Source organism: Microbacterium sp. UBA1612, assembly GCF_002321605.1.
GTDB lineage: Bacteria > Actinomycetota > Actinomycetes > Actinomycetales > Microbacteriaceae > Microbacterium > Microbacterium luteum.
Map to the genome: position 1 here is coordinate 1 of NZ_DCMW01000002.1, position 56728 is coordinate 56728.

General features: G+C 69.6%; 54 protein-coding genes (1 of these 54 cut by a window edge). 32 read left to right on the forward strand and 22 right to left on the reverse strand.

All coding sequences use genetic code 11. The annotated features are described in order from the left end of the window. Positions 1-273: 273 nt before the first annotated feature. The 3 genes from B3S45_RS00150 to B3S45_RS00160 form a co-directional block, all read right to left on the reverse strand. Positions 274-1737 carry a HEPN domain-containing protein gene (locus B3S45_RS00150; RefSeq protein ID WP_286716698.1) on the reverse strand — a complete coding sequence of 488 codons (1464 nt, stop codon included), beginning with the start codon at positions 1735-1737 and terminating at the stop codon, positions 274-276. Between the two features lie 147 nt (positions 1738-1884). After that, positions 1885-2847: a hypothetical protein gene (locus B3S45_RS00155; protein ID WP_286716699.1), complete on the reverse strand. Its 963-nt coding sequence runs from the start codon at positions 2845-2847 to the stop codon at positions 1885-1887. Next, positions 2840-3355 (reverse strand): hypothetical protein, encoded by a 516-nt coding sequence (locus tag B3S45_RS00160; RefSeq protein ID WP_286716700.1) that lies wholly within the window; start codon positions 3353-3355, stop codon positions 2840-2842. Before B3S45_RS00160 ends, B3S45_RS00155 begins: the two co-directional genes overlap by 8 nt. 350 nt (positions 3356-3705) lie before the next feature. Between B3S45_RS00160 and B3S45_RS00165 the strand changes: the two genes are divergently transcribed. Then, positions 3706-4179 (forward strand): hypothetical protein, encoded by a 474-nt coding sequence (locus B3S45_RS00165; RefSeq protein WP_286716701.1) that lies wholly within the window; start codon positions 3706-3708, stop codon positions 4177-4179. Between the two features lie 75 nt (positions 4180-4254). On the opposite strand, the gene B3S45_RS00170 is transcribed toward B3S45_RS00165, so the two are convergent. The 5 genes from B3S45_RS00170 to B3S45_RS00190 form a co-directional block, all read right to left on the reverse strand. Beyond that, positions 4255-4812: an AAA family ATPase gene (locus tag B3S45_RS00170; protein WP_194384076.1), complete on the reverse strand. Its 558-nt coding sequence runs from the start codon at positions 4810-4812 to the stop codon at positions 4255-4257. A gap of 127 nt (positions 4813-4939) precedes the next feature. Further along, the gene (locus tag B3S45_RS00175) at positions 4940-5698 is read right to left on the reverse strand and encodes a YidC/Oxa1 family membrane protein insertase (RefSeq protein ID WP_286716704.1); all 759 of its coding nucleotides are present in this window, start codon (positions 5696-5698) and stop codon (positions 4940-4942) included. A 103-nt stretch (positions 5699-5801) separates the two neighbouring features. Next, positions 5802-6080 (reverse strand): DUF6412 domain-containing protein, encoded by a 279-nt coding sequence (locus B3S45_RS00180; RefSeq protein ID WP_194384074.1) that lies wholly within the window; start codon positions 6078-6080, stop codon positions 5802-5804. Positions 6081-6160: 80 nt separating this feature from the next. Beyond that, a complete protein-coding gene (locus B3S45_RS00185) occupies positions 6161-6523 on the reverse strand; it encodes a DUF2255 family protein (protein WP_286716708.1) in 363 nt (120 codons plus the stop codon). After that, entirely contained in the window at positions 6520-7401 is an 882-nt protein-coding gene (locus tag B3S45_RS00190) for a helix-turn-helix transcriptional regulator (protein ID WP_194384072.1), read from the reverse strand. Before B3S45_RS00190 ends, B3S45_RS00185 begins: the two co-directional genes overlap by 4 nt. 170 nt (positions 7402-7571) lie before the next feature. Between B3S45_RS00190 and B3S45_RS00195 the strand changes: the two genes are divergently transcribed. Together B3S45_RS00195 and B3S45_RS00200 are read left to right on the forward strand one after the other, a co-directional pair. Beyond that, positions 7572-8426 carry an aldo/keto reductase gene (locus B3S45_RS00195; RefSeq protein WP_286716812.1) on the forward strand — a complete coding sequence of 285 codons (855 nt, stop codon included), beginning with the start codon at positions 7572-7574 and terminating at the stop codon, positions 8424-8426. 44 nt (positions 8427-8470) lie between these two features. Continuing rightward, positions 8471-9490, forward strand: coding sequence for an aldo/keto reductase (locus B3S45_RS00200; protein WP_286716712.1), 1020 nt, complete (start codon positions 8471-8473; stop codon positions 9488-9490). Positions 9491-9545: 55 nt separating this feature from the next. Here B3S45_RS00200 and B3S45_RS00205 read toward each other — a convergent pair whose 3' ends face one another. From B3S45_RS00205 to B3S45_RS00215, 3 genes are all read right to left on the reverse strand, one after another. After that, complete coding sequence (locus B3S45_RS00205; protein ID WP_194384070.1) at positions 9546-10595, reverse strand: zinc-binding dehydrogenase; 1050 nt, start codon at positions 10593-10595, stop codon at positions 9546-9548. A gap of 276 nt (positions 10596-10871) precedes the next feature. Further along, positions 10872-11258: a hypothetical protein gene (locus B3S45_RS00210; protein ID WP_194384069.1), complete on the reverse strand. Its 387-nt coding sequence runs from the start codon at positions 11256-11258 to the stop codon at positions 10872-10874. Continuing rightward, positions 11255-11713 carry a MarR family winged helix-turn-helix transcriptional regulator gene (locus B3S45_RS00215; RefSeq protein ID WP_286716716.1) on the reverse strand — a complete coding sequence of 153 codons (459 nt, stop codon included), beginning with the start codon at positions 11711-11713 and terminating at the stop codon, positions 11255-11257. The genes B3S45_RS00210 and B3S45_RS00215 overlap by 4 nt, the downstream gene beginning before the upstream one ends. 134 nt (positions 11714-11847) lie before the next feature. Between B3S45_RS00215 and B3S45_RS00220 the strand changes: the two genes are divergently transcribed. Both B3S45_RS00220 and B3S45_RS00225 read left to right on the forward strand, forming a co-directional pair. Further along, positions 11848-12219 (forward strand): DUF2834 domain-containing protein, encoded by a 372-nt coding sequence (locus tag B3S45_RS00220; RefSeq protein ID WP_286716719.1) that lies wholly within the window; start codon positions 11848-11850, stop codon positions 12217-12219. Positions 12220-12283: 64 nt separating this feature from the next. Then, positions 12284-12892, forward strand: a complete 609-nt coding sequence (locus B3S45_RS00225; RefSeq protein WP_194384066.1) for a LysE family translocator — start codon at positions 12284-12286, stop codon at positions 12890-12892. Positions 12893-12917: 25 nt separating this feature from the next. Here the strand turns inward: B3S45_RS00225 and B3S45_RS00230 are convergent, their stop codons facing one another. Further along, positions 12918-13898: an endonuclease/exonuclease/phosphatase family protein gene (locus tag B3S45_RS00230; protein WP_286716723.1), complete on the reverse strand. Its 981-nt coding sequence runs from the start codon at positions 13896-13898 to the stop codon at positions 12918-12920. Between the two features lie 137 nt (positions 13899-14035). Between B3S45_RS00230 and B3S45_RS00235 the strand changes: the two genes are divergently transcribed. Then, complete coding sequence (locus tag B3S45_RS00235) at positions 14036-14965, forward strand: NAD(P)/FAD-dependent oxidoreductase (RefSeq protein ID WP_286716725.1); 930 nt, start codon at positions 14036-14038, stop codon at positions 14963-14965. A gap of 42 nt (positions 14966-15007) precedes the next feature. Here B3S45_RS00235 and B3S45_RS00240 read toward each other — a convergent pair whose 3' ends face one another. Continuing rightward, complete coding sequence (locus B3S45_RS00240; RefSeq protein ID WP_286716727.1) at positions 15008-15511, reverse strand: Lrp/AsnC family transcriptional regulator; 504 nt, start codon at positions 15509-15511, stop codon at positions 15008-15010. 190 nt (positions 15512-15701) lie between these two features. Between B3S45_RS00240 and ald the strand changes: the two genes are divergently transcribed. From ald to B3S45_RS00265, 5 genes are all read left to right on the forward strand, one after another. Next, the gene (gene ald, locus B3S45_RS00245; RefSeq protein ID WP_286716729.1) at positions 15702-16799 is read left to right on the forward strand and encodes an alanine dehydrogenase; all 1098 of its coding nucleotides are present in this window, start codon (positions 15702-15704) and stop codon (positions 16797-16799) included. Between the two features lie 598 nt (positions 16800-17397). After that, positions 17398-18408 carry an LPXTG cell wall anchor domain-containing protein gene (locus B3S45_RS00250; RefSeq protein ID WP_286716731.1) on the forward strand — a complete coding sequence of 337 codons (1011 nt, stop codon included), beginning with the start codon at positions 17398-17400 and terminating at the stop codon, positions 18406-18408. Positions 18409-18545: 137 nt separating this feature from the next. Then, positions 18546-19199 (forward strand): hypothetical protein, encoded by a 654-nt coding sequence (locus B3S45_RS00255; RefSeq protein ID WP_286716733.1) that lies wholly within the window; start codon positions 18546-18548, stop codon positions 19197-19199. Between the two features lie 159 nt (positions 19200-19358). Next, on the forward strand, positions 19359-22556 hold the full coding sequence (locus B3S45_RS00260) for an immunoglobulin-like domain-containing protein (RefSeq protein ID WP_286716735.1): 3198 nt from the start codon (positions 19359-19361) through the stop codon (positions 22554-22556). A 165-nt stretch (positions 22557-22721) separates the two neighbouring features. Then, positions 22722-28211: a glycoside hydrolase domain-containing protein gene (locus B3S45_RS00265; RefSeq protein WP_286716737.1), complete on the forward strand. Its 5490-nt coding sequence runs from the start codon at positions 22722-22724 to the stop codon at positions 28209-28211. Between the two features lie 569 nt (positions 28212-28780). On the opposite strand, the gene B3S45_RS00270 is transcribed toward B3S45_RS00265, so the two are convergent. Further along, positions 28781-29917 (reverse strand): serine hydrolase domain-containing protein, encoded by a 1137-nt coding sequence (locus B3S45_RS00270; RefSeq protein ID WP_286716738.1) that lies wholly within the window; start codon positions 29915-29917, stop codon positions 28781-28783. A gap of 623 nt (positions 29918-30540) precedes the next feature. On the opposite strand from B3S45_RS00270, the gene B3S45_RS00275 reads away from it, so the two are divergent. Continuing rightward, the gene (locus B3S45_RS00275) at positions 30541-31200 is read left to right on the forward strand and encodes an NAD(P)-dependent oxidoreductase (protein WP_286716739.1); all 660 of its coding nucleotides are present in this window, start codon (positions 30541-30543) and stop codon (positions 31198-31200) included. Between the two features lie 21 nt (positions 31201-31221). On the opposite strand, the gene B3S45_RS00280 is transcribed toward B3S45_RS00275, so the two are convergent. Continuing rightward, positions 31222-32697, reverse strand: a complete 1476-nt coding sequence (locus B3S45_RS00280) for a DUF4407 domain-containing protein (protein WP_286716741.1) — start codon at positions 32695-32697, stop codon at positions 31222-31224. Between the two features lie 91 nt (positions 32698-32788). Further along, entirely contained in the window at positions 32789-33784 is a 996-nt protein-coding gene (locus B3S45_RS00285; protein ID WP_286716743.1) for a nucleoside hydrolase, read from the reverse strand. Positions 33785-33980: 196 nt separating this feature from the next. Between B3S45_RS00285 and B3S45_RS00290 the strand changes: the two genes are divergently transcribed. Further along, entirely contained in the window at positions 33981-35024 is a 1044-nt protein-coding gene (locus B3S45_RS00290; RefSeq protein WP_286716744.1) for an isopenicillin N synthase family dioxygenase, read from the forward strand. Positions 35025-35066: 42 nt separating this feature from the next. Here the strand turns inward: B3S45_RS00290 and B3S45_RS00295 are convergent, their stop codons facing one another. After that, a complete protein-coding gene (locus B3S45_RS00295; RefSeq protein ID WP_143003751.1) occupies positions 35067-35450 on the reverse strand; it encodes a hypothetical protein in 384 nt (127 codons plus the stop codon). A 71-nt stretch (positions 35451-35521) separates the two neighbouring features. Continuing rightward, positions 35522-37252: a ubiquinone-dependent pyruvate dehydrogenase gene (gene poxB / locus B3S45_RS00300; protein ID WP_286716745.1), complete on the reverse strand. Its 1731-nt coding sequence runs from the start codon at positions 37250-37252 to the stop codon at positions 35522-35524. Between the two features lie 90 nt (positions 37253-37342). Here poxB and B3S45_RS00305 point away from each other — a divergent pair, with 90 nt between their 5' ends. From B3S45_RS00305 to B3S45_RS00345, 9 genes are all read left to right on the forward strand, one after another. After that, entirely contained in the window at positions 37343-38377 is a 1035-nt protein-coding gene (locus B3S45_RS00305) for a zinc-binding dehydrogenase (RefSeq protein WP_286716746.1), read from the forward strand. Further along, a complete protein-coding gene (locus tag B3S45_RS00310; RefSeq protein ID WP_286716747.1) occupies positions 38374-39138 on the forward strand; it encodes a YqjF family protein in 765 nt (254 codons plus the stop codon). The genes B3S45_RS00305 and B3S45_RS00310 overlap by 4 nt, the downstream gene beginning before the upstream one ends. A gap of 289 nt (positions 39139-39427) precedes the next feature. Then, positions 39428-40108: an HAD family hydrolase gene (locus B3S45_RS00315; RefSeq protein WP_286716748.1), complete on the forward strand. Its 681-nt coding sequence runs from the start codon at positions 39428-39430 to the stop codon at positions 40106-40108. Positions 40109-40150: 42 nt separating this feature from the next. Continuing rightward, complete coding sequence (locus B3S45_RS00320) at positions 40151-40309, forward strand: hypothetical protein (RefSeq protein WP_349675970.1); 159 nt, start codon at positions 40151-40153, stop codon at positions 40307-40309. After that, a complete protein-coding gene (locus B3S45_RS00325; protein ID WP_286716750.1) occupies positions 40287-41150 on the forward strand; it encodes a MurR/RpiR family transcriptional regulator in 864 nt (287 codons plus the stop codon). The genes B3S45_RS00320 and B3S45_RS00325 overlap by 23 nt, the downstream gene beginning before the upstream one ends. A 39-nt stretch (positions 41151-41189) precedes the next feature. Beyond that, a complete protein-coding gene (locus tag B3S45_RS00330; protein WP_286716751.1) occupies positions 41190-41795 on the forward strand; it encodes a hypothetical protein in 606 nt (201 codons plus the stop codon). A 96-nt stretch (positions 41796-41891) separates the two neighbouring features. After that, a complete protein-coding gene (locus B3S45_RS00335) occupies positions 41892-42488 on the forward strand; it encodes a copper resistance CopC family protein (protein WP_286716753.1) in 597 nt (198 codons plus the stop codon). A gap of 32 nt (positions 42489-42520) precedes the next feature. After that, positions 42521-43096: a copper chaperone PCu(A)C gene (locus B3S45_RS00340; protein ID WP_286716755.1), complete on the forward strand. Its 576-nt coding sequence runs from the start codon at positions 42521-42523 to the stop codon at positions 43094-43096. Further along, entirely contained in the window at positions 43096-44319 is a 1224-nt protein-coding gene (locus B3S45_RS00345; protein WP_286716756.1) for a Dyp-type peroxidase, read from the forward strand. The genes B3S45_RS00340 and B3S45_RS00345 overlap by 1 nt, the downstream gene beginning before the upstream one ends. 3 nt (positions 44320-44322) lie before the next feature. On the opposite strand, the gene B3S45_RS00350 is transcribed toward B3S45_RS00345, so the two are convergent. Beyond that, entirely contained in the window at positions 44323-45237 is a 915-nt protein-coding gene (locus B3S45_RS00350) for a DMT family transporter (protein ID WP_286716758.1), read from the reverse strand. Positions 45238-45276: 39 nt separating this feature from the next. On the opposite strand from B3S45_RS00350, the gene B3S45_RS00355 reads away from it, so the two are divergent. From B3S45_RS00355 to B3S45_RS00365, 3 genes are all read left to right on the forward strand, one after another. Beyond that, positions 45277-45777 (forward strand): MarR family winged helix-turn-helix transcriptional regulator, encoded by a 501-nt coding sequence (locus B3S45_RS00355; protein ID WP_071045246.1) that lies wholly within the window; start codon positions 45277-45279, stop codon positions 45775-45777. 96 nt (positions 45778-45873) lie between these two features. Continuing rightward, positions 45874-46569, forward strand: a complete 696-nt coding sequence (locus B3S45_RS00360; RefSeq protein WP_071045245.1) for an acyl-CoA synthetase — start codon at positions 45874-45876, stop codon at positions 46567-46569. Beyond that, on the forward strand, positions 46566-46883 hold the full coding sequence (locus tag B3S45_RS00365) for an amino acid transporter (RefSeq protein WP_286716761.1): 318 nt from the start codon (positions 46566-46568) through the stop codon (positions 46881-46883). The genes B3S45_RS00360 and B3S45_RS00365 overlap by 4 nt, the downstream gene beginning before the upstream one ends. 5 nt (positions 46884-46888) lie before the next feature. Here B3S45_RS00365 and purB read toward each other — a convergent pair whose 3' ends face one another. Together purB and B3S45_RS00375 are read right to left on the reverse strand one after the other, a co-directional pair. Then, the gene (purB, locus tag B3S45_RS00370; protein WP_286716762.1) at positions 46889-48271 is read right to left on the reverse strand and encodes an adenylosuccinate lyase; all 1383 of its coding nucleotides are present in this window, start codon (positions 48269-48271) and stop codon (positions 46889-46891) included. Positions 48272-48307: 36 nt separating this feature from the next. Beyond that, on the reverse strand, positions 48308-48814 hold the full coding sequence (locus tag B3S45_RS00375) for a low molecular weight protein-tyrosine-phosphatase (RefSeq protein ID WP_071045242.1): 507 nt from the start codon (positions 48812-48814) through the stop codon (positions 48308-48310). A 154-nt stretch (positions 48815-48968) separates the two neighbouring features. Here B3S45_RS00375 and B3S45_RS00380 point away from each other — a divergent pair, with 154 nt between their 5' ends. Together B3S45_RS00380 and B3S45_RS00385 are read left to right on the forward strand one after the other, a co-directional pair. Beyond that, the gene (locus B3S45_RS00380) at positions 48969-49262 is read left to right on the forward strand and encodes a hypothetical protein (protein ID WP_071045241.1); all 294 of its coding nucleotides are present in this window, start codon (positions 48969-48971) and stop codon (positions 49260-49262) included. A 7-nt stretch (positions 49263-49269) separates the two neighbouring features. After that, entirely contained in the window at positions 49270-50592 is a 1323-nt protein-coding gene (locus tag B3S45_RS00385; RefSeq protein ID WP_286716763.1) for a hypothetical protein, read from the forward strand. A gap of 12 nt (positions 50593-50604) precedes the next feature. Here B3S45_RS00385 and B3S45_RS00390 read toward each other — a convergent pair whose 3' ends face one another. Then, entirely contained in the window at positions 50605-50997 is a 393-nt protein-coding gene (locus B3S45_RS00390) for a phage holin family protein (RefSeq protein ID WP_071045239.1), read from the reverse strand. A gap of 63 nt (positions 50998-51060) precedes the next feature. On the opposite strand from B3S45_RS00390, the gene B3S45_RS00395 reads away from it, so the two are divergent. The 5 genes from B3S45_RS00395 to B3S45_RS00415 all read left to right on the forward strand — a co-directional run. After that, positions 51061-52179, forward strand: coding sequence for a histidinol-phosphate transaminase (locus tag B3S45_RS00395; protein WP_286716765.1), 1119 nt, complete (start codon positions 51061-51063; stop codon positions 52177-52179). After that, positions 52176-53330 (forward strand): thiamine pyrophosphate-dependent dehydrogenase E1 component subunit alpha, encoded by a 1155-nt coding sequence (locus B3S45_RS00400; protein WP_286716767.1) that lies wholly within the window; start codon positions 52176-52178, stop codon positions 53328-53330. The genes B3S45_RS00395 and B3S45_RS00400 overlap by 4 nt, the downstream gene beginning before the upstream one ends. A gap of 62 nt (positions 53331-53392) precedes the next feature. Then, positions 53393-54358: an alpha-ketoacid dehydrogenase subunit beta gene (locus tag B3S45_RS00405; RefSeq protein ID WP_071045290.1), complete on the forward strand. Its 966-nt coding sequence runs from the start codon at positions 53393-53395 to the stop codon at positions 54356-54358. 22 nt (positions 54359-54380) lie between these two features. After that, positions 54381-55736, forward strand: a complete 1356-nt coding sequence (locus B3S45_RS00410) for a dihydrolipoamide acetyltransferase family protein (protein ID WP_286716768.1) — start codon at positions 54381-54383, stop codon at positions 55734-55736. Between the two features lie 178 nt (positions 55737-55914). After that, on the forward strand, positions 55915-56728 hold the 5' portion of the coding sequence (locus B3S45_RS00415; RefSeq protein WP_286716770.1) for a metal ABC transporter solute-binding protein, Zn/Mn family. 176 nt of this gene lie beyond the right edge of the window; the window shows 814 of its 990 coding nt (coding positions 1-814); it begins with the start codon at positions 55915-55917; its stop codon lies off the right edge, out of view.

Below are 56728 nucleotides of genomic sequence, written 5' to 3' on the forward strand. Positions count from 1 at the left end.
GCCATCTTGGGCGGGAACCTACAGCAGCGCCACGACTCCTGCGCGCAAAGGCCCCGGCAAGCGAGAATCCATCCGGGCGGGTTTTGTGAGAATCCGACCCCTTGATGCGGTGACGTCGGAATTGAAGCGTGTCCGATCAAGAGAACGCTCGTTGAGGCACCGGCTTGCGTTCAATCGGCGACGCCGGACGGTCAGGCCACTGCGACTTGCCAGATAGCGAAGCGCATGCACGTTGTCGCCTGTCAGTACTTGCCCTCGCACCTATCGCGCCCGTCAACCTTCTCGGGGTGCCTTCTTGTTTACCTGTACGGAGCGCAGGCTGCCGATTATCTGGCGGTCGAGCGACTCCGGCGTCCACGGCTCTTCCGCAATGAGGTGAGCGCGAAGGAGCGCGCGCAGGAGGAAAGAAGCGACCTCCCGGGCAGGGAACTCCTTTTCGCCGAGAGAGACCATGTCGCTCTTCCGCGCCCGGCCATGCACTATCGCCGAGCGATGGGTGTAGACGTTCTTGAGCAGCCGCGCGACGATCTCGGGCTCGCTTCCATCGGCAGCTAGAGCGGTAGCGGCACGAAGCGCCATACGGTGCGTGACCTCCTCGCGGTCGCTGTTGGCGAGAAGCAAAGCTTCGATGCCGATCGCGGCGTCGAGCGTCTTGTCCTCGTCGTCGTCACGTGTCACAGCGCGCATACTTCGCCGCGCAGCGAGCTGGACGTTGGCTGGTGCCGACTCAAGAGCTCGGAAGATCTTGGGAAGGTCCTCGATTGTGTCGGCGGAGATCATTCGCTTGTCCTCCGTCCACCCGCCACTGTCGAACGACTCGGGGTAGGCGTGATATTCACTGAGCTTCCAGATCGGAGGAAGGTCGTGATCCCATGTGTCCGCCCAGCCCAACGGGCGCACCACCGCTTGTGCGAATCCGGTATCCCTGCCAGTGAGAATGTGCAGGCACTGAAGGACCTGGTTGACCCGCGCCAATGCGGGAACGCTGCTTGTCCGCCAGCGCCGCCAGAAGAGGTTGCTGTTGTCGAACGCTAGGTTGCGAACAACGACGGCGTGCGAGGCTGCGGCCACTACGTGGGCGGAGACCCGTCCTCCGTACATCGCGGAGGTCGCCCGTGCTCGCTGAATCTCGGTGGTGAGAGGTTCAATCCACACGTCATTCGCGACTTGAAAGGGCGCGGCGAGGTCCAATGGCGTGAGGGCGATTGGGACAAGCAGGTCGCCCTTGAGCTCGTCCGCAAACCGAGCACGCTCAAGCTCCGCGTAGAGATGGAGCAGCTCGTCGTCGCTCTCCGCGCCTATCGCCTCAGCACACCCCACCAGTTCCATGACGAAGAACCGGATGTACTCGCTGTGCACCTGGCTAAGTCGTTTGTCGGCATCCTGCTCGATCCCGGACAGCATGCTCACGCGCTCAAGAAAGCGCTGGTCAGCGAGACCACGCTCGCCAACCCATCGCGCGGCCTCGAGTAGTTCGGGCACTTCGTCGTAGGCGATCGGCGAGAACTGCCCCACGTCCGGTCCAACAATGTTTGCCCACTCGACGGGGGCGGTGTTGGAAGGGAAAAGGTCTCTCTTGGTCGTAGTCGACCAGCCCTGAGCGTTTTCGGAGTACTCGGTAATCTTCAAACGCGACACGTACTTGCCAGTCGCGATGTACTCGCGGCCCCGCTGTCGAGCAGCGCGGAGGGCTGGGAGGGTTACATTCCATAGGTCAGGTTCAAGCAGGTCGGCCACCCGCCCATTCTGGACCGGAGTGCGAGGGCGAGAACGCCCACCGCCTCTACGGAAATACACGACATCGTCGTTCACGGGCCGAGTGATCGCGGTGAGTATCGACCGGCTGGCTTATCCGTGCAGCGCGCCACCAGCAGCCCCGGGGCCCTACGGCTCATAAAGTAGATCGATTTGCTGTTCTGCGTCCCCGTCAGTTGAAGAGACACTCTTCACGTCCCACTCGGTCATCTCGTTGAATCCCTTGCACGGGCCGAGGTCTCCGTCGCAGTTAAGAACGCCGTGCTTGGCTGCGCTTCGCACGCGCGGGTCCTCGCCAGCCGGTCCGAGGTCATAGGACTTCTCGACCATGCGCGCGAGCGGATAGCGCGGGCGTGCGACCATCGATACTTCGGTCGCCTTGACGTTGCGGGCGTTTGCCCAAGCCGCGACCGTGATCGTCTCGCCTACCGGGTGGTCACACCCCGGTTCGCCGCAGATGCTGCACTTGCCATCAGCGTCGCGGCTCGCGACCTTCGGGTAGTACTCGCCCATCGCGTGGTCGCAGTCTTCGACGAGCTTCCCGCAGATGGAGCACTCGAAGTCGCTCACGAGCCCTGCCGAGACTCCCATTCGCAGGTGCGAAATGTTGATGGGGCAGTCCGTCCAGTACTCCTCGTCCGCGCTGTAGGTAATCGGGCAGCCGAACAAGCCGCGCTTCACGAACGCGGCGCGGTGAATCGCGGCGTGGGCGCTCTCGCGCAGCTCGTGGTCCTCCAGGTAGTTGAGTCCGTCCATCGCAGCCGATACAGACTTCTTGATGTGCGGCTCGATCGCATCGAGCGTTGCCTGGTCGATCGTGGCCACGAACTTCAGCCACTCAGCGCGCTTCTCCCGCTGGATAGCGCGGCGCGCGTCTTCGTCTTGTTCAACGAGGTCGAAATCGAGCGCGGGCATCATGGCAGCATCGGCGCCGAGAAGCTTCAGAACTTCCTCATACTCATCCGCGGCGACCTGCAAGGACGAACGACCGTGATGATCGAGGTACCGTTCGCGGTTGGGCCCGCCTGAGGGCGGGATGGGGCCCCACTGCATGATCACCATCTTGTAGCGAGGGCCCCCGCGCTCAGCCACGACCCTTCCTCTTCTTGCGATCCTTGGCGTCGACTTGCAGCACCTCCAGAGCCTCTATCACGTCCGCGCCGCTCCCCTCGACCTCGATGTTGCGTCCGGTCTCGGACTCCGCGACGTAGACCCGCAACGGCAGTTGACGCGCCTGATCTTCGGTCCAGCCCTGATGGTCTACGCGCTGCGAGATGAAGAGGCTCACCGTGAGAATGAGCCAGTCGCTGGCCATCGTTAGCAGAGTTAGGCCAAGCGACCAGGTCTCGGGGTCGATGCTGAACTCTTGGAGGTAGTGTCGTTCGCCCTCCGGTTGCGAGAACTCCACGGGGACTCCGCAGGCTCGGGCAGCCTTCGGAAGATAGCGAACGTTGTCCGTATAGCAGAGTCCCGGCTCCGCACCCTCAGCCGTCTGGACGGCAGTGCGGGTGGGGATGAGATAGACCTTGTCTACTTCGAAAGTTTCGGGGAGCGCTCCGTCGAGCGGCGTCCACTTGCCTTCCGATATTCGGGCTGTCATGGCGTGAGCCTAGTGGCCGTGTCGGACGTATCTCGGGACTGGCCCGCCACTATGCCGAAGACCAGCCGACCGAGCGCGATGGTCTCCTCGTGCTCCATCAGTCCTGTCGGACAAGCTCAAGCAACTGTACGCACTCGTTGAGGCCGCGTGGACGCGCCCGGCGACGACGTTTCCGCCCGCACACTCCGGCGCCGAACCACGCAGGCGGCACCCCGCTAACGCGCACTGCCCGCATGCGGATCCGTGGGGTTGAGGTGCTCGACGGCGGACACCGCGCACGATCACCGGTGCGGGTCTCACTTCGATAACGCGCCCAAACCCCCAGGCGCTGGACCTGTCAGGATCACCTCATGATGTCCCGAGGATGGTGGGGTCCGCTGGCGATCGGCACGACTTCGGCGACCCTGCTGCTGGCCGGGTGCTCGAGTCCCGCGACGACCACGACGTCGGTGTGCATCGACTGGGTGTACTTCGAGAGCCCCGCAGACGCGGCAGCCGAAGCTGACGCCGTCGTCGTCGGAACCGTAGAGAGCCAATCTGGGTTGACCACGTACTACGACCTTCCAGCGACAACGTGGAACGTGAATGTCGACACCTGGATCAAGGGCGTCGCGGCGTCGAACGACATCGTCGTCACCTCGCTCCCCAGAAGCTGCGGCGACACCGGCGCCAACATGGCGGACGCGGTCGGCACTGGTCAGGTGGTGCTCTTCCTCCGCGACGGCGACGATGGGTGGGAGACTCTGACGCCGTTCCAAGGCGTCATTGCTGTAGGACCCGACGGAGAACCGCCGACCGAATGGCCGGCCGACCTGTACGACTAACACCCAGTCGCAGGCGATCCGCTGCCCGCCAGGGTCCCGCTCGCGAGCGTCGCCCGTATGCGGATCGCCCGATCTTCAGGGGTGAGGGGGCGCCGGGGTTATGAGTTCCTCAAGGGCTGCGCGTCTCTGGTTCCGACCGCCGGTAACCTCGACGACGTTCATGGCGGCGCCGGCGATCTCTTCATCGGCGGCGAGATCCAGCAGCACGTCGTTCATCACCTCGCGCAACGGAAGGTCCTCGTCGGCAGGAGCGAAGATTCCGGCGCCGGTATCGAGAGGCAGGACGACGAGGAGATCAACATGTCGCATCGCCTCCCGGGTGATGTCGATCGACTGTTCGATGAGCTCCCGCGAAGCAGCTGCTCTGTTGAGTTCATCCAGCGCCAGCAGGTAGGCGAGGAAGTCGATCGGGCCGCGCTCGGCGATGAGGCTTTCCGTGGTCCCGTTCGGATGGAGCCGCGCGGCCGACAGGCGCAGTTGGGCGGCGAACAACACGGCACTCGGGCTGTCCCAGGCCTCGTCGACCAGCTCGAATGGATCTGGGAGCACGACGAACTCCGGGTGGCGAAGCGCGAAGTCGGACACGAGCGTGCTCTTCCCGCTCGCATGGGTCCCGGAAACGACGATCCGCATGTCGCGACTCTAGAACGACGCCATGGACGTTGCCCGCGCTGACCCCAATGCCCACGCGGACCTCTACCGAGCCATGCCCGTACGAGGATCCTGTCTGGACTTCGCGAACCGTCCACGCCTGGGGTTCCTAACTCCGATGGCTGGAAGGCTCGAGGGGAAACCTGCGGCGCAGGATGAGTCTTTGGCCGAGGCTCCACGCGACCGTGACGAGAAGGTAGAGGCCGGCGGCGAGCGGAACGAGCATCGCCGCGACGGCGGTGCCGAACTGCAGGAGGCCTGCCATGCGCAGCATCCCCTCGCCGCCCGGTGTCGACGTCGACGCCGACGGATCCGGGCGCAGCAGCCGGCGGGTGAGCTCGGCAACCGCCGCGATCACCAGGATCACGATGCCGAAGACGGCGACGGCCGGTAGCGTCAGTGATCCGCTTCCAATCGATCCGATGAGGCTCGCGCCGAGCGGGACGCCGAAGAGCTCCTCGGTGAGCAGCTCGTTGGGGTGGCCGGCGATGGCGTCGTGCAGGAACAGCGTGTAGATGATTCCGACGATCGGCGCCTGAATGAGCACCGGGGCGCACCCGGCGAACGGGGAAGCGTTCTCGTCGGCGTAGAGCTTCATCGTCTCGCGTTGCAGCCGCTCGCGGTCGTTCCTGTGTCGGCGTTGCAGCGCCTGGAGCTTCGGTGCCAGACGCGCGCGTGTCTGATCGGCTTTGGCCTGCGCGACACCCGTGGGGATCAGGATCGTCCGCACCACGAGCGTGAGGATGACGACGGCGACGGCGGCGGATAGCCCGCCCGTGACCGGTTGCAGCAGTGACGCCAACCCCATCATCACGGCGTATGCCGCGTCGAGGGTGGCCGAGAGGGGTGGGAAGGAGAAGAGGTCCATGATGTCCGTCCGGTGAGGTGAGAGGTGGTCGCAGAGCGGCCACGCCAGACATCGACGAACACAGACATCACCCCTGCAGAAGGGGTGGAGGAGCGTCGGGTGCTTACGCGGCCGAAGCCGCGATCCCCGGAGCGCGCGAACGCGGATGGCCCGCCGCATCCGGGTCACTCTGCGCCACCGTCGCCGAGACGCCGATGGCCCGAGCCGGACGGGCCAGGGAGGCTCGGATCGATCGGGGCGAACCCGCGGCTCGCAGCAGAACGATGACGACGACCGCCGCCAAGACCAGTGCCCACATCGGTGCCGAGCCGGCAGCGGACGCGCCGACCAGAGTCGAAGAAAAGAGCAGGACCTGCAGGAAGGACGTCAGAGCGTCGATCATCGCGCCGTCACCTCCCCGCTGGAATGCGCCCACCGTAGCACTCGCCGTGGCATCACTCGGCGATATCCCCGGCATCCTGGTCAGCGCGGAACGACCCGGAGTGTGGTCTGCTTCGCGGCGGGGCTGGTGATGGCCTGACTGGGGGAACCGGTGCCGTACTTGGCGAAGTAAGCGGCGTCGATCGCGGCATCCTGTGAGGAATCGAGCGTGTAGGTCACCTCGCGTGTGGTCGATCCCCATCGGAGGAATCCTTCGAAGTGCCGGGCGACGCCCTTGTACCACTCGCCAGCGGGGCCCTTCACGGACCGCAGGTAGAGGGTGTCGTCGACGACGACGTGCCACACGACCGTGAGGGTGCGCGACGACCCGTCGACGCGGCGCCCCGCGACGCGCACTTCATGGGCGCGGTCGAGTTCGCGCAGTTCGTCAGCGGTCCAGGTCACCGTGTCTTCTCCTGTGTGGTCGTGGGAGTGCCCTCGCGGGTGGCGGCCCAGGACGCCAGCATCCGAAGCGCGTCGGCCGACGGTGAGTCGGCGGGAGCGGTGTAGACGTTGAGGAAGAGTCCGGGTTCGCCGGGGAGTTCCATCGATTCGTAGTTGAGGTCGAGGTCGCCGACCACGGGGTGATGCAGCCGCTTGACGCCGGTGCGGTGGAACTTCACGTCGCGCGACGCCCATCGCTCGCGGAATGTCTCGCTGCGGGTCGACAGTTCTCCCACGAGTTGGATGAGGTCGGGGTCGTGGGGGTTGCGGCCGGCTTCCATTCGGAGCATGGATGCCGCGTCGTGCAGGATCTGGTCGTAGTCGCGCCAGAACTCCTTCGCGGTCGGGTTGAGGTAGGCGAATCGGGTGGTGTTGACGGGACGGTGCGGGTCGTCGAACACCGGTGAGTAGAGCGCGCGGCCGAGGGTGTTCGTCGCGATGATGTCGTGTCGAGCGTTGCGCACCCACGCGGGCGCGTCGGCCATCGCGTCGAGCACCTGCTGCACGGCGGGCCGCACGACGGTCGCCGACTTCCGTTTGCGGCGCGCGGCCGGTCCGGCGGCGCGGGCGAGGTCGAACAGGTACTGCCGCTCGGCGTCGTCGAGCTGCAGCGCGGTCGCGAGCGAGTCGAGCACACTCTCGGAGGCACCGGCGAGGTTGCCTCGCTCGAGGCGTACGTAATAGTCGACCGACACCCCGGCGAGCATCGCGACCTCTTCACGGCGCAGCCCCGTGACGCGACGGTTGCCGCCGTAGACCGGCAGCCCCGCCTGCTCCGGCGTGAGCCGGCCACGGCGGGTGGCGAGGAACTCCTTGACCTCCGCTCGCATGTCTCCCATGTGGACCACGCTATGCCGCGGCGAGACGCGATGGGAGGCCCTGCCATTACCTCGCTCACCACATCGGGATGCGCCTGCAGAGGGGTAACGCCGGGGCCTCCCTCCCGCCCGAGGGTCGGCGTACCGTCGCGGTCGTGACAGAAGAATTGACCCTCAACAACGGCGTCCGCATGCCCGCACTCGGGCTCGGCGTGTTCCAGAGCGCACCCGAACAGACCGCTGCGGCCGTCGAGACGGCACTGCAGGTCGGCTACCGGCACATCGACACCGCCGCGGCCTACGGCAACGAGCGGCAGGTGGGCGAAGGCATCCGACGCTCCGGGATCGACCGCGCAGACGTCTTCATCGAGACCAAGGTGTGGCCATCCGACTACGGGTACGACGAGACCCTGCACGCGTGGGAGAAGTCCACCCGCAAGCTGGGCGTCGAGCAGCTGGACCTGCTCATCCTGCACCAGCAGGCCGCCAACCTCTTCGACCGCACGATCGCCGCTTACAGGGCGCTCGAGACGCTGCTCGCCGACGGGCGAGTACGTGCGATCGGCGTGAGCAACTTCACCCCCGCCGCGATCGACAGACTGATGGATGCCGCAACCGTCGTACCGGCGGTGAACCAGATCGAACTGCACCCGTATCACTCGCAGCCTGCCACGCAGAAAGCGGATGCGGCGCTGGGCATCGTGACCCAGGCCTGGTCGCCGATCGGCGGCATCACCTTCTACCCCGGCCCGTGGGGTGATGAGCGCCGCAACGTGATGCAGGACGACACCATCGCCGCGATCGCGGCTGCGCACGGCAAGACGCCCGCACAGGTGATGATCCGCTGGCACCTGCAACAGGGTCGTTCGGCGATCCCGAAATCCACGAACCCGGGTCGGATCGCCGAGAACTTCGACGTCTTCGACTTCGACCTCGCGTCCGACGAGCTCGCCCGCATCGACGCGCTCGACACGGGCCGCGAGAGCGGTCCGGACCCCGACCGTGTGTTCGGCGAGCAGATGCTGTTCCCGATCCCCGAAGACTGAAAGTACCGCGACGAACACCCCGGCAGGACCGAAGGAGATCAGAAGTGAAGTACCGCCCACTTGGCCGCACCGGTGTGCAGGTCAGCCCACTGTGCCTCGGCACCATGATGTTCGGCCCCTGGGGCAACGACGATGAGGCGGATGCGATCCGCGTCATCCATCGCGCGCTCGATGAGGGCATCAACTTCGTCGACACCGCCGACGTCTACTCCGCCGGTCGGTCGGAGGAGATCACCGGCAAGGCGCTGAAGGGCCGTCGCGACGACGTCGTGCTCGCGACGAAGTTCTTCATGCCGATGGACGCCGACGACCCGAACCATCGCGGGGGATCACGGCGGTGGATCATCCGCGAGGTCGAGAACTCGCTGCGTCGCCTCGACACCGACTACATCGATCTCTACCAGGTGCACCGCCCCGACCCGCATGTCGACATCGAAGAGACTCTCGGCGCGCTCAGCGATCTCGTGCACCAGGGCAAGGTGCGCTACATCGGCTCGTCGTCGTTCTCCGGTTCGCAGATCGTCGAAGCGCAGTGGGCTTCCCGCGACCGCAACCTCGAGCGGTTCATCACCGAGCAGCCGCCTTACTCGATCCTCGTCCGCGGGATCGAAGAGGACGTGCTCGCGACCGTGCAGCGTTACGGCATGGGCACGCTCGTCTACAGTCCGCTCGCCGGCGGATGGCTGTCCGGACGGTGGCGCAAGGATGCCGTCGGCAAGCCGACCTCGGCCGCCCGGCCGGGCGTGCGGTTCGACATGAGCCTGCCCGAGAACCAGCGCAAACTCGACATCGTCGAGGAGCTCGCCAGCCTTGCCGAAGCGAACGGGATGACGTTGATCGAGATGGCGATCGCCTGGGCGATCAACCACCCCGGCGTCACCGCGGCGATTGTCGGACCACGCACGATGGAGCAGCTCGAGTCCTACCTCCCCGCGGTCGGGCGCACCCTGTCGAGCGAGATTCTCGACCGGATCGACGAACTCGTCGCCCCGGGCGTCACGATCAACCCCGGTGACAACAGCTACGGTGCGCACGAACTGCTGCCGCACGCGCGCCGTCGCTGAGACAGGCTCGGCCGCCGGCGCTCGGGTCGCCGGCGGCCGAGAGTGGATGCTGAGGTCACACGGTGACCATGACTTTCAACGCCTCGCGGGCATCCATCGCGGCATAGCCCGCCGGCACCTCGTCGAGCGAGACGGTGCGGTCGAAGACGAGACCGGGGTTGATGACTCCGTCGAGCACCTGCTGTATCGCGGGCTCGAGATAGGCGCGCACCGGGGCCGGGCCGCCGGCCAGGCGCGCGTTCTTGCCGAACAGCGAGCCGAAGCCGACCCCGGCCTTCTCGTACTGGGGCACACCGACGCGCGAGATCACACCACCGGGGCGGACGATGCCGTACGCCTGCTCGTATGCGGGCATGTGGCCGACCGCCTCGAGCACAGCATGGCTGCCCTCACCGTCCGTGAGGTCCATAACCTTCGCAACGCCTTCGCCGCCGCGCTCGGCGACGACGTCGGTGGCGCCGAACTCGATGCCGAGATCGGTGCGCACCGTGTGACGGCCCATGAGGATGATCCGCTCGGCACCCATCTGCTTCGCGGCGAGCACTGCTCCCAGGCCCACGGCGCCATCGCCGATCACCGTGACCGACTGGCCAGGCTTCACGTCCGCCATGAAAGCCGCGTGGTACCCGGTGAGGTACACGTCCGACAGGGTCAGCAGCGAAGCCAGCAGACCCTCGTCGACGGTGTCGGGATCGACGCCGGGCACGACGACCAGAGATCCGTCGGCCTGGGGAACCCGGCCGTACTCGGCCTGCAGGCCGGCCGCGGCGGGGGTGCCGTACCAGCCGCCGTTTCTGCACGCCGTGTGCAAGCCCTCGCGACAGAACACGCAGGTGTTGTCGCTGAATGCGAACGGGACGATGACGAAGTCGCCCTTCTTCACGGTCCGGACCTCGGCGCCGATCTCCTCGACGACGCCGATGAGCTCGTGTCCCATCGAGGTGCCGTGCTCTGACGCGGCCATCGAGTGGTAGGGGTGCAGGTCGGAGCCGCAGATGCAGGTGCGGGTGGTGCGGACGATCGCGTCCGTCGGGAACTGGATGATCGGGTCGGCGACGTTCTCGATGCGAACATCACCGGCGCCGTACATGAGCGTGGCCTTCATAAAGTCTCTTCCTGTGACTCGGCGGTCGGATGCTGTGGGCCCCACCATCCGGTCTCCGGACGCGCGGCATCTCCGACCAATACCCACCCAATCGTCACACCCGCGGTCGCGGGAGTGACGCTTCGTACAGGTACCAGCAGTACCCCCTCTCGGGAGCGTGGGATCGGTGCCGGTATCGACGCCGACCACAGCCCGATCACGAGAATCGGCGTCGACCAGCCCCGCATGTCGCGGACCGTGCGCGGCTGACGGGACCGCGCTCCGGCAGGGTTATCGTCACGGGAGCGCGATCACGAGCGTGCAGGCGGCAAGCACAGCAGACGCCAGCGTGCCCATGATGCGCTCCGGACGGCTCCTCGATATGGCGTTGAGCACGACGCCGACGCCGAAGTACGCGAACAGCACCCAGGTCGCCATCTGTGCGACGGCGCCCGCATCGCCGAACACCCCGGCCTGCCACAGGAGGATCGCGGCGAATGCGGCGTAGAGGAGAATCGACACCGCGCTGCCGATCCGCAGGCGCCGAGGGAGGATGCGGTGCTGACCGCCCCAGACCAGGTGTCCGTACGGGCGGCCCAGCGCGACGAGGACCTGCAGCACCGCCAGCGCTGCGAGCACGACGATCGCCACGGTGGCCGCGACGACAGTCGCCGCTTCGCTCATCGCGTCGCCTCCACGCCAGCGAGGTAGCGGGTGGCATTCGCGATCAGGGTGTCCAGCGCCGACTGCAGCGCGTGGAGGTCGACTCCGTCCTCCACGCCGTTGTCTTGACTGGCCAGGCCCTCCCAGGCGGCAGCGAGCAGTCGTCCACCGGCAGGAGTCAGGCGCACGAGCTTGGCACGGCTGTCCGCGGCATCCGGTTCGATTGCGATGAGTCCTCGCGCGGTGAGGCCGCCGAGCTGCTGGGTGACGGCCGCGCGTGAGATGTCGAGCCCCCGCGCGATCTCGCTCTGTCGCGCCGGCTGAACGGCGTCGATCGTGACAAGCGCAGCGAATGCCGAGATGCCGATGCCATGAGCGGGGCGGAGGTATGCGTCGGCGACGCGGTCCACGAGCGCTGTGGCGCGGTGAAGAGTCAGCGCAAGGTGTTGCGCCCGTCGGGTTTCGTCCTCGCTCATAGTTAAGTACCTAACAATATTGGATGGATCCTGTCAACGGACCTCCGTGGCGCCGCCTCTCGCCGCTACCTGTCGTCAGGACGCGCGGCCGCGGCATCCGTTGTCATGACCGACCCGACCGCCACACTGGGCGCATGACCCGTCACTGGACTCCGCTCGCTGTCGTCTACCTCGTTCTCGCGGTTGCCGGCCTCGTCGTCACCTGGACCTTCAACGCGATCGCGATCGCCGAGGGGAACGACTTCATCGGCGACCTCCTCTCGAGCGGCCCGGCGGTGTCGTCGATCACGAACGATCTGCTGTTTGTCGCCGTGGCCGGCAGCATGCTGATCATCGTCGAGTCGCGCCGGATCGGGATGCGGTTCGCGTTGATCTACATCATCGGCTCGGCGCTGACGGCGTTCGCGTTCACCTTTCCGCTGTGGCTCGCGATGCGCGAGCGCCGGCTCGCCGCCCGGCGTGCGGAGAGCGGTCGTGACGAAACGGCACCGGATGGCACAGTGTGAGCCGGACACGTGGGCACTGTCCGCCGCACTACTGTGTCCGAAGAAGACTCCGCAAAGGATCCCCATGAGCCTCGCCTTCCTCTTGACGACGCTGGTCGTGGTGGCTACCCCTGGCACCGGCGCCGTCTACACCGTCGCCGCGGGCCTGTCGCGGGGTGTCCGCGCCGGCATCGTGGCGGCCTTCGGGTGCACACTCGGCGTCATCCCTCACCTCATTGCCGCGATCACCGGCCTCGCGGTCTTGTTGCACGCATCCGCCGTCGCCTTCGAGGCCATCAAGTGGCTCGGTGTCGCGTACCTGCTCTATCTGGCCTGGCGCACCCTGCGCGACACCTCGACGATCGACCCGGATGTGAACGCCGCCCCGGTGTCGTCGTGGCGCGTCATCCGCACCGCTGTGCTCATCAACCTGCTCAACCCGAAGCTGACGATCTTCTTCTTCGCCTTCCTCCCCCAGTTCGTTCCGGCCCGCGCGGACGCCACCTGGCACATGGTCGGACTGAGCCTGATCTTCATGGCGGTGACCTTCATCGTCTTCGGGCTCTACGGTGCGTTCGCCGCGTCGGTTCGCACGCACGTGATCACGCGGCCGAGAGTGGTCGCCTGGTTGCGGCGCACGTTCGCGGCGACCTACGTGCTGCTTGCGGGGCGCCTCGCTATCGAGAGCCGCTAACGGCGTCTGCCCCCGTGGTCGCGCGTCACGCGCAGAGAGTCCACCGAGCGACGACAGCGCGATGGTCGCTGCCGTCGACGGCGTAACTGTGCCAGTCGGTAGGTGCGGCATCCCTCGCGAAGACGTGGTCGATCGCCGTGAACGCCGGCACCAATCTCCCCTCCGGCCAGGTGGGCCAGGGAATGGGACCGGCCGCTTCGGCGCCGGTGCGAAGTTCCGACGCCAGGCGACGAAGCGCCGGATGAGCGAACGAGGCGTTGAAATCACCGGCGACGATGAGTCGGTCGTCGGAGGTCTGATCCACCCACGCGGCGATGTCGTCGAGACCACGGAGCCAGCCGTTCGGTTGCCAGACCGGTGGTGGCGGATGGACCGCGGCCAACCTCACGTCGACGTCCCCCGGCATCGTCGCGACGGCGCTGACCTGGTCGAACTCACTCCCGGGGACGTCCTCCTCCAGCGACAGCGGGTGGGCAGAGAGGATCACGCTCCCGCTCGCCTGGCCCTGGGTGACCTCGCGGGTTCGGTAGGGCAACGCGTCGGCCAGGTCGTTCTGGATGCGCACCGCGTCGATGAGCGTTTCATTCGTCTCGAGCAGGACGACGGCATCCGGTCGACCGGTGCGGATGAGCTCGGACAGCGCGGCAGGATCGGCGCCCGAGAGCTTCGCGTTGAAGGACAACACGGTCAGGGGAGTTCCGGCCTCGCACACCTCTCCCTCGCGAATCGGGGTGAGGGTCGGGATGCCGCTGATCCCGGCGCCGATGACGAAGACCAACGCGGCCGCCCACAGTCGAAAGACCATCGACGTCAACGCGAACACCAGCAGGGCCACAGCTCCGAGCGGAACGAGCGCTTGAAGCACCGGAATGGCGGCCACTCCGCGAATCTCGAGATAGGGGAGCGCCGCAGCGAGGAGGGAGATCGTCGCCGCGACAGTCGTCCAGGTGATCACCTGGCGTCGGGTTCTGCGGCGGACGATGCGTCGTCCCTGCTCGCTGGCCATCGCCCTCATCCTGTCACTTGGATCCGTCACCCAGGTCTCCTACCCCGTGGCGTTCCCGGTCGCAGAAGACCAGCTCCGTCCGCTGTCGCGCTGATCGTGCCGCGCCTCGTTAGATCAGCACACGGAAGGATGGGCGTATGGCAGCGGATGTGACCGTCATCGGTGGGGGGATCTCGGGTCTCGCGTGCGCGCGGGCGGCAACGGCCGCGGGACTCTCGGTGCGGGTTCTCGACCGGGGGCGTCGCGTCGGCGGCCGCCTGGCGACCCGCACGCTCTGGGGGCGCCCCGTCGACCACGGCGCGTCGTACTTCGTCGTCGGCGACTCTGCGCCCTTCGAAGAGCTCGTCGCCGGGTGGCAGGATGGTGGGCTCGCGCGCCGGTGGACCGACACGTTCGTCGTGATCGGCGCCGACGGTTCGCAGACGCAGAAGCCCGGGCCGATGCGCTGGGCCGCGCCGCAAGGCCTGCGATCGCTCGCGGCCGACCTGGCGGACGGCCTGGATGTCCACCTGGAGCGCACAGTCGAAACCGTCGAGCCGTACCGCGTCGACGGGCAGGATGCCGGCGAGGTCGTGCTCGCCATGCCCGGCCCGCAGGCGGCCCGCCTCGCCGACGCCGCACCGGGCGCCGACATCGAGTGGGAGCCGGTCATCGCCGTGGCGCTGCGCTGGGATCGTCGACAGTGGCCGGAGGATCTGCACGGCGCGTTCGTCGATGATCATCCCGACGTGTCCTTCATCGCCGATGACGGCGACCGCCGGGGCGACGCGGCGCCCGTGCTCGTGGTCCATACGACGGCGCAGCGGGCGCGGCAGCATCTCGACGACCCGATGACGGTGATCCCCATCGTCGTCGGTGCGACCCGAAGACTGCTTGGCATCCGCGACGCGCCCGCGGAGACCTTCGCCCACCGCTGGACCTTTGCCCGCCCCGTGCAGACGTCCGGTGCGCCGTACGATCGCAGCCCAGGGCTGTCCGCGTGCGGTGATGCGTGGGGCGAGAGTCCTGCCGTCCGCACCGCGTGGGGCTCCGGTCACGCCCTCGGCCTCGCGCTCGCCGCCTCCTGACCATCCCTTCGTTAGGCAGGTCGGCCCGCGGGGTGAGCGTCCTCAGCGGAAGGATGCCGCAACGGCGTTGCGGTGGTATTCGAACACGATGCTCGTGCGGGTCGTGGCGACCGACTGCTGCGCGGAGAGGTGCTCGACGACGAACTCGCGCACCTCTGAGGCATCCGCCACGGCAATGTGCACCATGAAGTCGTCGACGCCGCCGACGAAGAACAGCTGCACGACCTGCGGCAGCTTGCGCACCTCGTCGGCGAACGCCACGATGCTGTCGTGGCGGGCGCCGGGTCGCAGCGCCACTCCGATCATCGCCTGCAGACCTCGGCCGAGTCGCTGGTGATCGACGCTCGCGTGAAAGCCGGTGATGATGCCGCGATCGACGAGAGAGCGCATCCGAGTGTGCGCCGTCGACGGGGCGACGCCCAGCGCCGCCGCGAGGTCGGCGTTCGTGGTGCGGCCGTCGCGGGACAGGATCGCGATGACCTGCTTGTCGATGGCGTCGAGTTCTGCGAGATCTCTCACGCGCATGTCACGCTGCGGTCCGGGCATGTCCGATCCTTTCGTCGCAGCCTACGAAGATGCTTTCGTCTCACCGACACTGATGCACGGCGCGAAGGGCGATTTAGGTGACATGCCTGCGTAATGCAGAAGCATCTTCGGGGGAAACCCAACTGTAACGAACATTCCGCGATCATCGAAGCGTACGAACGCCTTGACCCCGTCACCCAGGAGTAACGACATGCGCATCGGCATTCCCACGGAGATCAAGAACAACGAGAACCGCGTCGCGATCACTCCGGCCGGCGTGGACGAGCTCGCACGCCGCGGGCACGAGGTGCTCGTGCAGGCCGGCGCAGGGGCGGGCTCGCGCATCGACGACGAGGACTATGCCGCCGCCGGCGCCGTGATCGTGCCGGACGCCGCCGAGGTCTGGGGCGGCGCCGACCTGTTGGTGAAGGTGAAGGAGCCGATCGCCGCCGAGTACGCCCATCTCCGGTCCGACCTGACCCTGTTCACGTATCTGCACCTCGCCGCCGATCGCCCGCTGACCGACGCGATCGTCGCATCCGGTGCCACGGCCGTCGCCTACGAGACGGTTCAGCTGCCCGACCGCTCGCTGCCTTTGCTGACCCCCATGAGCGAGGTCGCCGGGCGCCTGTCGATCGCCGTCGGCTCGTACCACCTGCTGAGTCCGCAGGGTGGCCGCGGGATGCTGCTCGGGGGAGTCGCCGGCGCCCGGCGTGCGCACGTGGTGGTGATCGGTGGCGGAGTGGCCGGCGAGCACGCCGCCGCGAATGCGATCGGGCTCGGAGCGCAGGTCACCGTGCTCGACGTCAACCTGGCGCGACTGCGCGAGCTCGAGCACCGCTACGGCAACGCACTGCAGACCGGTGCGTCCACGCGCTACGCGATCGCCGAGGCCCTCCAGAGCGCCGACCTCGTGATCGGATCCGTGCTGATCCCCGGCGCCGCGGCCCCCAAGCTCGTGACCGACGACATGGTCGCGGGCATGAAGCCCGGATCGCTGCTCGTCGACATTGCGATCGACCAGGGTGGCTGCTTCGAGGGGTCGCACGCCACCACCCACGACGCACCGACATTCGCCGTGCACGACGCGCTCTACTACTGCGTCGCCAACATGCCGGGCGCGGTTCCCGAGACCTCGACCCGCGCGCTCACCAACGCCACGCTCCCCTACGTCACAGCGCTCGCCGACCGTGGGTGGGATGCCGCTGCCGCGGCCGACCCATCACTGGCGAAGGGCCTCAACGTGCGTGGCGGCGAGGTCGTCAACGCGGGGGTGGCGGCGGCGCTCGGCTACGCCCAGGCCGACTGACCCCGGGGAGGCGGGCCGAGGCCTGGCGGGGGTGGCGGCGGCGCTCGGCTACGCCCAGGCCGACTGACCCCGGGGAGGCGGGCCGAGGCCTGGCGGGGCTGGACGCGGATCGGGTGCGCCCGGGACACGGCCCGGCGTTCCGGGGGGTCCCCCTCGGCCGCCGTCGAGGCCGTGCGAGCCGCCAGGCGTAGCGGTTCAGAGCCGCCGAGTGTCGATGGTGACGGGGGTGACCCTCACCCCCGTGTCAGGGTGAGGGTCGATCGATGAATCTGCGCGAATCTCGGGAGGGGCATCGAAGGGTGGCGCCAGAGCCGACGAGTCCCGGATTTCCGCGGAAGCAGGCGCGGGAGCACCGCTTGTGAGCGTCGACCGGTCGAACGGTTCATGCAGCCTCGGGAGCCTCCGCGGGTATCGCACGACGAGACGGCTCTGTCGTCGTGCATAGGGTGGGCGCGGAGTCGGTGCCTCCGCGCCTCAACTCGCTGGGTCTCCTGCGTGTTGTTCGTGGGGATCGCGTGCGACTGGGCCGATCGGGTGATGTGGTCTGGCTGACGCGGCGCCCTCGTCCTGCTGTTTCGTTGTCGTTCGGAGGAAACCCATGGCCACACGACCCACGCGCACTCGTGCGAACACATCCCGCACAGCACGTGCGCTCGGCGCGATCGCAGGTGTGCTCGCCCTGACGTCGGCTGCCCTGGCCGTGCCGTCGGTCGCCGTCGCTGGCACCCGTGCGCCGGCCAATCCATCCACCGTCACGACCCAGGACGCCACGCCTGGTCCGGACGTGGGGGGAGCGCCGGAGATCACGAGCCAGCCGGTGGATCAGCAGGTTCCGGCGGGGCAGGATGCGACGTTCACGGCCAGCGCGAACCGGTATCTGGAGGTGCAGTGGTACGAGCTGACTTCCGAAGACGCGATCTTCCAGCCCATCGAAGGGGCAACCTCCCCGACCCTCACGTTGAGTGCGGTCACCCGGGATCAAAGCGGCACAGCGGTCCGCGCCGTGTTCGCCAACGGTCCGGGTGAGACCGCGACCCGGGCGGCGCTCCTCACCGTGCTGCCCAGCACCGACGAACCCACGCCAGGCCCGGAGGTGGGGAGTGCGCCGGAGATCACGAGTCAGCCGGTGGACCAGCAGGTTCCGGCGGGGCAGGATGCGACGTTCACGGCTGATGCGTCCCGGTACCTGGAGGTGCAGTGGTACGAGCTGACCTTCGAAGACGCCGTCTTCCAGCCCATCGAAGGAGCGACCTCCACAACGCTCACATTGAGCGCGGTCACGCAGGATGAGAGCGGCACTGCGGTGCGGGCGGTGTTCAGCAACGGCGCGGGAGAGACCGCAACCAGTCAGGCGCTCCTCACCGTCTTGCGTGACTCCGAGGAGCCGGCGCCCGAACCGGTGCCCACGGGGAGCCCAACCCCTGAACCAAGCGCAAGCAGCCCCGCCATGCCCGACGCGGACGCAGACGACTCCACCCCGCCCACGACGAGCCTTGCCGCGACCGGATCCGAAACGCCGTGGCCTCTCGCCGGGATCGCAGGAGCACTCCTGATCACGGGAGCACTTGCCCTCCTGACCGCGCGACGCCGCAACAGAACACAGAGCTGACTGCGCTCACGCACGCGGGAGACGGCAACTTCCCGCGTGCGTCGAGGCGAAGGCGGATGAACGGTGAACGGCCACCGTTCATCCGCCCGTAACCCTCGCGTCAGCTCCTCGGCCCCGAACCAGGGTCTACTGACGCGGTGATGTTCCCTCGCGCCGCGATGATCCATTGCGGCGTCCTCGCCCTCGCCGGGGCGCTCGCGCTGTGCGGGTGCGCTGCAGCGGATCCCGACGCAGCTCCCGCCGCCGAGCCGGCCGGCGCGAGCACCGTCGTCCCGGAGCCTGGCCGAACCATCGAGGCGACACCGCCCGGCACGGCACCGGCGATGACCGGGTACCGCATCGCCGTGGTCCACCCGCCGACCGCTGAAGCAGACAGGCTGCTTCAGGGTGTGCTCGCCCTCGCGGATGACGCCGGCGCGAGCATCCAGACCTACGACGCGGCGTCGACGGCGGAGAGCGACGTCGCCCAGGCGTTGAGCGACGCGACCGCGGACCAGCCCGACCTCGTCGTGGGTGTGGGGGCGGATGTGGTCGACACGTTCTCATACGACACCGCCCAGATGCTCGACCAGCAGTTCCTCTTGATCGGGGCACAGCTGGCGGAGCCGACGCAGAACGTGATCGCCGTCATCTGGGAGGGCGCGACATCTCGCGGATCGGCGGCCGCACCCGACGCCGACCTGTCCTCGGAGTCCGCGACCGTCGAGGTCGCCGAGCGCGCAACCGCTTCGGGGATGGCGTCCATCCGCGACGGCGTCACCGGGGTCGTCCTCCATCTGTCAAGCCCGTAAGAGCGTTCCCAGCAAGCCGCGCAATCGATACCGGCCGTTCATCTTTCGTCCCCGCCCGGGTCACCCGACGCGACGAACGTGGGGCCGGCGCATCGCGCACATCCCCCTTTCGGTTGTGTTCCATCCCGTTCCCCCTGCCCAAGATTGGTGTGACCTTCCTTGCTCTCTCATGACGCTCTGCCGGCCCCGGCCGGAAACCCGCGCACGAGCCGCGTCTGGCGGCGCTACGCCGCCGGCGTGGCCCTCTGCTCCCTCACCGCGGCGTCGTTCGGCGCGACGGCTCTGCCCGCGGCGGCTGCCCCCGCGACGCAGACGGCCGTGACCACCGCGGTCACAGGCATCGGCGTCGAGCCCGTGCGCATCCAGGCGGAGGACTACTCCACCGACAATGGTGGCGGTCTCAAGAAGGAGTCGAGCACCGATGCCACGGGTCAGTCGCTCGGCAACGTCGGCGGCACCTGGCCCGGCGGCGAGATCGTCTTCGACACCGTCTCGCTCGGTTCGGCCCCGCTGTCGACGCTGACCGTTCGCTACGTGAACAACTCCGGCCGCGTCGGCCAGAACGCGTCGCTGACCTTCTACCTCGACGACAAGACCGAGGCCGGCGAGCTCGTGACGGTTCCCCTCCCGGTGACCGGCGACAACTGGAACGCCTACGGCACGACGACCGTCGACCTGCCGATGGCCGTCTCGGGTGACCACAAGCTCATCGTGACGATGGATGCCGACACCGACTCGGGCCACCCCTACGTGGGCAACTTCGACTACTTCGAATTCGGTCCCGAGGCGCTGCCCGACAGCTACCTCACCACCGACGACGAGTGGCGCTACTCCGACAACGGCACCGACCCCTCGGGTGACGGATCGCTCTCGTGGACCACCGCAGAGTTCGACGACTCCGCCTGGAAGCAGGCCGCGGGCTCGTTCGGCTCCAAGCGCGGCGCGGCCGACCTCGGCGGCGGCTTCATCGCGGACACCCTTGTGCAGTACGCGCAGACCGGTTCGTCGGACACGATTCCGACCTACCACTTCCGCAACGAGATCGAGATCTCCGCCGAGCAGCTCGCCCAGCTCGACGGCCTCGAGGGGACCATCACCTACGACGACGCGGTGCGCGTCTACGTGAACGGTGAGAAGGTCGCCGGATTCGTCGACGACCGCGTCGAGACCGCCGCGAACCAGAACCTGACATACGCGGGCGCCAGCAACGGCAACCCGCTCACGAGCACCTTCACCATCCCCGCGGACGCGCTCGAAGCGGGGGAGAACACCATCGCCGTCGCGCTCTATCAGGACCGCGAGTCCAGCAGCGACATCTACCTCGACGTGACCTCGCTCGTGCCGACCGTGCACGTGCCGGAACCCGACGAGGCGACGATCACCGACGTCGTGCTCGGCGTCGGAGCGAGCGAATCCGAGCGCAACATCTCCTGGTACAGCGACATCGACACGGAGCAGGTGGCGCAGATCGCACCCGCGGCCGACGTCGACGGTGACACCTTCCCCGCATCCGCGACGACCATCGAGACCACCAAGACCGGCGGCACGTCGAGCGGCGAGTACTTCCGCGACGCGTCGTTCACCGGCCTCGCCGAGAACACCGAGTACGCCTACCGCGTGGGCAGCGACGAGAAGGGCTGGTCGGATGTGTACACCTTCCGCACCCAGGACTTCGACGGCGACTTCTCGTTCCTGTTCTTCGGCGACCCGCAGCTCGGTGCCTCCGGCAACGTGACCAGCGACGCCGCCGGCTGGGCCGACACGCTCGACATCGCCACCCAGAGCTACCCCGACGCCGAACTGCTGTTCTCAGCCGGCGACCAGGTGGAGACGGCGCCGAACGAGCAGCAGTACGAGCTGTTCCTCGCCCCGGAGCAGATGCAGAGCATCCCGTTCGTCGCGACCAACGGCAACCACGACGTCGGCTCGAAGGCCTACGAGCAGCACTTCAACCTGCCCAACGAAGACCTCACGGCCGGTGCCGGTGGGCTCACCACGTCGGGCGGCGACTACTGGTTCATCTACAAGGATGTGCTGTTCATCAACATCAACTCCAACAGCCGCGACTACGACTCGCACAACGCGTTCATGGAGAAGGTCATCGCCGAGCAGGGAGAGAACGCCACCTGGTGCGTGCTCGCCTTCCACCACTCGATCTACTCCGTCGCATCGCACTACGACGACGGCGACATCGAAGACCGTCGCGCGCAGATGCCGTCGACGATCTCGGATCTCGGGTTCGACGTGGTGCTCATGGGCCACGACCACAACTACACCCGGAGCTACCTGGTCAAGGACGGCGAGCTCGCCGACGCGGCAGAGGTCGCCGGTCAGTCGATGATCGAGGCGAAGGACGGCGAGGTGCTGTACGTCACCGCCAACTCCGCCAGCGGCTCGAAGTACTACGACACGCAGGCCCCGGACGCCTGGTTCGCTTCGGTGATCAACCAGGAGAAGGTGCGCAACTACTCGGTGATCGAGGTCACCGAAGACGAGATGACTCTGCGGACCCTGCGCAGCCAGGCCAACGGCTCGGCGATGCCGGTCAACAGCGTCGTCGACGAGGTCGTGCTCACGAAGGATGCCGCACCGGAGCTCACCGTTCCGGATGACGCGGAGATCACCGTCGGCGACGAGTTCGACGCCCTCGCGGGTGTGTCGGCCAGCGACAACGTCGACGGCGACCTCACCGACGAGATCTCGGTGGACGGCGCGGTCGACACCGCGACCGCCGGCAGCTACACGCTGACCTACACCGTCTCCGACGCCCGCGGCAACGAGACGGTCGCCACGCGCACCGTCACCGTGGTCGCCGACACGGAGGAGCCGGGCACTGAGGAGCCGGGCACGGAGGAGCCGGGCACCGAAGAGCCGGGCACGGAGGAGCCGGGCACCGAGGAGCCGGGCACCGAGCAGCCCGACTTCACGCCCAGCGCGCCCGTGACCGACGGCGCCGACCTGCCGGCCTCGCTCGAAGACGTGATCACCGCCACGCTCGACGGTCGCACCGTCTCGCTCAGCGGTCTCGCCGCGAACGAGTGGCACTTCGGCTACGTCTACTCCACGCCGACGGCGCTGGGCTGGATGGACGTGTCGGCGACCGGCACCGCAACGGTGACGCTGCCCGACTCGCTCGAGGCCGGCACGCACCGCATCGTGGTTCTCGACGCCGACGGCATGATCGTCGGCTGGACGGAGATCACGCTCGCCGCCGACGCCGCACCCGCAAGCGGCGGACTCGCCGCCACCGGTGGCGACCTCGCAGCGGGATGGGGCTTCGCCACCCTCGGCACGCTCCTGCTCGCCGCCGGCGGGGCGCTGCTGATCGCACGACGCCGCGCAGCCGCCTCGCGCTGACGCCGGCTGCATCGGGGACCGGGCCCGCACCGCCCGGTCCCCGATGCACGGGCGCCTCCCCGCCCCTTCCCGCACCACCCCGCGCCTCGCCCCCGCATCCCCTCCCGAGCCTCACGCATCCCCCTTCCCGAGCCCCGCATCCCCCTGCCCTGGAGCCTTCCGCGCATGTCGCACACATCCCGTTCCCTCCGCTCCCTCTCCTCCGGCGTTCTCGCAGCGCTCGTCGGCGCCGCTCTGGTCGGGAATGCCGTCTTCGGGGCGGCCGTTGCGCCCGCGGTGGCCGCGCCGGTCGCATCCGCAGCCGCACCGACCGAGGGAACCGACTTCGCGGCGCTGGTGAACACCTTCGTGTCGACCGAAGACGACTTCGGCCAGGACCTGCCCGGCGCCGAGGCTCCGAACTCGATCATCAAGATCAACCCCATGACCACGCCGGGGCGGTCGCACAGCGGATACGACTACGCCGAGGACCAGATCGCCGGCTTCACGCACACGAACCTCAACGGCGTCGGCGGTTCCGGCGGCGGCGGTGACCTGCTGGTCGTGCCGACCTACGAGACCTACTCCGCGCGTCCTTCGTCGGGCACGTACGCGAAGACCTACAGCCACGACGCCGAGGAGGCCGAGCCCGGCTACTACGGCGTCGACCTGCAGACCTCGCGCGGCGCGATCCTCGCCGAGGCGACCGTCGACGTGCGCACCGGACAGGACCGGTTCACCTTCCCCGAAGCGGGAACCGCATCCGTCGTCGTCGATCTGCGCAACAACTTCACCAGCCGCCGCGACGCCTCCCTGACGACCTCGACCCTGTCGGACGGCCGCGCCGCGCTGTCGGGCGAGTTCACCGGTCACTTCAACGGCTATGACTACCGCATGTACTACTACGCGGAGTCGACCGTTCCGGTCAGCTCGCTGCGCACGTGGGGGTCCTCGGGGGCGCTCGACACGACGGCGACCCGCGCCGGAACCGACCTCGGCGCCGTGCTCGAGTTCGACGTGGATGCCGGTGAGCAGGTCGGACTCGAGGTCGCGATCTCCCCCATCAGCGCCGCACAGGCGCGCACCGACCTCGGCGTCGAGATGGGCGAGCGCACCTTCGAAGAGGTCCGCTCCGACACCCACGCCGACTGGAACGCCATCCTCAGCCGTCTCGCGGTCACCGCATCCACCACGAGCGACCCCGACGGCGACCTGCAGCAGCTGTTCTACACGCACCTCTACCGCATGTTCGGGGCCCCGGTGAACGCCACCAGCACGAGCGGCACCTACCGCGGCCTCGACGGCGAGATCTACGCCGCCGACGGCTACATCCACTACGACGGCTGGGGATTCTGGGACGACTTCCGCAAGTACGAAGTGCTCGCGATCGGCTACCCCGAGGTCTTCCGCGACATGGCGCAGTCCATCGTCGACCTCTATGCGAGCTTTGCGAACACCGGCAGCGGGTCGCTGTCGAACCAGGTGCACTCGGTGCCGACCGTGCGCTTCGAGCGCGCCGCGGTCGTCGTCGCCGACGCCGTGGCCAAGGGCGCGCAGCTGAGAGGCCTCGAGGCGGCATGGCCCGCCCTGGTCTCGCAGTCGCAGGGTGGATACGCCGACGCCGGCAACGTGCAGCGCGGCTACATCGCGAACGAGGTCGACGACACCCTCGGCACCGCGTATGACGACTGGGCGCTCGCGACGATCGCCGACGCGCTCGGCAAGACCGCCGAAGCCGACGCCTACCGGCTGCGCGCGGCGAACTGGACGAACCTGTACAAGAGCGACGCGGTCACCCTCGCCGATGGCACGACGACTGGTCTGGTCTTCCCCAAGAACGCGGCCGGCGTGTGGGCGGATGTGAACCCCGAGCGCTTCGAGGCCGGCAACGTGTACCAGGGCACGCTGTGGCAGTACAACTGGTACGTCGCCCCCGACATGGGCGGGATGATCGAGAAGATGGGAGGCGCCGAGACCACCCTCGAGGCGCTGAGCTTCATGTTCGGCGAGCACGCTCCCGACGACGGCTCCCGGATGCTGCACGCCAACGCCAACGAGATCGATCTGCAGGCGCCCTATCTGTTCAACTACGTCGGCTCGCCCGCGCAGACCCAGCACTGGGTGCGCAGCATCTACACCGACGAGACTTGGAACCGCTACATCGCCACCGGCTCGACGCACGAGGCGCCGACCAACGGCGGCGAGTTCACCCCGCCCGTGAAGACGTCGGTCTACAGCAACTCGCCGCAGGGGTTCCTGCCGACGATGGACAACGACACCGGAACCATGTCATCGATGTTCGTCGCCGCCGCGATGGGACTGTTCCCCGTCGCCGCCGGGTCGGACGAGTACCAGATCGGCACGCCGTTCTTCGAGAACGTGCGGATCTCCTACGAATCGGGTCGCACGTTCGACATCTCCGCCGACGGTGTCTCGCCCGACGACTACTACATCCAGTCGGCGACCCTCAACGGCGAGAGCTTCGACCGCACGTGGGTCACCTACGACCAGCTCACCGGGGGCGGATCGCTGGCCTTCACGATGGGCGACACCGCCTCGGACTGGGCGGCCGACGGAGTGGCTCCCGCGTCGCTGAGCGACACCCTCCCGAGCTCGGTCTACAACCCGACCGGCGCCGTCGTGGTCTCCGAGCGCGAGTTCCGCTCCACCGCCGGCGACGGGTCGATCGAGAACACGGTGGCGCTGACCATCACCAACGGCACGTTCGCCGGGCGGAACGGTGACGATCTCGCCGCGAGCGGGGCGATCACCGCCTCCGGAGTTCCGGACGGCCTCACGCTGCGGGCGGAGCGCACCGGTGACCGCTCGGTGGATCTCATCCTCACCGGCAACGCGACGGCCTCGACGGAGTTCGACAGCATCGACGACCTCGTCGTGCAGGTGACCGACGCCGCGTTCAGCCGCACGCCGTCGACCGGCGCGCAGGAGTTCGTGTTCAAGGTGACCTTCACCGGCGCATCCCTCGCGGTCGATCGCACCACGGTGCTCGCCGCCGCCGACGGCACCGTCGACGCCACGGTCGGGCTCACCCTGCGCGGTGCGACCTTCGCCGGCGCCGACGGTCGCGACCTCGTCGCCGACGGTCTCGTGACCGTGCCGGGGCTGCCGGCCGGCGTCGCCGCCGCGTTCGTCAAGACCGGTGCCGCGACGGCCGACCTGCGCCTGACCGGGTCGATGGGGGATGCCGCCACGGCCGCCTTCGCGCTCGCCTTCACCGACGCCGCCCTCGAAGGAGCGGCCGCAGCCGCGCTGCGCGGTGACGGCGTCTCGGGGCTCGGAACGCTCACTCTCGCAATCGATCAGGAGTGGCGCCGTCAGCTGACCGAGGCGCTCGCCGATGCCGACCTGGTGGTGCGGGGTGCCTACTCGACGGCCTCGTTCGCCGCGTTCGACGAGGCGCGAGAGGCTGCCCGGTCCCTGCTCGCCGAGGACTCGGCGGGCGACGACGCGCTTCGCGCCGCGCTGGACCGGCTGGAACGCGCTGCGGACGACCTGCGGATCTCCCCGGCGACCGACCGGGTCGTGCTCGACGGCGTCGCCTACGCCGATGTCGCCTTCGACGACGACTTCTCGGTCGATCGACTGGCGGAGTACACCGCCTACGGCGACGCATCGGAGCCGGCCGCCGACCTCGCGGTCGATGCCGAAGAGGGCGTGCTGGAGGCCATATCCACCGACGGTCGCCGCTGGACGCACCTCGCCCTTCCGGCCGAGACGAGCGAGCCCTTCGCGCTCGTGGTCGAGCCGCGCGCCTTCGCCGGCACGGGTTCGGCGGAGGACAGCCTGTTCATCGGACTGACCGATGGGGTCGGCAACCGCGCGCACAGCTGGTTCAACAACACCCGCTCCGAGACCGGGTTCGACGTCGTCGTGGACGGTAGCGGACGGGATGTCGGCGCGGGCATCCAGGGCGGCGTCTCGTGGGAGCCGGGCGACCGCTTCGCGACGGTCGTCGACGACGGCCGGATCACCTCGTGGGTGGAGCGGAACGGCACCTGGTCCGAGCTGCGCAGCGGTTCGCTCGACGCCGTGCTGAGCGTCGACGAGCGTGCCGACTGGGCACCCACCGTGAGCCTGCGGCTCGACCCGGGCACCATCAGCCTCGACCGCGTGACGCTGCTGCAGGCCGACGACGACGCGCCGATCCTTCCGGCACGCGTCGAGGCGGAGGAGTTCACCTCCTCGAGCGGAGGGTCGCTCGTGGCCGAGGGCACGAGCCCGTCGGGCAACGTCGGCGGCACGTACGACGGCGGCGAGCTGGTCTACGACGACGTCGCCTTCGGCACCGGCCCGCTCACGACGCTGACCGTGCGCACATCCACTCGCGACGAGCGCGTCGGGGCCAACCCGCGCCTGGATTTCTACCTCGACGAGCAGACCGAGGAGAACCGCGTCGCGAGCGTCGCGCTTCCGAGGACCGGCGGCTGGGGGAACTACGTCACCACCACCGTCGACCTCGAACGCGAGGTGTCGGGACGCCACACGCTCATCGTCGTGATGCACTCGGACCCCGTTCCCGGGCAGGCATACCAGTACGTGGCGAACTTCGACTGGTGGGAGTTCGCGCCGGACGAGCAGACGCCGCAGCCGGTGAACCGCGACGACCTGCAGGCGGCCGTGTCGTCGGCATCCGAGCTCGTCGCCCAGGAGGAGCGCTTCATCGCGATCGACTTCGCCGTGTTCGAACGGGCCGTCGCTGATGCGCAAGCCGTGCTGGGCGACGAGACGGCGACCCAGGCCGACGTCGACGAGGCGCTCCGCGTGCTGCAGGCGGCGCAGGGGCAGCTCGAGTGGAAGGTCATCCGCGCCCTGCCGGTGCTCATCGCCGAGGCGGAGGCCGTGGACCGCTCCCCGCACACCGACGAGTCGCTCGGCCGGCTCGACGACGCTCTGGCGCAGGCCCGCGCTGTCGCCGACGGCTCGAGCTACGAGACGTACACCGCCGCGTACGACGCGCTGCGCGAGGCGCTCGCCGCACTCGAGGAGCCGGAGGAGCCGGGGACGGAGGAGCCGGGGACGGAGGAGCCGGGCACGGGGGAGCCTGGGACCGAGGAGCCTGGCGCGGGAGAGCCTGAGACGGAGCAGCCGGGCACGGAGGAGCCTGGGACCGAGGAGCCTGGCGCGGAACAGCCTGAGACGGAGGAGCCCGGGACGGAGGAGCCGGGCACGGAAGAGCCGGGTACGGAGGAGCCGGGGACCGAGGAGCCGGGTACGGAGGAGCCGGGCACCGATGGACGACCGGGCTTCGTGCCGGCGGCTCCGAGCGTCGACGGAGAAGATCTGCCGCTCGTGTTCCGTGACGTCATCACCGTCTCTGTCGCGGGTCGTGGGGTGACGGTGGGTGGTCTGGCCGCGGACCAGTGGCACTTCGGATACGTCTATTCGGAGCCGCGGGCTCTCGGCTGGACGCTCGCCGACGCCGACGGAAGCGCCACCCTCGCACTCCCCGAAGGCCTCGATGTCGGCGTGCACCGCCTTGCGATGCTCGACGCCGACGGCGAGCTTGTCGGGTGGGCCGAGTTCACGGTGGCGGATCTCCCCGTGACCGGCAGCGATGCCACCGCCGCGTGGGTGATCGGCCTGCTCGCCCTCGTCGGCATCGCGGGCGGGATCGTCCTCGTGCGCCGCCGCTCCCGCGGAACCGCCGCGGAGTGACCCCGCGACCTGACCGGCCGTCTCCGGCCGGTCAGGTCGCTGCCCCGGTGCGGGTGAGGTCGCTGCCCAGCCGGTCAGGGCGTTGCCCCGGTGCCGGGGAGGTCGCTGCCCATCCGGTCAGGGCGCTCCCCCGGGGCCGGTCAGGCCGCTGCCGAGTCGGTCAGGCCGCTCCCGGTGCCGGTCAGGGTGCCCCCGGCCCCCGTCCGCGGGGCGCCCCGTGAACCAACTCAGGCTGAGACGGCGGATTCGGTGCCGTGGCGGCGTCCGGAGGCCGTCCCAGCCTGAGTTCCGGCACGGGGCGGTTCGGATACCATCCGGACGTCGCCGGTGGACACGGACGGCGGAAGGCAACTGTTCACGTCGTCCGGTGCGACCAGACGGGGATCGGGTCGCGGGGTTGGTTCCGGCTCCTCCGGAGTAGTTGCGCCCGGTGCGGCGGCCTCTCGTGCACCAACTCAGGCTGTGCGGGCGGTTTCGGCGCCGCAGCGGCATCCCAACACCGTCCCAGCCTGAGTTAGGTCCGGCGGAAGGGTCGAAGGACGGAGGTGGCGACGCCACGGGGCGACGGGTCAGTGAGGCGGAACCAGCTGCTGGAACTCGTTGAAGAGCGCCATCACCTGCTCGTCGAGGTCGACCTGGGCCAGCAGAATGCCGATGGTACCGTCGGGGTCGACGAAGAAGTCGGTGCCGAGGCCGCCCGACCAGCCGAACCGACCGGCATGGCCGCCGCCGGTCTGCACGCCCACGCCGAAGCCCCACCCCATCTGGTCCCAGAAGCCGGGGAAGAAGCTGTCGGGCCGCTTGAGAGCGTCCGGGATCTGATCGGATGTCATCAGCTTCAGCAGCTCCGCCGACACCAACGGTCCATCACCGACCTCGGTTCCGTAGCTGAGTGCGCGGAGAAAGCGGGCGTAGTCCGCGACGGTGGACACGAGCTCTTCGTGGCTGACGTCGTGGGCGGGAGGTCCGGCGTATAACCCGCCACCGGCGGGTTCGCTCTCGACCAGCACGTCGCCGTCGCGTCGGTAGGTCGCCGGCAGTCGGTGCGCCGATGCTGACGGGGTCCAGAATCCGGTGTCGACCATGCCGAGCGGGGCGAGGAGGTCTTCACGCACATGGTCGGGCGTGGACCGGCCGACCACGCGTGAGATGAGGACGCCGAGAATGCCGAAGGAATGGTGGTAGCGCCATCCCTCACCCGGTGCGAAGGCGAGCGGCAGGCTCGCCGCCCTCGCCAGCCATTCGTCGGCGCCGAGCCCGCTCGGCTGCGGACCTGCCTCGAGTCCTGACTCGACCATGGCCTGGGCGAGGGGGGAATCGGTCGTCATCATGCCGTAGCCGCTGGTGTTGGTGAGCAAGTGGCGCACGGTGATCGGCCGGGGCGACGGCCGCGTGTCATCGAGCGGCGCGTCCGGATGCGACAGCACGACCGGGTCGGCGAGCTCCGGCAGCCATCGTGCCACGGGGTCATCGAGTTTGATGAGCCCACGATCGACCAGCCGCAGCGTCGCGACGGTGGTGACGGGTTTGGTCATGGACTGGATGCGGAAGATCGCGTCGACGGCGAGGTCGGGTCCGCCGAGCGCGGACGCGCCCACGGCGAGCGGTGCGGGTTCGGCATCCGGCGCGACAACGACGGCGACGGCTCCGGGAACGGTGCCGGTCGAGACGTGACGCGCCAGCAGCTGCTCGAGCGGGGAGGTCATGAGATCACCGTGTCACGCCGTCGCCATCTGTGCACCAACTCGGCCTCCTGTGCGCCAACTCAGGCTGAGAAGCGATATTGGCGCAGCGGCGGCTGTCGGGGCCCGTCTCAGCCTGAATTGGTGCGCGAAGGCGTGCGCGAAGCGGGGTGAAGGCGGGGCGAGGTCGATCGATGCGCTGGCGAGACCGACCGGCGCCGTCACGGGGAGCCATGCGGCGCTAACTCAGGCTGGGCGGGCGTATCGCACCGCCGCGGCTCCTATCGGGCCGATCCCAGCCTGAATTCGTGCAAGGAGGCGCGAGATGCCGACACTGGGCGGGATCGACCGACGTCGTGGCAAGACCGGCCGACGCCGGGCGGAAGCCGCGCGGCACGAACTCAGGCTGAGAGGGCGAAATTGATGCCGCGGCGGCTGCGGGGGTCGTTCCCAGCTCGAGTTGGGACCCCGAAAGGTGGGCGTGCGCGAGGCAGGGCCGCACCGACCCGCACCGACCCGCGCCGACCCGCGCCGACCCGCACCACCCGCACCGGGCCTGTACGGAATGCGTGACGCTGCCGACGGTGTTGCCCACGGTGTGAGCTGAGGCGTCCGCGCAGACGGCGGACGGGAAAAGGACGGTACTCATGGCACGCATCACGGTTCTCGGCGGCAGCGGATACGCCGGAGCGGCGGTGGCCGCTGAGGCGGCGCGCCGCGGACACGAGGTCACGTCGGTCAGCCGCTCGACTCCCGATGCCTCGGCCGAGGGGATCGACCACGTGGCCGGAGACGCGCGCGACGCGCAGACCCTGTCGAGCGTCGTGCAGGGACGCGACGCCGTCGTGGTGGCCCTGTCGCCCCGCGGTGACATGGCGGGCGAGGTCGAGGATGTGCTGGAGCGCCTCCTGGACGAGGTCGCCGGCTCCGCGACGCGCGTGGGCTACGTCGGCGGGGCATCGTCTCTGCAGCTCGAAGAGGGCGGGCGCACACTCTGGGACGTCTCCCACGAGAACCTCCCCGCCGAAGTCAAGCCCGAGATCGAGACGGGTCTGCGCACCCTCGACATCCTTAAACGGTCCCCGGAGTCGGTCGACTGGTTCTACGTCAGCCCGCCGTCGGACTCCGGCGCCTGGTTCGACACGCCCTCGCGGGGGTCGTACGTGCTCGGCGGCGACGTTCTCCTCAAGGACGCCGACGGAGCCTCGACCATCTCCGCCGCCGACCTGGCGCTGGCGATCGTCGACGAGATCGAGCACCCCGCCCACCGGCGCGCCCGCTTCACCGCCATCTGGGGTCCGGCCTGACCGGCACCCCCGCCGGAGAGGCTACCCGGTTCCGGCGGTCGCGATGGATGCGCGCTCGGTCCACGTCCGCGCAGTGACGCGGTCGAGATCGACCTGGCGGCGCATGGCCAGCGCCTTCTCATAGAGCGACGGGTCGCCGTAGCTGGTGAGCACCTTCACGATCACCGGAAGCAGCTCGATCATGAAGAACAGGCCCGCGATGAGCAGGTGCGCCCATCGGATCGCCGGTTCCTGCTCGGCCAGGCGCTCCATGGCGCTCATCTGGCTGAGCAGTCCCGTCGCACCCGCGTTGCCCGACGCGACGGACTCCGCCTGCTCGTTGTATGCCGCCAGCGCCATGTCGTATTGCTCCCGGGCCACGGGCAGCTCGTCTTCGGCCTGCTGCTTGTTGATCTCGGATGCGCTGGCCGCGGCATCCGCGCTGGCGCCGTTCGCGGCGGTGAGGTCGTTCTGCGCCTCCAGCAGCTGGGCGGCCGTCTCGTCGTATGCCGCCTGTGCCGCGCTCAGCTGCGCCTCGGCGGCCTCGGAGCTCGATCCTTCGCCTGTGACGCCGGAGCATCCTTCGACCTCGCCGGCACCGGCGCCCGTCAGTTCGCACTGGTAGAGCAGGCGCGCCTCGTCGATGACCGCCTGCTTCTCGGCGAGCTGGGCGGTGAGCTGGTCGACCGTCGTCTGCGCGGCGGCCGCCTCGGCGGACGTCGACGACGTGCCCGCGATGATGCCCGTGGCCGCCTGGTTCTCCAGTTCGGCGAGGCGCTCGCCGGCAGCGTCGAGCGCCTGCGCTTCGGGCCCGTCGGTGACCGCCGTCTGGTCCTCGAGGGCCTGCACCACGTTGGTCGCGTTCATCTCGCGCGTGATGTCGTTCTGGAAGATCTGCAGCACGAGCGGTTCCGCCACGACGATGCCGATCAGCGCCGCCATCACCACGCGCGGGAACGCGAGACCGAGCAGACGCCACGGATTGCGCGTGGACGTCATCGTCGAGGTGAGGAACCGGTCGAGGTTGAAGATGATGAGGGCCCATACGATCGCCAGCGGTACGGCGATCCACACGATCACCTGCACGCCGGTCAGGAGCGCGAAGAACATCGACAGCGCCGAGACGACGGCGGTCCCGAGCAGCACGAAGAACATCTGCACGAAGCGCGGGGTCTCGGCCGGCACGTCGTCGAGGATGTCGCCGTCTGCGCCGCCGAGGACCGCCAGGCGTCGTGACAGCGGCATCCGGCGCCGGCGTCCGGCACGGGGGCGGCGCCCACGAGGCGCGGCGTCGGGCTCCGCCTCATCCGTCGCGGTGTCGTCGAGGACGACGGTCGGCTCGGTCGCGGTGCCGGCAGGGGGTGCGGATGCCGCCTCAGCGGCGCCGGTCTGCTGATCGACGTCGTCGGGCGCGGGCTTCAGGTCGGAGAGGTACTGGGGTTCGGCGTCATCGTCGACCGGGAACTCGATCTGACCGTCGGAGCCGAACCGGCCGGGGCGATGAGCGGAATAGTTCACCGGGACACCCTGCACGTTCTCGCTATGGCCAGCCTGGGCGAACGCCCCATGCGACCCGCGGATCCGCCGGGCTGCTCGCCCGGCGCGCGCGTCACACCTCGACGGGAGCGTTCCGGCGCGCCGGCGCCGTGACCACGTCGAGCAGGTGCGGGCCCAGCGGGCGGTCGGTGCCGAGCACGACCCGGGTGCGCACGCCGGGATGGTCGACGGCGCCGAGGCGCTGCCCGCGCAGGTCGGCCACGGTCTGCCCGCGTCCGGGGCCGTCGGTCGTGTCGACGACGACGGGCACGCGCGGGGCAAGGGTCGGGATGACGCCGCCCGCGGCGATCGCCGCGGCCAGCGGATCGTGCAGCGCCGAGCTTCGCGTGCCGTAGGTGGGCAGGTAGAAGTCGAAGTAGAGGTCGAGGATCTCGCCGAGAGCGCGTGCGCCGGGCACATCCGATTCCAGCAGCCGCAGCCGGTCCGCCTCGTGCAGCACGTTCTCCATCGTGACATCCAGCGGCACGATCGTGAGGTCCCAGTCGGCCTCGACGACCGCGGCCGCCGCTTCGGGGTCGTTGCCGATGTTCGCCTCGGCAACCGGCGAGAGGTTCCCCGGGGCGAGCGCGGCGCCGCCCATGATCGTCACGGCGCTCACGCGGGACGGCAGGGTCGGGTCCTCGCGCAGCGCCAGCGCGAGGTTGGTGAGCGGCCCGATCGCGACGATGTGCAGGTCGCCGGCGTACGCGTGCGACAGGTCGATCAGCAGCCGGGCCGCCGATCCCGCCACGGGCTCGTGGGGTGAGGTCGGCAGGTCGACGTCGCCCACGCCGTTGGTTCCGTGGATGTGCGGCACGCCGCCGTTGTACGTCTTGCGCAGGTGATCGCGCGCCCCGATCGCCACCGGAACCTCCGGCGCGTCGAGAAGGGCCAGCAGATCCAGGGAGTTGCGCGCGGCCTGCTCGCTGCTGGTGTTCCCGCTGACCGTCCCGATCCCGACCAGCCGCACCGCCGGCGAGGACACCAGATAGGCGAGGGCGAGGGAGTCGTCGACTCCGGTGTCGCAGTCGAGGAAGACGGGGATCGGGGCGGTGGCGGGGGCGTTCATCGGGAAGAACCTACCCGCGCCTGAGCGCGCGGACCGACTCGAGACGAGCATCCGAGGCGAATCTTCACGCGCCCGAAACAGGCGGACGGCTAGCGTCGGATGACACGCACGGAAAGCGACGCCCTCCAGGGGTGGGGAAAGCCTGATGCGGCAACCCACCGCGGTCGCCCGGACCGCCCTCACCGAAGGAGTCACCATGACGTTCCACGTTCCCTCCGTCGACATCTCCGCCTACGTCACCGACGGCTCGCCCGAAGAGCGCCTGGCCGTCGCCGCGGCCATCGACCACGCCTGCCGCACGGTCGGGTTCATCCAGATCCACGGGCACGGCATCCCGCCCGAGATCATCGACGGCCTCACCGAGGCGATGGATGCGTTCTTCGCGCTCGACCTCGACGCGAAGAAGGGCTATCGCACTCCGCCGGAGATCAACCGCGGCTATTCGCCGCCCAAGTCCGAGTCCCTCAGCCTCTCCCTCGGCGTCGAGGCTGCGACGCGGATGAACGACTTCTTCGAGGCCTTCAACATCGGGGCGACCGCCGCCGATTACCCCGAGTCCGCGGATCTCCCCCAGCCCGACTACGCCGACAACGTGTGGCCGGATGTGCCGGACTTCGAGCAGAAGGTGCAGACGTACTTCGGGGAGGCCGCTCGCGTGGCCCGCACGATGACGAGCATCTTCGCCGACGCGCTGGGACTCGAGCCGGACTTCTTCGCGGACCGTACCGGTCACTCGCTCGACGTCTTCCGCATGAACAACTACGCGCTCCCGCCCGGCACCGATGTGACCCTCGACGGCGACCTCACCGGCATGGGCGAGCACACCGACTACGGCATCGTCACGATCCTGTGGGCCGACCAGGTGCGGGGGCTCCAGGTGCTCGGCGCCGACGGCTCGTGGAACGACGTGCAGCCCGAAGCCGGCGCGCTGCTGATCAACCTCGGCGACGTGACCGCGCGCCTGACCAACGAACGGTGGATGTCGACGCTGCACCGCGTGAAGCCGCCGGTGATCGACGGCACCATCGAGCGCCGCCGCAGCGCGGCGTTCTTCCACGACGGCGACGTCGACGCCGTCATCCGCACCCTTCCCTCGTGCATCGACGACGAGCATCCCGACCTGTACGTGCCGGTGACCGTCGGCGAGCACATCGCCGCCAAGCTCGCCGGCTCGCGAGCCGGGGTGCGCAACGTGTCGGCCGAGCGCGAATCGGCGCGGGTGCTCGCCAGCAAGCGCTGACCTCGCCCGCCGCCGTCGGCGTATGCCGGCGGCGGCATCCGTTCAGATCGTCGCGGACTCGAGGAACAGCAGCGACATCGGAGCGACCATCAGCAGCCCGAGCACGGCGGCCACGATCGACCAGACGAACCTCGAGTGCCGGCGTGCACCCACGACGATGCCGATGATCGCGAGCACGAGGACGACGACGCCCAGCATCGCCAGCAGCGGGATGATGATGATGCCGAGCCACCAGATCGCGTTCATCTCCGGCACGAGCCCGATGAGGAAGACCGCGAGGGTCGGCAGCAGACCGATCGCGGCGATGATCACCGCGACGATGCCGAGCACGTCGCGCTTCCGCGCCGGCGGAGCGTCGACCGGTGTAGTCGGCTCGGTCGTCATGGGCCGCTCGGCCTCCGGGCCGGGTGCTGCGGGAGTGGTCATCGGGTTCCCCTCTGGTCGGATGAGATCCTAGGGCCCCGGTGACCCGCGCCGCGCGCGTTCGCCCACGTGTGTCAGTGGAAGAGGCGGCGCCACACGTTCGTGTCGGCGAGGTCGAGCAGCTCATCCCCCCGCCCGGACATCACGGTGCGAAGCGCATACAGGGCGAACCCCTTGGCCTGAGCGGCGCTGATCGACGGCGGGATCGACAGCTCCTGGCGCGCGACCGCCACATCGATGAGGGCCGGACCCGGTTCGGACAGGGCGCGCTTCAGGGCGCCGCGCAGCTGACCCGGCTCGTCGACGCGGATGCCGGTGATGCCGACCGACTCGGCGACGGCGGCGAAGTCGGGGTTGTCCAGCCCGGTGCCGAAGTTCACGATGCCGGCCGCCTTCATCTCGACCTCGACGAAGTTCAGCGAGGAGTTGTTGTAGACGACGATCTTCACCGGCAGATCGTTCTGGCGCAGCGACAGCAGATCCCCCATGAGCATCGCAAGACCCCCGTCGCCGGCGAGGGCGATCACCTGCCGGTCTCGGTCGACCGCCTGCGCACCGAGCGCGTGCGGGAGGGCGTTGGCCATCGACCCGTGGGAGAAGGATCCGACGAGGCGGCGACCGGAATGGATGTGCAGGTAGCGCGCCGCCCACGTCACCGGCGACCCGACGTCGGGCACGAAAACGGCGTCGTCGGCGGCCGCCTCGTCGATGAGGCGCGTGAGGAACTCCGGGTAGATCGGCGTGTGTCCGTCGTCGGTGGCCAGCTCGTCGAGCTGCGCGCGCGTCTTGCCGTAGTGCTCGAGCGCCGAACGGAGGTGATCGCTGTCGCGGCCGACGCGCAGCATCGGCAGGAGGGCGCGCGCGGTCTCGCCGACATCGCCGACGAGGCCGAGGTCGATCGGGGCGCGCCTGCCCAGCTGCTCACCGCGCACATCCACCTGGATGATCGTGGCGTCCTGCGGGTAGAACTGCCGGTAGGGCAGGTCGCTGCCGAGGATGAGCAGCGTGTCGCACTTCTCCATCGCCCGGTACCCCGACGCGAAGCCGAGAAGACCGGTCATCCCGACGTCGAAGGGGTTGTCGTGTTCGATGTGCTGCTTGCCGCGCAGGGCGTGCACGATCGGTGCCTGGAGCCGGTCCGCGAGCGCGACGACCTCGTCATGGGCACCCGCGACCCCGGCGCCGGCGAGGATCGTCACGGCGTCGCCGGCATCCAGCAGCTTCGCAGCGGCCTCGAGCTCGCTCTCGGCCGGAACGATGCGCGGCCGGGTGGCCTGAACGGCGGCCGCCGGGCGTCGCTCGGGTGCCTTCTCGAAGAAGATGTCGCCGGGCACGACGACCACGGCGACCCCGCGCTTCTCCACGGCCGTGCGCATCGCCGTCTCCAGCACCCACGGGAACTGCGCCGGGTCGGAGATGAGTTCGCAGTAGTCACTGCACTCGCGGAACAGCTCCTGCGGGTGGGTCTCCTGGAAGTAGGTGGACCCGATCTCGGATGACGGGATGTGCGAGGCGATCGCCAGCACCGGCACCCGGCTGCGGTGCGCATCGAACAGGCCGTTGATGAAGTGCAGGTTGCCGGGTCCGCAGCTTCCGGCGACGACGGCGAGCTCGCCGGTGATCTCCGCCTCCGCCGCCGCGGCGAACGCGGCCGCCTCCTCGTGCCGCACGTGCATCCAGGCGATGTCGCTGGTGCGCAGCGCATCCGTGAAGGCGTTCAGGGAGTCGCCGGGCAGGCCCCACACCCGTTCGACGCCGGCGCGCTCGAGGATCTCGACGGACTGATCGGCGATGGTCTGTGCCATGGTTCTCCTCGTTTCGGGCTGGTCCCACGGTATGCGCGGGGCGGTGCTCGCTCGCGAGGGGTCGACACCGGGCGGCGGTAGCGTGAGAATGTGCGCGCGCTGGTCATGGATGAGATCGCCGGACCGCTGTCGGTCCGAGACGTCGCCGCGCCGGCCGCCCCCGTGGGCGGAGTCGTCGTGGCGGTGAAGGCGACGGGGCTGTGCCGCAGCGACTGGCACGCCTGGGTCGGGCACGACGACATCGCCCTGCCGCACGTTCCCGGCCACGAGCTCGCCGGCGTGGTCGACGCCGTGGGCGCGGGCGTCGAACGCTGGAGGGTCGGCGACCGGGTCACCGTTCCGTTCGTGTGCGGATGCGGCCGGTGCACGTGGTGCCGCCGAGGCGACGCGCAGGTGTGCCCCGACCAGCAGCAGCCGGGGTTCACCCACTGGGGGTCGTTCGCCGAACGGGTGGCCCTGCACGCCGCGGACACGAATCTCGTCGCGATCCCCGACGACGTGTCCTTCGAGGCCGCCGCCGCGCTCGGGTGCCGCTTCGCCACCGCCTTCCGGGCCCTCACGGCACGTGCGCGCCTGTCCGCCGGGGAATGGGTCACGATCGTCGGCGCCGGCGGAGTGGGTCTGAGTGCCGTGATGATCGCCAAGGCGCTCGGCGCGCGGGTCGTCGCGGTCGACCGCAGCGAACGCGCGCGGCAGACCGCCGTGCGACTGGGCGCCGACCACGTCGTGCCGGCCGGCGACGATGTGCCGGCGCGCATCCGGTCGTTGACCGACGGCGGAAGCCACGTGTCGATGGATGCCGTCGGGTCGGAGCAGACCTGCGCCGATGCCGTGCTGTCGCTGCGCCGGTGCGGTCGCCACGTGCAGGTCGGACTGCTGCCGAGCCCCACGGGTCTGTCGCCGATGCCGATGGCGCGCGCGATCGCGTGGGAACTCGACGTGCTCGGCAGCCACGGCATGGCCGCCGTCGACTATCCGGCGATGCTGTCGCTCATCGAGAGCGGCGATCTGCGTCCGCAGGACCTCGTCGAAGCGGTCGTCTCGCTCGATGACGCCGCCGCCCTCCTGCCCGTGCTCGACCGGTCGTCGCCGGCCGGCATGACGCTGATCGACCCGAGCCGGTGACCCGCTCCGACCTGCCGCTGCTCGAGCCCGGCGCGCCCACACTGCCCGGACGGGCTCGGATCGCCCAGCGCTGGAGCCACGCCGTGTTCCTGCACTGGCGGGTGGATCCCGACCGCATCCGACCGCTGATGCCGACTGGGGTCGAACCCGATGTGTTCGACGGTTCGGCGTGGATCGCCCTCGTCCCCTTCGTGCTGTCCGACTTCCGATTCCTGCCCTTCGGGCCGGTGCCGCGCCTGGGCACCTTCTGCGAGATCAACGTCCGCACCTATGGCGTGGATGCCGCCGGAAGGCGCGGCGTCGTCTTCCAGACGCTCGAGGCCGAGCACCTCCTCCCCGTGCTCACCGCGCGAGCCCTGTTCGGACTTCCCTACCGGTGGTCGCAGATCGGCATGCGCGATGAGCCTGGCGCGCGGGTGCGGGAGTTCCGCTCACGGCGTCGATCCGCGAGCGGAAGGCCTGGAGAGCCGCGCACGCGGATCCGCGTCGCGATCGGGGGGACCGTGATCGACACGCCGCTGTCCCGGTTCCTCACCGCGCGTTGGGGGTTCCACGAGCGGCATCTCGGCCGCACGATCTGGGCCGCCAACGAGCACGAGCCCTGGCCTCTCGTCGAGGCCGAGCTGCTCGCCCTCGACGACGACCTGCTCGCCGCGGCCGGATTCGCCGACCTCGTCGATCGAGCACCCGACTCCGTTCTCGCGATGCCGTTCGACCACCCGGGCCTGATCACGCGGTTCTCGGGCGCCCGCCGCGTCTGACACGGACCCGACGCGCCGTTGCCGCCCCTTCCGCGCCCCTTCCGCGCCGTTTCCGCGCCCGCTCGGCGCCAGTACGTGGGCCTCGCGTCAACAACACAGGAGATCGGCGCCGTGGCGGCGGGAAACAGGGCCGATCACGCCTGGTCGCCCTGAAATCTCCTGTTTTGTCGACGGCGTGGGAGCCCATCCGCACGGCTCGTAACCGGTTGTTCATCTGCCGGTGAGCATTCCGTCCACAATTGCGGGCTAGCGTGGACGCTGCGTCCACATGGGCGTGGAAAGGACCCACGTGACCGGCACCATCGTCTTCGACCTCGACGGAACGCTCGCCCTCGGCGACGGACCGATCGTCGCCTACGCCCGCTCCCTCGCCCGGGTCGCCGGTGACGGCTTCCTCACCACGGCCGAGGCGGAACTCGCCTCCTTCGCTACGGGAGACTCGGGATACCGCGACGGGTACCACGCCGTGGGAACCGCCGCCGAGCACGCCGGCATCGCCGCCGCCGACGTCAGCGCGGCCTACGAGACCAGCCGTGACGTGCTCGGCACCCCCGCGGCGCCGGTGGCACCCCCGGCCGGCATCGCCGACCTCCTCCGCGACCTCGCCGGCGATGCCCGGCTCGTGCTGGCGACCAATGCTCCCGACGCCGGCGTGCGGGAGCTCCTCGCCGACTGGGGCATCGCCGACCTCTTCTCGGCGATGCACTTCACCGTCGGCAAGCCGGACGGACTGTCGGCCGTGATCCGCGGCGCACTCGAGGACGGCGCCGTGCTCTCGATCGGCGACATCGCCGAGTTCGACCTGGCCCCCGCTGCGGCTCTCGGTGCCGACACGGCGCTCGTGGGCGCCACCTGCGACTCCTCGCCGTTCCCCGCAACGCTGCGCGGGCGCACGATCGCCGACCTCTCCGACGATCTCCGCGCCTGGGCCGCCGCGGCGGCATCCGGCTCGTCTCCCGCCCGCCGCTGAGAGGCCTGTCGCGAGTCATCCGGCGCGGGCGGCATCGGCAACATGCTGTCGAACTACACCAACTTCCCAGAGTGGGATACGGTCGGCATGCTCCTGATCGTCGTGGTCGCGGCCACGATGCTCATGGACGCGATCTCCGGCGCGATTCGCCGCCGGATCATGGAGGGAGCGGGCGCACGTGACCTGGGTCGGATCCTCTGACGCACCCCCGAGTGCCCGCGTCGCCGCCCTCGCCCCCTCGATGCAGCCCAGTGAGCGACGGGTCGCCGAGGCGATCGCCGCCGACATCGAGTCGGCCATCGACCGGTCGGCGCAGGAACTCGCCGAGGCCGTCGGGGTGGGCCGTGCCACCGTCATCCGCACCGCGCAGACTCTCGGCTACGACGGCTATCCGCAGTTGCGGGTGGCCCTCGCCCGTGAGCTCGCACGCGGATCGGCGGCCCCCGCCGTGACGAGCGACGGCTCGATGCTCGGCGCGCTGCGGGCCGAGGTGGATGCCTTCAGTGCGCGCCTGCCGCAGACGGTCACCGCCCTCACCGACGACCAGCTCGAAGGCTTCGTCGGTGCCCTGGACGGCGCGACGCGAGTGCTGGTGGCCGCGAACGGCCTGTCCGCACCGCTCGGACTGGACATGGTGCTGCGCCTGACGGCCGCCGGACGCCCCGCAGAGTACCTGCCGGACACCCTCGGACAGGAGATCGCGGCCCGCCAACTCGGCGCGAGCGCCGTCTGCCTGGTCATCTCGGGGTCGGGGGTCAACCGTGCGACGCTCGCGGTCATGACCGCGGCACGGGAGAGCGGCGCCCGCGTGATCGCGATCACCTCCTTCGCGCGGTCGGCGGTCGCCGAATCCGCCGACATCGCGCTCGTGATCCCCCCGGTGCGCGGATCCTTCCGCGAAGAGCTCGAGCACGCCTCCCGAGCGTCGCTCATGCTCGTCACCGAATCGGTCGTGGGCCTTCTGGTCGCGCGCCGCGGCGACCAGGGTCGCGACGCCCGTTCGGCCACCCTCTCCGTGCTGGGGCACTCGCTCGACGGGTGAGGATGCACCTCCGCCGGCGGAGGTGCGACAATGGGGACCATGCGTCAGTCACGGGCACCTCGGGTCGCTCGTGGTCTCGTCGCCGCATCCGTCGCGACATTCGTCGCGCTGCTGTCGCACGTCGCCGGCGGCGGTGCGATGCCCGGATGGCTCGGCATCGTCGTGCCGTGGGTGCTTTCCGTGTTCGTCTGCACCCTCCTGGCCGGTCGACGCCTCTCCGTCTTCCGCCTGTCGCTGTCGGTCACGCTCAGTCAGGTGCTCTTCCACGTGCTGTTCGTGCTCGGCGCGGCCGATGCCGGTGCCGTGACGGCCGGCGGCCACCACCACGGTGCGATCACGCTGGCGCCGCTGTCCGGCGAGACGACCGCCGCGTTGTATGCCGATGCCGCCATGTGGGGCTGGCACGTACTCGCGGCCGTCGTCACGGTCGCGGCCCTGTACCGAGGCGAGCGGGTTCTCGCCGCGCTGCGCACCCTGGCCGGCGAGCTGGTCGCGTGGTGGCGCCGCCGTCAGCCCGTCGCCGTGCTCTCCCCGGTTCCGGATGCGCCCCGCGCCCCTCTCTTCGTCGCTGCCCTGTCGGTCGACGACGCCCCCCGCCTGGCGCCCCTGCGGCGCCGCGGACCGCCCGCCCTCCGAGTGCTCTGACCTCCGCTGTCGTCCGTTTCGGGCGACGGGTCGTTCGCGCTCGGCTGCGGCCGAGCGGAGTACTCGCGCACGATCGTGCGCAGAAGGGCGTCGTCGATGTTCCGCATCCGCACGCGCCTCGTCACGGCGGTTGCCGCGACGAGCATCGTGCTCGGATCCGCCGTCGTCGTCGCGGCCCCCGCCGCCGCGCACGACGAACTGATCTCGAGCACCCCGGCCACGGACGAGCAGCTCGCCGTGGCTCCCGAGTCGGTGACGCTCACCTTCTCGGGTGAGATCCTCCCGATGGGGGCGGCCGTCGTCGTCGCCGACGCCGACGGCCACGACTGGGCCGACGGTGAGCCCGAACGGAGCGACAACGTCGTGACGATCGCGCTCGAGCCGGATATGCCGGATGCGGGATACGAGGTGCGCTGGCGCGTCGTCTCCGAGGACGGCCATCCGATCAGCGGTCTCGTGCCGTTCACGATCGGCGATGCCGAGCCCCTCGAGCGGGCCGCGACCGACGCGACCGCGAGTACCGGTGACAGCGTCGGCGACCCGGCGTCGTCGCAGAGTCAGAGCACACAGGAGAGCGCGGGCGCGATGCGTCTCGTGCTCATCGGCGCGGGTGGGGCGGCCGTCGCGGTCGCCGCCTTCGCGCTCATCTCCCTCACCCACCGGCGAAAGGCCGGCACCGGCGACGAGTCGTGACCCGTCGCCATCGCACTCTGAAAGGCAATCCTGTGAACACATCCATCCGCACCACCTCCCGTTTCGGCGTGCTCCTGGCGGCCGGCGCACTTCTGCTCGCCGGCTGTGCGTCGACGTCGACGACGCCCGCTGCCGACACCGAGGCCGCCACCCAGGCGGACGCCTTCGCGATCAGCGACGCATGGGTGAAGTCCGCCGAGTCGGGCATGTCGGCGGCCTTCGGGGAGTTGGAGAACTCCTCCGGCGAAGACATCACCGTCGTCGCCGCCTCGACGGAGGTCTCCCCGATGATCGAGCTGCACGAGACCGTCACCGACGAGACCGGGGAGATGGTCATGCAGCCGATCGACGGCGGCTTCGTCATCCCCGCCGAGGGCACCTACGCGCTCGAGCCCGGCGGCAGCCACATCATGCTGATGGGGCTCGACCAGCCCATCGTGGCAGGCGAGGAGGTCACCTTCACGCTGACCTTCGCCGACGACTCTACGGTGGAGTTCACGGCCCCGGTGAAGGACTACTCGGGCGCCAACGAGAACTACGTCGGCGACGACTCCGAGATGGACATGGACATGGACGAGTCCGACACGAGCGGGTCGGACGACAGCTGATGGCCGCGCCCGACAAGGGCGCGGGCCGATCCGGCTCGACCCGGCGGCAGTTCCTCCTCGGGGGAGCTGTCGCCGGCGTCGGCGCCGCTGCCGCGATCGGCGCCGACCTGGCCCTCTCCCAGAACGACTCCCCGACCGCATCCGCCTCGGTGCCGCTGAACGGCGACACCGTTGTGCCCTTCTACGGAGCACACCAGGCCGGCGTCGATACCGACGCCCAGGCGCACGGCACCTTCGTGGGCCTGAGCCTGCACGACGACGTCGACCGCGACGGGCTCCGCCGTCTCATGCAGGTCCTCACCGACGACGCGTCGCGCCTGACGCAGGGCGAGGCGGCACTCGCCGACTCCGAACACGAGATGGCCTCCCCGCCGGCGCGCCTGACGGTGACGTTCGGTTTCGGTCCCGGATTCGTCGCACGCGCGGGCGGGACCGGTCCCGCCTGGCTCGCGCCGCTGCCCGCGTTCGGCATCGACAGGCTGCAGCCGGAGTTCAGCGACGGCGACCTGCTCATCCAGTTCGCCGGCGACGACCCGACGACCGTCGCCCACGCCACGCGCATGCTGCTGAAGGATGCGCGCAGCTTCGCCGACGTGAAGTGGACGCAGCACGGCTTCCGTCGCGCCTACGGCTCGGTCGCCCCCGGCACGACGATGCGCAACCTGTTCGGCCAGGTCGACGGCACCGCCAATCCGCAGCCGGGCACGAGTGAGTTCGACACCGTGGTGTGGCACACCGAAGGCTGGATGGCCGGCGGCACCGGCGCGGTCGTGCGCCGCATCCAGATGGACCTCGACACGTGGGACCAGCTCGACCGGCCCGGGCGGGAGCAGTCCGTCGGTCGCTATCTGTCCAACGGCGCGCCGCTGACGGGCACCGCGGAACACGACGAGCCCGACTTCGAAGCCACCACGGCCATCGGCTTCCCGGTGATCCCGGAGTTCTCGCACATGCGACGGTCCCGACCCGACGACCCGACGCAGCGGATCTTCCGGCGCGCCTACAACTACGACGAGGCGCCCACCGGCGACCGGGTGTCGGACTCCGGGCTGATCTTCGTGTCGTTCCAGGCAGACGTCGACAAGCAGTTCACGCCCATTCAGCGGCGCCTCGACGAACTCGATCTGCTCAACGAGTGGACGACGCCGATCGGGTCCGCCGTCTTCGCCGTGCCGCCGGGCTGCGCCGAGGGCGGATACATCGGAGAGACTCTCCTCGCCTGACGTTCAGCACGTCGCCTCCCTGCGCGCCCGCTCGCGAGGCGCGCGGCCCCGTTGTGGCCGGTGCGCGACGACACGGCCTCGGCCGACCGCGATCCCGATGAGCACGAGTGCCACGCCGATGGCCTGCGCGTTCGTGAGGGTCTCGCCGGCGATCAGCGTGCCGAGGGCGATGCCGGTCACCGGATTGAGCAGCCCGACTGTTCCGACCGTGGCGGGCGCGAGGTGGCGAAGGCCCGCGAACCAGCAGAGGAAGGCTGCAGCCGTGGCGACCACCGCGACGAAGGTATACGCGACAACGCCCGGTGCGGCTACCGCGGGCGGCGCCCCTTCGACGCACACCGCCGCGAGGATGAGCATCGCACCACCAGCCGTGAGCTGCCACGCGGTCGAGGTGACGACCGGGGTGTCGTCTCGCCATCGGGTCGTGAGGATCGCGCCGAGCGACGACATGAGCAGGGCGGAGAGGGAAACCGCGACTCCCCGTGGGTCGACCTTCGTCGTCGAAAGGCCGACAACGAGGACCACCCCGATGATTCCGAGCGAGGCGCCGAGGACGGCCGCGCCCGTGGGGCGCTGCCCGAGCAGCATCCATCCGAGTCCGGCGAGGGTGACCGGTGCGAGGGCCATGACGGATGCCGCGAGTGACGTCGGCAGCAACTGAGCCGCGACGTACACGAGGACGAAGAATCCGCCGAAGTTCAGGGCGCCCAGCACCGCAGCACGCCACCACCACGCTCCCGTCGGGCGTCGACGCGCGACCGCGAGCAGCAGGAGCCCCGCCGGCAGCGCGCGCACCGCGGCCCCCCACAGCGGACTCTCCGCCGGAAGATACTCACGGGTGACCCAGTACGTGGCTCCCCAGCTCACGGGGGCGACTGCGGTGATCATGATCCACCGCAGCGTCGAACTAGCTTCCATGGAAGACATTATAGCTTCCGAGAAAGATATAATGCCAAGGTGAGCAGATCAGCTGACCGTGTGGACCGCATTCAAGAGCAGTGGCGGCGGGAGCGGCCCGACCTCGACGTGTCGCCGCAGGGGATCTTCGGGCGACTCCACCGTTTGTCAGACGCGTTGCGACGCGATTTGATCGCGGTCTACGAGCAGCATGGCCTCGGTGAGGGAGACTTCGACATCCTCGCGACGCTGCGACGCGGTGGTGAACCCTTCCAGCTCGCGCCCGGCGAGCTCGCGCGCCACACGATGGTGACCACGGGCGCGGTCACCAAGCGGCTCGACCGCCTCGAGGCGGCGGGCCTTGTCGCGCGGCGCACGAGCGAATCGGACGGGCGAGGGCGGGTCGTCGCGCTCACGGCCGCCGGCCGTCGCGTGATCGACGACGCGTTCGGTGCACACATGCGCAACGAGCACCGTCTGCTCGCCGCGCTGGATGAACAGGAGCGCGCGCGACTCGAGGATCTCCTGCGGCGCTGGCTGCGCGGGATCGGGCAGGACTGATGCGTCCCGGACGGGCGTGGAGTACCCGCACAGGGGCGACGACCTAAACTGGACGCATCCGTCCTGTCCGTCAGGACCACCTCCACAGGAACCATCGTGACTTCATCTCCGTCTTCGCGCGCCTTCGACGTGCGCCACGTCCAGGTCGCACGTGCGGTCTTCGCGGCGATCGCCGCGGTGATGATCACCTTCTCGAGCGACCACTCGGCCGCCGTGGGCCTCGCCGTCTTCAGCGGGTTCGCCCTCGCCACCGCCCTCGTGCACCTCGCCGCGGCGTGGCTGGTGTACCCGGTCGGCGCCCGGTGGCCCGCGGTGCTCCTCGGGCTGATCTCGGCCGCCGCCGGCATGGCCGCCGGCCTGCCGCCGTGGCGCACCACGACGCTCTTCTTCGTCATCGTGATCGCGTGGGCGGTCCTCACGGGAGCGACCGAGCTCATCGCGGGTATCCGCGGCATGCGCGGCGGTGTCGGCAGCATCCCCACACGCACTGAATCCCGCGACGGCGTCGTCATCGGCGCGCTCACCCTCGTGTTCGCCGCAGCGACGCTGATCGTGTCGCCGGAGTATTCGCTCAGCTACACGATCGAGGAGGCCGGCACGTTCGAGCTGACCGGCACCATCATCGCCGTCGGCGTGCTGGGCTTCTACACCGCCATCGTCGCGGTGTACCTCGGCATCGCCGGAGCCAGCCCGCGGCCCAAGACTGCGCCCGCCGAGACGGCCGGATCCGACACCGCCGAGCAGGGCGCTGCCGAACAGGGCGCTGCAGAACAGAGGGGCGCCGACGCGTGACCGACAAGCGCACCCGCCGCGACCTGCTCAAGCCCGTTCAGCTTCTCGGGCTCGCCTTCGCCGCCGCCGCGTTCGCCGGGATCGTCGCGCTCGTGGCGATGGGATTCTTCCAGGCGCTTCCGGCAGAGGACCATCAGCGCGCGATCGTCGTCGCGCTCGTGGTGGCGGGGGTGAGCTTCATCGCGACGCTTCTCATCGTCGCCCTGCTGCTGCTCGCGGTCGATCCGGCCGAGATGGAGAAGCCGATCGATCGCCCGGTACTCCTCCCCGACGAGGTCGACTCCGCGGGCGACGAGTCCCCCACCTCCTCCTGAGCGGTCTACGCGAGCGTGTCGACGAGGGATGACGCGAGCCCGGTGTAGCCGCCCGGGGTGAGCGCGATCAGGCGCTCCTTGGCGTCATCCCCGATGTCGAGACCCCGCACGAACTCGGCCAGTTCCGTCGCGCCCACGCGACGCCCGCGCGTGAGCTCCTTGAGCAGCGCGTAGGGGTCGGAGATCTGGGATCGCCCAGCGGTGATCTCGGCGCGCACGACGGTCTGGATCGCCTCGGCCAGCACCTCCCAGTTGGCGTCGAGATCGGCATCCAGCACGTGCTGCGACAGCGAGATCTCGCCGAGCCCGCGCTCGAGGTTGTCGAGGGCGAGCAGCGAGTGACCGAACGCGACGCCGATGTTGCGCTGCGTGGTCGAATCGGTGAGGTCGCGCTGCATGCGGCTGGTCACGAGGGTCTGGGCGAGGGTGCCGAACAGACCACCGGAGATCTCGAGATTCGCCTCGGCGTTCTCGAAGCGGATCGGGTTGATCTTGTGCGGCATCGTCGAGGAGCCGGTCGCCCCGGCGACCGGGATCTGCGCGAAGAAGCCGAGGGAGATGTAGGTCCATGCGTCGGTCGCGAGATTGTGGAGGATGCCGCCCGCGTGTCGCACGCGGTCGTAGAGCTCGACCTGCCAGTCGTGCGACTCGATCTGCGTGGTGAGAACGTTGAAGCCGATGCCGAGGCCCTCGATGAACGAACGTGACAGCTCCGGCCAGTCGACGTCGGGCTCGGCGGCCAGGTGCGCGGACCACGTGCCGGTGGCACCGGAGAACTTCGCGAGGAAGTCGCCGCCGGTGATCTGATCCGCGACCCGCGCGAGGCGCCACGCGAACACGGCGAGCTCCTTGCCCATCGTGGTCGGGGTGGCCGGCTGGCCGTGGGTGCGCGAGAGCATCGCCGCGTCGCGGTGCTCGACCGCGAGAGCCTCGAGCTTCGTGATCACCGCGCGCAGCTTGGGCACCCACACCTGCGTCACCGCGCGCTGCACGGTCAGGGCATAGGCGGTGGAGTTGATGTCCTCGCTCGTGCAGGCGAAGTGCGTGATCTCGGCGATGCCGCCGAGATCGAGTCGGTCGAGTCGGTCGCGAACGAGGTATTCGACGGCCTTCACGTCGTGACGGGTGACCCGTTCCTTCTCGCCGAGCCAGGCGATCTCCTCGGCCCCGAAATCGGTGTAGAGCGCGCGCAGGCTGCGCTTGGCCTCCTCATCCAGGGGTGACGTTCCGAACAGCGAACGGTCGGTGAGGGCGAGCAGCCACTCCACCTCCACCTCGACGCGCGCGCGATTCAGGCCCGCCTCGGAGAGGAAATCGGAGAGCGGGGCCACGACGCCGCGGTAGCGGCCGTCGAGCGGGCTGAGGGGCTGGTCGGGCAGAGAGGTCACCGGAGACTCCCGTCGTCGCGCGTGAGGGGACCGGCGTCAGGACGCCGGTCTGATGGCGGGTTCGAGCTGCCGGAAGAGCGCCCGGCTCGCACCCTCGATCATAGTCAGCACGTCGTCGAACATCCCGGGGCCGGCGTAGTAGGGGTCGGGCACGTCGAGGGTCGGCGCATCCGTCTCGAACGACATCAGCAGCGCGAGCTTGTCGGTGTCGCCCTCGGTGCGCGCCCACTCGTGCAGGATGCGCTCGTGGCTGCGGTCGAGCGCGACGATCAGGTCGTTCCGCTCGAAGTCCTCGCCGGTGAACTGTCGGGCACGGTGCCGCGATCCGTCATAGCCCTTGCGTTCCAGGGCTTCCAGGGTGCGGTGGTCGGCTCGCTCGCCGACGTGCCACTCCCCGGTTCCCGCGCTCGTCGAGACCACACGATCGCTCAGTCCGGCCGAATCCGCGAACCAGCGGAAGACGACATCGGCCATCGGGGAGCGGCAGATGTTGCCGGTGCAGACGAAGACGACGCGGAACGGTTCGTACTCGTTCGCGCTCATGATCCCCATTGTGCGTGCACCGGATGCGCTTCGCGCAAGAGGCGGATGCCGCCCGGTCGCTCTCCCCCTGCACAGGTCGCACCCGTCCCGCCTCCGTCCTCAGGCTCGCTGTCGCGGCTGCGACCGAGGCCGGACGCGGCCGCATCCTGGACGCATGCTCTTCACGTTCCCCTCCCCCGCCTCGACCATCTCGGGCGCCGACGTGGCGGCGGCCGAGCGCGCGGAGCGGCGTCTCGCGCTCGCGGTCGACCGCCTGCGGCAGGTCGAGACCGACGCCGTGCGGCTTGCCGAGGCGACGTCGTGGCGCTCCCGCGCGGGTCGGGAGTTCCGTGATGCCGCGCAACGCTGGTGCGACGACGTCGCCGGCGCGGCCGCACAGGCCGAGGTGCTGCGCGATGACGCGGCCCGGCAGGCGATGCGACTGCAGGACGAGGCGGCGTGGGGATGAGTGAGCGATGAGCGACGACCTCGACATCTCCGCCGGCGGCGCCGTCGCCGTCGACACCGACACCCTCCGTCACGCTGCGCGCGGTTTCGACGTACTGCGCGCCGACCTCGACGACGTCGATCGCTACCTGATGCTCGCCGCCGACGATCTGATGCTGGGCCCGGCAACGTCTCAGCGTCTCGGGGCGGAGATCGAGGCGCTCCGGATGCGCACCACGGAGCGGCGCGAAACGGCCGCCGAGGTCGCGCGAGCGCTCCGCGATGCCGCGGCCGTGTACGAGACCGTCGAACTGTGGGCGGAGCGCCGCGCGGCGGAGCTGGCGGGCGACGACCTGCGAGCCGGTCTTATCCAGCGTCGCCTGACGGCCCTGCACGGCGACCACCCCGACGCGGGGATCGGCGCCGCGATGCTCCTCATGCGTCACACGCTCACGTGGCCGAGCGATCTGGTGGCGCAGGCCCAGACCACCGGCGCGCTGCTGAGTCCCTTCGGGGCGGCCGGGCTGTTCGTCGGCGGCCTCGCCGCGGGCGTGCACGGCACCGGCGCCGGCCGGGTGCCGGCATCCGCCCGCCTCACCGGAGCCCCGGCGTCGGTGGCCGTGCGTCGCACCGCGGCGTCGTCGCTGCCGGCGCCGCGGTCATTCGCCGACATCGCCGCGCGGATGCCGGCCGGGGCCGCGCAGGTGCGCATCGAGAAGTACACGTTCACCGGTGCACCAGCGCAGTATGTCGTCTACGTCGCGGGCACGCGGTCGTCGCAGCTCGGCGGCACCCAGCCCTTCGACAACCGTTCCAACCTGCAGCTCTACAGTCGGCAGCGGTCGGCCTCATACGACGCGACCATCGCCGCGATGGGAGATGCCGGCATCCGGCCGGGAGACGTCGTGCACACCGCCGCGCACTCCCAGGCCGCCATGGTCACCTCGCACCTGGCGCTCGAGGGCACATACGACGTGCGCACCGTCATGACCTTCGGCTCCCCCGTGCACGCCGACGTCGGCGACGACGTGCTGGCGGTCACCGTGCGGCACACCGATGATCCGGTGGCGGCGCTGTCGGGCGGGGGCCACGCGCAGGCGGTGGGCGCACCCGGAAGCGTCGTGGTCGAACGCAGCGCCGATCCCGACGCGGGGATCGACGACCTCACGATGCCCGCGCATCACATGTCCGCCTACGCCGAGACGGCGGCGTTGATCGATCAGAGCGGTGATCCGCGCGTGGACGGCGTGCACGACCTGGTCGATGCGCTGGCCGAGGCAGACGGCGTCGAGGTGTTCGAGTACACCGCCCACCGTCGCTCCGACCGGTCCGCGGGAGGCGGCGGACAGTGAGCCGCGGTCGGCTCAGCCCTTGTCGCGAGGGCGCAGGATGATGCCCGCAATCCAGTTGATGAGCGAGATGACGATGGCCGCCACGATCCCCCACCAGAAGTCCTCGACCCGCAGGCCGAAGTTCCAGAATCCCGTGATCCAGGCGGTCAGCCACAGGAGGAAACCGTTGATCACCAGGCCGATCAGGCCGAGCGTGAGGATGTAGATGGGGAAGGCGAGCACCTTGATCACGGTGCCGATGAGCGTGTTCACGAGCGCGAAGATCGCCGCGACCAGGAGCAGGGTGAGCACCAGCTGCAGCGTCTCGCCGGGCTCGAAGGGGATGACGCTCACACCGAGCACCGGAATGAGGGTGACGATCCAGATGGCGAACGCGTTGACGACGACTCGAAGCAGGAAGCCCATAGTGGCGACAGTCTCCCACGCGCGCACCTCGGTGCGACAGTGCGCGAGTCGTAGACTCGGGCCGTGACCGACGGATCCGACATTCCCGTGCGCGTGCGCGCCGACATCGCGGCGCTGCCCCCCTACAAGCAGGGGCGCCAGGCGGGGGCCGACGCCTACAAGCTCTCCAGCAACGAGAACCCGTTCGATCCCCTGCCGGGCGTCGTCGAGGTGCTGCGGGAGTCCGTCGGGGTCAACCGCTATCCCGACGCAGCGGCGACCCTGCTGCGCGAGCGCCTCGCCGCACGCTACGACGTCGATGTCTCGCGCGTGCACATCGGTGCCGGCAGCGTGTCGATCCTGGCCCAGCTGGTGCAGGCCGTCTCCACTCCGGGCGACGAGGTGATCTACGCGTGGCGCTCCTTCGAGGCCTATCCCTGGCTGACGGTGCTCGCCGGGGCGACCGGGGTGCAGGTCCCCCTGACCGACGACGCCCGTCACGACCTCGACACGATGGCGGCGGCCGTCACCGACCGCACGCGAGCCGTGCTCGTCTGCTCGCCGAACAACCCCACCGGGCCGGTCGTCACCCAGGCCGAGTTCGACGCGTTCGTCGCGCGGGTGCCCGATGACCTGCTCATCATCCTCGACGAGGCCTACGCCGAGTTCGTGACCGACCCCGACGCGGTCGACGGCACGCGTGTGCTCGCGACCGAGCGGCCCAACGTCGTGGTCTGCCGCACGTTCTCCAAGGCCTTCGGTCTCGCGGGGCTCCGCGTCGGGTACGCCCTCGGCCACCCCCGGGTGCTCGATGCGGCCCGCAGCACCGCGATTCCGCTGTCGGTGACCGGGCAGTCCGAAGTCGCGGCGATCGCGAGCCTCGAGCTGGAGGACGAGCTCCGAGCGCGTGTCGCCGTGATCGGGGGACGGCGGGATCGCCTGGCCGCACAGCTGCGCGAGGTGGGGTGGCGGATTCCGCAGGCACAGGGAAACTTCGTGTGGCTCCCTGCCGGTGACGCGTCGATGACGATCGCGGCGGCGTTCGAGGCAGCAGGCCTCATCGTGCGGCCCTTTGCCGGTGACGGCATCCGGATCTCCGTCGGCGAAGAGGAATCTGTCGACAAGGTCCTACGCATCGCGGAATCCGTTGTGCATGATCTCCCATCGGACCACCCCGGACGGCGGGCTAGCGTAGAACGGTGACCCCGCCCGAAGCGCCCGCACACGGCACGTCCGAACATTCCGACGTCGTACGTCTCCTCGACGCCGACGGCTCGCTCTCCGCGAGCGCCGCCGCCGAGGCCTATCTGCCCTACATCGAAGCGCTCGACGACGCCGATCTCGAGACCTTCTATCGCGACATGGCGGTGATCCGAGCCTTCGATCAGCAGGCGACGCACCTGCAGCGTCAGGGTCAGCTCGCGCTGTGGCCGCCGAGCTTCGGGCAGGAGGCCGCGCAGGTGGGATCCGCTCGGGCCGCCCGCGCGCAGGACCACCTGTTCCCGTCCTATCGGGAGCATGCCGTGTGCCGCATACGCGGAGTGGACCCCGTCGACATCATTCGCCTCATGCGCGGGCTCACGCACGGCGGATGGGATCCGGCCGACCCCAAGAACGGCAACACCCACATCTACACGCTCGTGCTCGGTGCGCAAGCGCTGCACGCGACCGGGCTGGCCATGGGCATGGTCTTCGACGGCCGAAGCGGCACCGGAGACCCCGACCGAGACGCGGCGGTGATCGTCTACTACGGCGACGGTGCCTCCAGCCAGGGCGACGTCCACGAGGCGATGGTCTTCGCAGCGAGCTACCGCACACCCGAGGTCTTCTTCCTGCAGAACAACCACTGGGCCATCTCGGTGCCCGTCGCGACGCAGTCGCGCGCCCCGCTCGTCCAGCGCGGCACGGGATACGGCATCCCCAGCGTGCAGGTCGACGGCAACGACGTGCTCGCCAGCTACGCGGTCACGCGCCGGGCCCTCGACGAGGTGCGCGGCGGCGACGGTCCGCGTGCGATCGAGGCGCTCACCTACCGGATGGGCGCGCACACCACGAGCGACGACCCCACCAAGTACCGCACGTCCGACGAGGAGCAGTCGTGGGCGCGGCGCGACCCGATCGCCCGCATGCGCGCCTACCTCGAGGGCCGCGGCGCGTCCGCGGCGTTCTTCGCCGACGTCGAGGCCGAGTCGCGGGCGGTGGCCGACGACGCCCGCGTGCGCACGAATGCTCTCGGCGGCATAGAAGCCGAGGCCATGTTCGCCCACGTGTACTCCGCCCCGCATCCGCTGATCGATGAGCAGCGTGCGTGGCTGGCGGCCTACGAAGCGACGTTCGAGGGGGAGACGCGATGAGCACGGATGCCGCCACGGCGACGCCCACGGCAACACCCGCGGCGAGCGAGGCCACCGCGGTCATGCCGATCGCGAAGGCCCTCAACGCCGGCCTGCGCGCGGCGATGTCCGCGAGCGACCGCGTGCTGCTCATGGGCGAGGACATCGGCCGACTCGGCGGCGTCTTCCGCGTGACGGAGGGGCTGCAGGCCGAGTTCGGCGAGCGTCGCGTGCTCGACACGCCGCTCGCCGAGTCCGGCATCGTCGGCACCGCGATCGGCCTGGCGATGGGCGGATTCCGCCCGGTGATCGAGATCCAGTTCGACGGGTTCGTCTTCCCGGCGTTCGATCAGATCACGACGCAGCTGGCGAAGATCACCAACCGCCACGAGGGCGCCGTGCAGATGCCCGTCGTGATCCGCATCCCCTACGGCGGACACATCGGCGCGGTCGAGCACCACCAGGAATCGCCCGAGACCTACTTCGCCCACACGCCCGGGCTGCGCGTGGTGAGCCCGTCGACGCCGAACGACGCGTACTGGATGATCCAGGAGGCGATCGAGTCGCCCGATCCCGTCGTCTTCCTCGAGCCGAAGGCACGCTACTGGCAGAAGGGCGAGGTCGATCTCACGGCCCCGGCCGTGCCGTTGCACGCCTCCCGTGTCGTGCGGCGCGGCACCGACGTCACCCTCGTCGGTCACGGCGCCATGGTGACGACCCTCCTGCAGGCGGCCGCTCTTGCGGAGTCCGAGGGGACCAGCTGCGAAGTGGTCGACGTGCGCTCGCTCTCGCCGGTCGACTACGGCCCCCTCCTCGACTCGGTGCGGCGCACCGGCCGCATGGTCTACGCGCAGGAGGCGCCCGGGTTCGTCAGCCTCGGATCGGAGATCGCGGCGACGGTGACCGAGAAGGCGTTCTACGCTCTCGAGGCGCCGGTGCTGCGCGTGTCGGGTTTCGACACGCCCTTCCCCGCCGCCAAGCTCGAAGGCGTCTACCTGCCCGATCCCGACCGCATCCTCGAGGCCGTCGACCGCGCCCTCGCCTACTGACCCGCCCCAGCAGAGGAACGCCATGAGCACGCAGACATTCGTCCTCCCCGACGTCGGGGAGGGTCTCACCGAGGCCGAGATCGTCTCGTGGCGGGTCTCTCCCGGCGACGAGATCGCCGTCAACGACGTGATCGTCGAGATCGAGACGGCCAAGTCGCTCGTCGAGCTCCCCTCGCCGTTCGCCGGCACCGTCGGCGATCTGCTCGTCGCCGAGGGCGACACCGTCGAGGTGGGTGCGGCGATCATCACCATTGCGGATGCCGCCTCCGGCGCCGACACCACCGTCGGTCGCTCGGAGCACGGGGAGTCCGCCGAGGCGCCGGAACCCGACGGATCGGGATCGGTCCTCGTCGGCTACGGCTCCGGCGGCCCGGTCCAGTCCCGGCGTCGGAAGCCGCCGGTGTCGGCCGCGGAGCGCATCACGTCGTCGGTCGGCGTGGTGGCCAAGCCGCCCATCCGCAAGCTCGCCCGCGACCTCGGGGTCGACCTCTCGGCCGTGACCCCGACCGGCGCTGCCGGCGAGGTGACCCGCGACGACGTCGTGGCGCACGCCTCGCAGGCAAGCGTCTTCCGCAACATCGAGACGCCCGCGTGGGGCGAGGTGCGGGAGGAGACGATCCCGGTGACCGCCTCGGAGCCCTCCGCCCCCGTCGCCGCCGCGGCGTCACCGGCGGACGACCGCGAGGAGACCATTCCGGTGCGCGGTGTGCGCAAGGCGACCGCCAGCGGTATGGTGCGCTCGGCCTACACCGCCCCGCACGTGTCGGTGTGGGTCGACGTCGACGCGACGCGCACGATGGAGCTCGTCAAGCGTCTCAAAGCCTCGCCGGAGTTCGCCGACACCAAGGTGTCGCCGCTGCTGATCATGGCCCGCGCCGTGGTGTGGGCTGTGCGCCGCACCCCGATGGTGAACGCCGCGTGGGTCGACACTGAGGAGGGCGCCCAGATCCGCGTGCGTCACTTCGTGAACCTCGGCATCGCGGCGGCGACGCCGCGCGGGCTGCTGGTCCCCAACATCAAGGACGCGCAGGCGCTGTCGGTGCGCGAGACGGCGAAGGCGCTCGAGAAGCTGACGCTCACGGCGCGCGAGGGCAAGACGACCCCGGCCGACCAGCAGAACGGCACGATCACGATCACGAACATCGGCGTTTTCGGGGTCGACGCCGGAACGCCGATCATCAACCCGGGTGAGGTCGGCATCGTCGCCCTCGGCGCCATCCGGCAGAAGCCGTGGGTGGTCGACGGCGAGGTGCGGCCCCGGTGGGTCACGACCGTGTCGGGTTCGTTCGACCACCGTGTCGTCGACGGCGACCAGGTCTCCCGCTTCATCGCCGACATCGCCGCCGTCCTCGAGGAGCCCGCCCTCCTCGTCGAGTAGCCGCCGTTTCGCGTCCGGGCGCCCACGACCGGGCGTTGGGTGCCGCTCATTGTCGCTGTGGTGTGGGGATGCGGCATCCGGTGACAGGTGAACCGCGCGAGGGTGAGCGGGGGAGCATGGATGGCGGGCTCTTGCTCATGATTTTGGGAACCATTATCAGTAGGCGTAGGATCTCCCCATGCGCGACTCCCGAATCCTGCCCTCCGTCGGTATCGCAGCCGGCACCGTCCTCGTGCTGGCCGGATGCGGCTCCGCGGCCACCGAGCCGGCCGACAGCGACGACACGATCACCGTCGTCGCCTCGACCAACGTCTACGGTCAGATCGCCGAGCAGATCGGGGGAGACGCGGTCACCGTCACCTCGATCATCGACAGCTCCGCACAGGACCCGCACGAGTACGAGGGCAGCGCGCAGGACCAGCTGGTGGTCAGCGAGGCCGACATCATCATCGAGAACGGCGGCGGGTACGACGCGTTCGTCGACGCGATGATCGAATCGAGCGGATCGGAGGCGCACGTCATCACCGCGGTGGAGTACTCGCACGACTACCCCGGCGAAGAGGCCGAGCACGACCACTCCGAAGAGGAGGAGGCCGAGGAGGAAGCGGCCGAAGAGGAGGAGCACGAGCACGAGCACATCGAGGGCTTCAACGAGCACGTCTGGTACGACCCTCACACGATGGAGCACGTCGCCGAGGCGATCGCCGAGGAGCTGAGCGAGCACGACCCGGAGCAGGCGGAGACGTACGAGGCCAACCTCGCCGCGTTCGTCGAAGAGATCGCGACCATCGAAGACGACCTCGCCGCCGTCGCGACCGATCACGAGGGCGACGAGATCTTCGTGACCGAGCCGGTTCCGCTCTACCTGTCGTCGGACGCGGGCCTCGTCAACGTCGCCCCCGAGGCCTTCACGGAGGCGGTCGAAGAGGGTCAGGATGTCGCTCCCGCGACCCTCCTGGAATCCCTCACGCTCCTCGAGTCGGGCGATGTGC

What these genes read in the sequence shown, in the direction of transcription:
- B3S45_RS00290 (WP_286716744.1), top strand. Translation starts at nt 33,981, where the DNA reads ATGACGTTCCACGTTCCCTCCGTCGACATCTCCGCCTACGTCACCGAC.
- B3S45_RS00275 (WP_286716739.1), top strand. Translation starts at nt 30,541, where the DNA reads ATGGCACGCATCACGGTTCTCGGCGGCAGCGGATACGCCGGAGCGGCG.
- B3S45_RS00410 (WP_286716768.1), top strand. Translation starts at nt 54,381, where the DNA reads ATGAGCACGCAGACATTCGTCCTCCCCGACGTCGGGGAGGGTCTCACC.
- B3S45_RS00240 (WP_286716727.1), bottom strand. Translation starts at nt 15,511, where the DNA reads ATGCCCGGACCGCAGCGTGACATGCGCGTGAGAGATCTCGCAGAACTC.
- B3S45_RS00390 (WP_071045239.1), bottom strand. Translation starts at nt 50,997, where the DNA reads ATGGGCTTCCTGCTTCGAGTCGTCGTCAACGCGTTCGCCATCTGGATC.
- B3S45_RS00160 (WP_286716700.1), bottom strand. Translation starts at nt 3,355, where the DNA reads ATGACAGCCCGAATATCGGAAGGCAAGTGGACGCCGCTCGACGGAGCG.
- B3S45_RS00175 (WP_286716704.1), bottom strand. Translation starts at nt 5,698, where the DNA reads ATGGACCTCTTCTCCTTCCCACCCCTCTCGGCCACCCTCGACGCGGCA.
- B3S45_RS00405 (WP_071045290.1), top strand. Translation starts at nt 53,393, where the DNA reads ATGCCGATCGCGAAGGCCCTCAACGCCGGCCTGCGCGCGGCGATGTCC.
- B3S45_RS00375 (WP_071045242.1), bottom strand. Translation starts at nt 48,814, where the DNA reads ATGAGCGCGAACGAGTACGAACCGTTCCGCGTCGTCTTCGTCTGCACC.
- B3S45_RS00165 (WP_286716701.1), top strand. Translation starts at nt 3,706, where the DNA reads ATGATGTCCCGAGGATGGTGGGGTCCGCTGGCGATCGGCACGACTTCG.
- B3S45_RS00270 (WP_286716738.1), bottom strand. Translation starts at nt 29,917, where the DNA reads ATGACCTCCCCGCTCGAGCAGCTGCTGGCGCGTCACGTCTCGACCGGC.
- B3S45_RS00230 (WP_286716723.1), bottom strand. Translation starts at nt 13,898, where the DNA reads ATGGCCAGCGAGCAGGGACGACGCATCGTCCGCCGCAGAACCCGACGC.
- B3S45_RS00335 (WP_286716753.1), top strand. Translation starts at nt 41,892, where the DNA reads ATGTTCCGCATCCGCACGCGCCTCGTCACGGCGGTTGCCGCGACGAGC.
- B3S45_RS00380 (WP_071045241.1), top strand. Translation starts at nt 48,969, where the DNA reads ATGCTCTTCACGTTCCCCTCCCCCGCCTCGACCATCTCGGGCGCCGAC.
- B3S45_RS00250 (WP_286716731.1), top strand. Translation starts at nt 17,398, where the DNA reads ATGGCCACACGACCCACGCGCACTCGTGCGAACACATCCCGCACAGCA.
- B3S45_RS00295 (WP_143003751.1), bottom strand. Translation starts at nt 35,450, where the DNA reads ATGACCACTCCCGCAGCACCCGGCCCGGAGGCCGAGCGGCCCATGACG.
- B3S45_RS00220 (WP_286716719.1), top strand. Translation starts at nt 11,848, where the DNA reads ATGACCCGTCACTGGACTCCGCTCGCTGTCGTCTACCTCGTTCTCGCG.
- poxB (WP_286716745.1), bottom strand. Translation starts at nt 37,252, where the DNA reads ATGGCACAGACCATCGCCGATCAGTCCGTCGAGATCCTCGAGCGCGCC.
- B3S45_RS00180 (WP_194384074.1), bottom strand. Translation starts at nt 6,080, where the DNA reads ATGATCGACGCTCTGACGTCCTTCCTGCAGGTCCTGCTCTTTTCTTCG.
- B3S45_RS00320 (WP_349675970.1), top strand. Translation starts at nt 40,151, where the DNA reads ATGCTGTCGAACTACACCAACTTCCCAGAGTGGGATACGGTCGGCATG.
- B3S45_RS00385 (WP_286716763.1), top strand. Translation starts at nt 49,270, where the DNA reads ATGAGCGACGACCTCGACATCTCCGCCGGCGGCGCCGTCGCCGTCGAC.
- B3S45_RS00210 (WP_194384069.1), bottom strand. Translation starts at nt 11,258, where the DNA reads ATGAGCGAAGCGGCGACTGTCGTCGCGGCCACCGTGGCGATCGTCGTG.
- B3S45_RS00350 (WP_286716758.1), bottom strand. Translation starts at nt 45,237, where the DNA reads ATGGAAGCTAGTTCGACGCTGCGGTGGATCATGATCACCGCAGTCGCC.
- B3S45_RS00195 (WP_286716812.1), top strand. Translation starts at nt 7,572, where the DNA reads ATGCCCGCACTCGGGCTCGGCGTGTTCCAGAGCGCACCCGAACAGACC.
- B3S45_RS00285 (WP_286716743.1), bottom strand. Translation starts at nt 33,784, where the DNA reads ATGAACGCCCCCGCCACCGCCCCGATCCCCGTCTTCCTCGACTGCGAC.
- B3S45_RS00330 (WP_286716751.1), top strand. Translation starts at nt 41,190, where the DNA reads ATGCGTCAGTCACGGGCACCTCGGGTCGCTCGTGGTCTCGTCGCCGCA.
- B3S45_RS00170 (WP_194384076.1), bottom strand. Translation starts at nt 4,812, where the DNA reads ATGCGGATCGTCGTTTCCGGGACCCATGCGAGCGGGAAGAGCACGCTC.
- B3S45_RS00215 (WP_286716716.1), bottom strand. Translation starts at nt 11,713, where the DNA reads ATGAGCGAGGACGAAACCCGACGGGCGCAACACCTTGCGCTGACTCTT.
- B3S45_RS00205 (WP_194384070.1), bottom strand. Translation starts at nt 10,595, where the DNA reads ATGAAGGCCACGCTCATGTACGGCGCCGGTGATGTTCGCATCGAGAAC.
- B3S45_RS00265 (WP_286716737.1), top strand. Translation starts at nt 22,722, where the DNA reads ATGTCGCACACATCCCGTTCCCTCCGCTCCCTCTCCTCCGGCGTTCTC.
- B3S45_RS00235 (WP_286716725.1), top strand. Translation starts at nt 14,036, where the DNA reads ATGGCAGCGGATGTGACCGTCATCGGTGGGGGGATCTCGGGTCTCGCG.
- B3S45_RS00225 (WP_194384066.1), top strand. Translation starts at nt 12,284, where the DNA reads ATGAGCCTCGCCTTCCTCTTGACGACGCTGGTCGTGGTGGCTACCCCT.
- B3S45_RS00190 (WP_194384072.1), bottom strand. Translation starts at nt 7,401, where the DNA reads ATGGGAGACATGCGAGCGGAGGTCAAGGAGTTCCTCGCCACCCGCCGT.
- ald (WP_286716729.1), top strand. Translation starts at nt 15,702, where the DNA reads ATGCGCATCGGCATTCCCACGGAGATCAAGAACAACGAGAACCGCGTC.
- B3S45_RS00345 (WP_286716756.1), top strand. Translation starts at nt 43,096, where the DNA reads ATGGCCGCGCCCGACAAGGGCGCGGGCCGATCCGGCTCGACCCGGCGG.